We start from the raw sequence: 46,779 nt of genomic DNA on the forward strand, positions 1-46,779 counted from the left end.
CGCCGGGCACCTTCATGTTGACGTCGCACGTCGGCGCCGACGTGAGCCGGTGGCGAGCCGGTGGTGTGTCGGTGGCGGGCCGATGAGCGGTTTTTCATTGAACAGTTGAACTGTGGTGCCCCCGAGGGGATGGAAACCCCGTCAAGTTGGGTAAAAACGCTGTGAGCGCCCCTTACTTCGTGATTCGCTCGCTGTTGAGATTTTCCAGCCCCCGGACCTTGGGCCTCGAACCTCGGACCTTCGCGCGGAGCCGAGCAGACGATCTCCAACTGCCGTCAATCCTCAGCTCTCAGCCCCCAGTTCACCGTTTCCCGTTCTCAATTCCCAGCTCACAGAGTTCAGTTCATTCCGTTCATCCTCCGGGACGCCACCCGGTCCACTTGCCAAGCGTGTTTGCGGAGCCGACCCATGCTCAGAACCCTCAATACCGCCTACACCGACACCCGTGCCGCCGATCTGGCCTGGGCGTTGGGGCGCGAGCCGCTGCCCGCCCTCGCCGTCCTCGATCTCGAACTCACCGGCGCCAAGGTCCAGATGAGGCTTCTCGGCGCCTCCCACCAGGTGCTTCTCGAAGAGGAGCAGGGCAGTTGCTCCGAGACGGTGGCCTGCATCCCCGGCAGCAGTACGCCGTTGCCGCTCGGGGTCGCCGAGCGCGTGGGGGACTGGGAGTACGAATTCGCCGCACGCGTCGAGACGTTGTCGCAGGGCTCGTTCGCGGGGCGCGCGCAGGAACTGCTCGCGCTGGTCGCCGACCATCCGAACGGGCTCGCGGGCACGTTCCCGGGTGAACCGCACGCGTTCACGGCGATGCTCGTGCAGCGGCACGAGGGGCAGGTGGCCTGGCGGACCTGGCACGCGTATCCACAGGAGGGGGCGCTCGTGGTGACCCGGACGAGAGTCGGGGTGCGGGTGCCGGCCGCGCTGTAGCGGGGCCGGGCCGGGCCGGTGTCGGGGCCGGGGCAGTGTCGGGGGCTCGGCGCGGCGTGAGAACGTCAACGGAACGGGTGCGAACGCCGGTTACCACTCTTGTGGGTGACAAGCCGCACGGAAGTCGTGACGTAGCGTTACTGGAATGATCGACCAGTCTGTGGTCGCGCCGCCGGACAGCGCGGCGCGACTGCCCGTCCGACCGAGCGCGGGTCGCTTCCTGATTCTCGCCGTGGTCTTCGTCTGCGCCGCGTGCGGACTTGTGTACGAGCTGGAGCTGGTCGCCCTCGCGTCGTATCTGATCGGCGACTCCGTCACGCAGGCGTCGGTGGTCCTGTCCCTGATGGTCTTCGCGATGGGCCTCGGCTCGCTGCTCGCGAAGCGGCTGCGCTGCCGGGCGGCCGTCGGATTCGGTCTGGTGGAGGCGGCGCTCGCGCTGCTCGGGGGCTGCTCGGCGCTGGTGCTGTACGCGACATTCGCCTGGATGGGCGAGTCGCGGTACGCGCTGATCGGCTTCTCGCTCTCCATCGGGATCCTCATCGGCGCCGAGATCCCGCTGCTGATGACGCTCATCCAGCGCGTGTCGCGACAGGACGCGGGCGGGACCGTCGCCGATCTCTTCGCCGCGGACTATGTCGGCGCGCTGGTCGGCGGGCTCGCCTTCCCGTTCCTGCTGCTGCCGTGGTTCGGGCAGCTGACGGGCGCGCTGCTGACCGGCGCGGTCAATGTGGTGGCGGGCGGCGCGCTCGTGCTCTGGGTCTTCGGACGCGACCTGACGGGCCGTGAGCGAGGGCTGCTGCTGCTGGTGAACGTGCTGGTGCTGGCGGTGCTGGGCACCGCCGCCGTCATGGTGGACGACTTCGAGCGGGCCGCGAGGCGCGCGGTGTACGGGGACGGGGTGCGGGTCGCCGTCCAGACCGACGTCCAGGAAGTCGTCCTCACGGGCGGGCGTGAGGGGCCGCTGGACCTGTATCTGGACGGGCGGCTGCGGGTCAGCGAGCGCGACGAGTTCCGGTATCACGAGGCACTGGTGCATCCCGCGATGAGCGGCCGGCACGCGCGCGTGCTGATCCTGGGCGGCGGCGACGGGCTCGCGGCCCGCGAGGTCCTGCGCTATCCGGACGTCCGTTCGGTCACGCTCGTGGAGATGGACCCCGGCGTCGCGCGCCTGGCCCGCACGGATCCGGCGCTGGCGGGGCTGAACGGGCATGTGTACGACGACCCGCGATTCCGGGTGGAGTACGCGGACGCGTTCGCGTGGCTGCGGGGGGCGTCCGGGGCGGTGGCGTACGACGTGGTCATCTCGGACCTGCCGAATCCCGGGATCACCCCGAGCACCAAGCTCTACTCGGAGGAGTTCTACGGGCTCGCCTCACGCGTGCTCGCCAAGGGCGGACGGCTGGCGGTGCACGCGGGTCCGCCGGCGGCCCGGCCGCGTACGTACTGGACGGTGGACGCGACGCTGCGGGCGGCCGGCTTCGGCACGAGTCCGTACAGCGCCACGGGGCGGGTGGCCGGGTTCGCGGCCGGGCCGGACCGGGCGCACGACGGGAAGACGGCCGCGGAGGGGGACTGGGGGTTCGTCCTGGCCGCCGTCGGCCGGGCGCCGGGGGTGGCGCTCTCCCCGGACGCGCCCCCGCTGCGCTCGCTGGCGGCGCCGGTGCTCGAAGCGGGCGTCCTCGGGGCGGAGCGCACCCGGTTGCGCGATCTGCCGCCGTCGACGCTGGTGCATCCGCGGTACGCGGGCTGATGGGCGGTGACGGGCAGTGATGGTCCGGGTTGTGCGCGGAGAGGCGCCTGATGCGGCGGGGCTGAGTAGGCTCGGATCCCATGGAGCATGAGGCGTTCATTCCGGTTCCGGCTGAGACCCTCCGCGAGGCGCTGCGGGACCACGCCCGCGTCGCGCGCTGCGTCCCCGGACTCCAACAGGACGCGGACGCGTCGGCGGGCCCGCTCTCGGGCCGTCTGAAGGCCCGGGTGGGCGGCCACACGATCACGTACCGCGGCGCGCTGACGCTCACGGAGCGTGCGGGCGCCTTCACGGCGAAGGGCGAGGGCGCGGAGGTACGCGGTACGGGCTCCGCCAAGGTCTCCGTCCGCATCAGGCTGACGGAGACGGCCGGCGGTACGACGGTCGCCTTCACGGCCACGTGGACACCGGTGTCGGACGGCCGGCTGTCGGACATCGCGGCGTCGACGTCGGAGGCCACGGCCCGAAGACTGCTGGACCGCTTCGTCGCGGCGCTGGCGAAGCCGGGTACCGCCGCCCCTGACGGTGCGGAGGGGACGGCGGAGAGCCCCGCGGGCGGGCAGGCCCGGACCGTACCGGCCTCGGACGGAACGCCCGCCGTCGAGCCGCGTGTCGAGCCCCGAGTCGAGCCGCCTGTCGAGCCCCGTGGCGGCGAGCGGGCTCCGGGCGACGGGCCGGACTCCGGCACGGACGCGCCCGCCGCCCCCGGCCCGGACGACCTCGACCCGGACGATCCCGAACTGACCGAGCCGGGTGGCTTCGACGCGCTCGACGCGTCCGCCGAGTTCGGGGTCACCTCCTCCGGGGAGGGGGACTTCCTCGTACCGCTCGATCCGCCCGCCGAGGCCGCGCATGCCCGGCGGACCATGATCGGGCGCAGCGCCGAGGAGGTCGATCACGCGCCGCCCCGTGGGCGTTACGCGCCCGAGCAGGCGCCCGACGCCGGGGGCGCCGGGGCCGCGTTGCGGTGGGTGGCGCCCGCCGCCGCGCTCGCCATCGCGGGGGCCGTCGTCGTCGGGCGCGCGCTGCGGCGCAGGCGTTGAGCCGTGCGCCGGGCCCCGCCGGTTAGGGTCATGGCGTGAGTACGGACACGGACCAGAAGCGCGAGATCCGACTGGCGGCCGGCGACGCCGAGTTGACCATCCATCCGGCGAACGGCTGCCGCGTCGCGAGTCTGCGCGTCGGCGGTACCGAACTGCTGCGGCAGGGCGACCGCTACGGCTGCTTCCCGATGGTGCCTTGGTGCGGGCGGACCGAGGAGGGGCGGTTCCGCAACGGCGGCGTCACCCATCAACTGCCCCTCAACTCCCCGCCGCACGCCATCCACGGCACCGGCCGCGACACCTCCTGGCGCACCGCCCGCAAGGGCGAGAGCGAGGCGGCGTTCACATACGAGCTGGCCGACCCCTGGCCGTACACCGGCCGGGTCACACAGCTTTTCGAGCTGACCGACGACTCGCTGACGCTCACGCTGGGCGTCGAGACGTACGACGACTCCTTCCCCGCCCAGGCGGGCTGGCACCCGTGGTTCCTGCGCCACCTCGACGGCGCCACCGCCGATGAGGACGCCGTACGCCTCGACTTCGCCGCCGCGGCCGCGTGGCAGGAGGAGCGCGGTGCGGACCATCTGCCGACCGGGCGCCGTATCGACCCCCGGCCCGGCCCGTGGGACGACTGCTTCGGGATGCCCGACGGCGTCGAGGCGACGCTGACGTGGCCGGGGCGGCTCGAACTCAAGGTGACCAGCGCCGCCGAGTGGGCGGTCGTCTACGACGAGCAGGCCGAGGCGGTCTGTGTGGAACCGCAGACCGGCCCGCCGAACGGGCTCAACACGGCACCGCGGCTGGTCACCCCCATCGACCCCCTGGAGATCCGGGCGACCTGGAGCTGGCGCCGGCTCTGAGGAGGCTCACCAGCGGGCGCCCGGACCCCGGGCCGTAAGCTCTGGGCCATGACTGACGTACGCGCCGATCTGCTCCGGCAGATCAAGGACAAGGCCGTCGTGCACGGCAAAGTGACCCTCTCGTCCGGCATCGAGGCCGACTGGTACATCGATCTGCGCCGCATCACGCTGGACGGACAGGCCGCACCGCTGGTCGGGCAGGTCATGCTCGACACCGCCACGACCGCCGGTCTCGACTACGACTGCGTGGGTGGCCTGACCCTCGGCGCGGACCCCGTCGCGACGTCGATGCTGCACGCGTCCGCCGCGCGCGGTACGAGCCTGGACGCGTTCGTCGTACGCAAGCAGGGCAAGGCCCACGGCATGCAGCGGCGCATCGAGGGCACGGACGTGAAGGGCCGCCGCTGTCTGGTCGTGGAGGACGTGTCGACGACCGGCGGGTCCCCGCTGACCGCCGTCGAGGCGGTGCGTGAGGCCGGTGGCGAGGTCGTCGCCGTCGCCGTCATCGTCGACCGCGGCGCCGCCCGTGCCGTCGAGGCCGCGGGGGTCCGGTACGTCAGCGCGTACACCCTGCCGGACCTCGGCCTGGTCTGAGCCCGGGAGCCTCACCGTACGGAAAAGGATCTGGAAGGATGAGGGCGACAATGACGTCGCCCCCAGGTCAGGGACAGAGCACCTCACACCCGCACATACAAGGAGCGGCCCGATGCCCATCGCAACCCCCGAGGTCTACGCCGAGATGCTCGACCGGGCGAAGGCAGGCAAGTTCGCCTACCCGGCCATCAACGTGACCTCGTCCCAGACTCTGCACGCCGCGCTGCGCGGCTTCGCGGAGGCCGAGAGCGACGGCATCATCCAGATGTCCACCGGTGGTGCGGAGTTCCTCGGCGGCCAGTACAACAAGGACATGGTGACGGGCGCGGTCGCGCTCGCGGAGTTCGCGCACATCGTGGCCGCGAAGTACGACATCACGGTCGCGCTGCACACCGACCACTGCCCCAAGGACAAGCTGGACACCTACGTGCGTCCGCTCCTCGACGTCTCCGCGGAGCGCGTCAAGGCCGGCCGGAACCCGCTGTTCCAGTCGCACATGTGGGACGGCTCCGCCGAGACCCTCGCCGACAACCTCGCCATCGGCGAGGAGCTGCTCGCGAAGGCCGCCGCCGCGAAGATCATCCTTGAGGTGGAGATCACCCCGACCGGCGGTGAGGAGGACGGAGTCACGCACGAGATCAACGACTCCCTCTACACCACCGTCGACGACGCGCTGCGCACCGCCGAGGCGCTGGGCCTGGGCGACAAGGGCCGTTACCTGCTGGCCGCGTCCTTCGGCAACGTGCACGGCGTCTACAAGCCGGGCAACGTCGTGCTCCGTCCCGAGCTGCTGAAGGACCTTCAGGAGGGCGTCGCGGGCAAGTACGGCAAGCCCGCCGGCAGCCAGCCCTTCGACTTCGTCTTCCACGGCGGCTCCGGCTCCTCCGCCGAGGAGATCGCGACGGCGCTGGAGAACGGCGTCGTGAAGATGAACCTCGACACCGACACCCAGTACGCCTTCACGCGGCCGGTCGCCGACCACGTGCTGCGCAACTACGACGGTGTGCTGAAGGTCGACGGCGAGGTCGGCTCCAAGAAGACCTACGACCCGCGCACCTGGGGCAAGCTGGCCGAGGCGGGCATGGCGAAGCGCGTGACCGAGGCGTGCGGGGCGCTGCGTTCCACGGGCACCAAGCTCAAGTAGCCGCCAAGCCCAAGCAGCCACCAGGCCCAAGCGGGCGACTGCCGTACACAGTGGGCCCGGTACCTCCTGAGGTGCCGGGTCCGTGTGCTGTTCCGAGCCGAGGAGGATCACCCACCGTGGGCTACGACTTCGACACCCCCGTCGACCGCCGCGGCACCTGGAGCGTCCAGTGGGACGGCGTCGCCGACCGCTTCGGCGTCGACGGGCTGCTCCCCTTCACCATCTCCGACATGGACTTCGCCTGTGCGCCCGAGGTGCTCGCCGCCCTTCAGGCGCGCCTGGCGCACGGCGTCCTCGGCTACACGGACTGGCGGCACGAGGACTTCCTGTCGGCGCTGCGGCACTGGTTCACCACGCGCTACGACACCGAGCTGGACACCGACCGCGTCGTGTACGCGCCGTCCGTGCTCAGCCAGGTGTCGCAGCTCCTGCGGATGTGGTCCGCCCCCGGCGACGGCGTGGTCGTCCACACCCCCACGTACGACGGTTTCCGCAAGGCGGTCACCGGGCTCGGCCGCGAGCTGCGCGGGGTGCCCGTGGGTGACACGGCGGCGCTGGAGCGGGAGCTGGCGCGCGGCGACAGCAAGGTGCTGATCCTGTGCTCGCCGCACAACCCGACGGGCCGGGTGTGGACGGAGAGCGAGCTGGCGGCGTTCGCCGGGCTCGCGGCGGCGTACGGCGTGGCGGTGATCAGCGACGAGATCCACGCCGACTTCGTGCACCCCGAATTCGTCGCGGCGGGTGGCCGCCATCTGCCGTGGACCCGGTTCGGCACCGGCCGGTGGGCCATCGTCACCTCGGCGTCGAAATCCTTCAACTTCCCGGCGCTCAGCGGCTCGTACGGCATCATCGGCGACCCGGACGACCACGCGGAGTTCATGCGCCGGATGCTGACGGCCGAGGGTCTCGCCTCCCCGGCCGTTCTCGCGCTGACGGCCCACATCACCGCGTACCGCGAGGGCGCGCCCTGGCTGGACGCGCTCAACGCGTACGTCGTGGCCAACCTCCGCACGCTCGCCGCCCGCCTCGACGCGGCCTTCCCCCAACTCGGCTGGCGCCCGCCGGAGGCCGGCTATCTGGCCTGGATAGACCTGCGGGCGCTGGGCGTGGACGACGCCGCGCTCCAGCGCGAGCTGATCGAGCGCGAGAAGGTGGCGATCATGCCGGGTACGACGTACGGCTGCGAGGGTTTCGTACGGCTCAACGTGGGCTGCCCGCGCGCCAAGGCGGAACAGGGCACGGACGCGCTGATCCGCGCGCTGGGCAGGCTCGTCGGGTAGCTCCGGCGCTTCCCGCCCGGCTCCCGTGCCCGCCACATAGCTCCTGTGCTCGCCACGTGGCGTCTCGGCGGGGATGATCCCCCTATGGACATCAGGCTGGGCACGGCCTCCGGCCGGTGGATCGTGTTGACGACAGTGCTCGGTTCCAGCATGGCGCTGCTCGACTCGACCGTCGTCAATGTCGCACTGCCGCACATCGGTGACGATCTCCACGCGAGCCTCGCCGACCTTCAGTGGACGCTCAACGCGTACATGCTCACGCTCGCCGGGCTGATCCTGCTCGGCGGGTCGCTCGGGGACCGGTACGGGCGGCGGCGGATCTTCGTGGTGGGCACCGTGTGGTTCGCCCTCGGGTCGCTGCTGTGCGGTGTCGCGCCCACCGCCGAGGTGCTGATCCTGGCGCGGGCGCTCCAGGGGGTGGGCGGGGCGCTGCTGGTGCCCGGGTCGCTGGCGCTGATCCAGGCCAGTTTCCATCCGGACGACCGGGCGCGGGCCGTGGGGCTGTGGTCGGGGTTCGGGGGTGTCGGGGCGGCCGTCGGGCCGTTCCTGGGCGGGTTCCTGGTGGACGGGCCCGGCTGGCGGTGGGTCTTCCTGCTGAACGTGCCGCTGGCCGCGATCTGTGTGCCGGTGGCGCTGCGCCACGTACCGGAGTCGCGGGATCCGGCGGCGCACGGCCGGTTCGACGTGCTCGGCGCGGTGCTGGGCGCCGTCGCGCTGGGCCTGGTGACGTACGCGCTGATCGCGAAGGTGTGGTGGGCCGGGGCCGCGGGGGTGCTGGTGGGTGCCTGGTTCGTACTGCTGGAACGGCGCCGGCCCGATCCGATGCTGCCGCCGTCGATCTTCTCCTCGCGGCTGTTCACGTCCGTCAATCTGGTGACGCTGTGTGTGTACGCGGCGTTCGGCGGGTTCTTCTTCCTGGCCGCGTTGCAGCTTCAGGTGGTCGCGGGTTACTCGGCGCTCGGCGCCGGGACGGCGCTGCTGCCCACGACCGCGCTGATGCTGCTGTTCTCCGCGAAGTCGGGTGAGCTGGGCGCGAGGATCGGGCCGCGTATCCCGCTCACGGTGGGGCCGCTTCTGTGCGCCTGCGGGCTGCTGCTGATGCTGCGGGTGGGCGGCGGCGCCGACGCCTCGTACGTACGGGACGTACTGCCCGCGCTGGTGGTGATGGGGCTCGGCATGGTGACGCTGGTCGCGCCGCTGACCGCGACGGTCCTGGCGTCCGTCGACAACTCGCGCGCGGGTCTGGCCAGCGGCATCAACAACGCGGCGGCGCGTGCCGCGGGTCTGCTCGCGGTGGCCGCGCTGCCGCTGCTGGCGGGGATGGGGCCGGAGGTGTACCGCTCGGCGACGCAGTTCGACGCGGCGTTCCACCGGGCCATGCCCCTGTGCGCGGGGGTGCTGGTGCTCGGCTCGCTGATCGCCTTCGTGGCGGTGCGTACACCGCAGGCGGCCCCCGGCGGGAAGGCCGAGGCCGCGCCCAGCCTGCCCCAGTGCAAGGTGAACTGCGGGCTCTCGTCGCCACCGCTGGAGCCGTCGACGGTGCGCAGGGGGCTGGGGGAAGGGGCGGGAGGGGGCGCGTCCACGGCGGACGCGTGAGGCGCGGCGGTACGGGGCGGGGGGCCCCGATCGCGGGTGGCGGACCCACGCCACGGACCACCCGATCGCGGGTGGCGGACCCACGCCACGGACCACCCGATCGCGGGTGGCGGACCCGCACCACGGACCACCCGATCGCGGGTGGCGGACCCGTACCACCCACCACCGCCACGGAATCCGGCGCGACCTGGGACACTCGGAACCATGGCCATCCATAAAGATCTTCTCGGGGGACCGCCCCCCACGCACCTGCCCGACGACCCCGAACCGCGCGAGCTCCTCGCGAACGGGACGGCGCCCGCCGATGTCGCGGCGAAGTATCCGACCTCGTCGCTCGCGTGGGCCCAGCTCGCCGACGACGCGTTCGAGAACGGCCGGGTGGTCGAGTCGTACGCGTACGCCCGTACCGGCTACCACCGCGGCCTCGACTCCCTGCGCCGCAGCGGCTGGAAGGGGCACGGCCCGGTGCCGTGGGAGCACGAGCCGAACCGCGGCTTCCTGCGCGCCCTGCACGCTCTCGCCCGCGCCGCGCAGGTGATCGGCGAAGAGGACGAGTACGAGCGCTGCTCCACCTTCCTGCGGGACTCCTCGGCGGCGGCGGCCGACACCCTCGGCTGAGGCCGCGGGCCGGTCCGTCGCCGGCCCCGCACCGCTTCGTCGCAGGTCCGTGGCCGTCCGAAAGGCTACGGACCTGCGGTGAGCGGTCGATACGATCGCACACGCCATCGAATCCGGTACGAGGCCCCGGCACCCTCTCCCCGTTGACTCCGGTCGAAGCAGGGGAGAAGTCCGTCTTGGGCAAGCGTGTCGTAGCCCGTCGCCGTCCGTTCGCCCGCCCCGCGCTCCTCGGTGTGTGTCTGATCGCCGTCTTCGTCGGTGGCGGCGCGGCCCTCGCGGCCCGGTCGGGGAGCGGGTCCGCGGCCGACGCCGAGGCCGGTGAGACCCGCGAGGCCCCGGCTCCCACGACCGGGGCGGCCGAGCCGCCCGCTCCGTCGCTCAGCCCCGGCAACAGCCCCGGCAACAATCCCGGCCCTCGTGATTCCGCCGGGTCCACGCGCCGTATCCCCGTCCCCGCCGACGGCCCCGGCACCTTCACGACCGCCCGCTCCACCGGTTCGCCGGTCGGCTCCGGCGACACCGTGCGCCGCTACAAGGTCCAGGTCGAGAAGGGCATCGAGCTCTCCGAGCGGCAGGCCGCCGTCGAGATCGAGACAATCCTGGCGCACCCCCAGGGGTGGACCACCGACGGCCGCAACTCCTTCCAGCTCGTCGGCTCGGGACACTCCGACTTCGACGTCAAGATAGCGACGCCGGGCACGGTGGACCGGATCTGCGGCGCCGCCGGCCTGCTCACGCGCGGCGAGGTGAACTGCACCGTCGGCCGCACCGTCGTGGTCAATCTCAAGCGGTGGGTGCTGGGGTCCGAGCAGTTCGACGGCCCGGTCACCGAGTACCGCGCGCTGATCATCAATCACGAGGTCGGCCACCGTATCGGCCGGGGTCATGTCACCTGCGGCGGTGACGGCGAGCCCGCCCCGGCGATGATGCAGCAGATCAAGGGCCTGCACGGCTGCCGTGCGAATGCATGGCCATACTCTTCGAGCGGGACGTACATCACAGGTCCGGCGGTGCCGTGAAGTCGGGATTATGATGCGAACAGGGGACCGGAGCTCCGATGCCGATTCGAAGGGGCGGACCGCTACCCGGTAGCAATATCGAGGAGACAGAGATGTCGCAGCACCCCGATGCCTCCGGAGCCGGTTCGGAAGCCCCGAATCTCGACTTCGCGGGTACGACCCCGTACGAGGACTACGTCCAGGCGGACGTCCTCACCCATCTCCAGCACCCGATGTCCGACGACCCGGGCGAGATGGTCTTCCTGGTGACCACCCAGGTGATGGAGCTGTGGTTCACCGTCATCGTCCACGAGTGGGAGACCGCGTCGCGCGCGCTGCGCGAGGACCGGGTGCCGGTCGCGGTCGACGCGCTGAAGCGCTCGGTGCGCGAGTTCGAGGCGCTGAACGCGTCGTGGACGCCGCTGGGCCAGCTGACCCCCGCGCAGTTCAACTCGTACCGCAGCGCGCTCGGTGACGGCTCCGGCTTCCAGTCGGCGATGTACCGGCGGCTGGAGTTCCTGCTCGGCGACAAGTCGGCGTCCATGCTCGTACCGCACCGGGGCGCGCCGCGTGTGTACGCGGAGCTGGAGAAGGCGCTCCAGGAGCCGAGCCTGTACGACGAGGTGCTGGGCCTGCTGTCGCGGCGCGGGCTGCCGATACCGGCGTCGGCGCTGAACCGGGACTTCACGCAGAAGTACGAGCCGTCGACGGTGATCGAGGAGGTCTGGGCCGGGATCTACGCGGAGCCCGACCAGAACGGTGAACTCATCAGGCTGGGCGAGGCGTTGACGGACGTCGCCGAGCTGGTGTGGCGCTGGCGCAACGACCATCTCGTGGCGACGCGGCGCGCGATGGGCTCCAAGACCGGGACGGGCGGCTCCGCCGGTGTCGCGTGGCTGGAGAAGCGGGCCCAGAAGAACGTGTTCCCGGAGCTGTGGACGGCGCGCAGCCATGTCTGAGGTGCCGGTGGCTTCAGAGGCCCTGTTGAAACGCGCCGCCGAGCTCGACGCCGCAGACGAACTGGCCGCGCGCCGCGAGCTGTTCGCGCTCGACGAGGACTCCGTCTACCTGGACGGCAACTCGCTCGGCGCGCTGCCCCGCCATGTGCCCGAGCGGATCCAGGACGTCATCACCCGGCAGTGGGGCGAGCTGCGCATCCGCTCCTGGACCGAGGGCGGCTGGTGGACCGCGCCGGAGCGGATCGGCGACCGGATCGCGCCGCTGGTCGGCGCGGCACCCGGCCGGATCGTGGTCGGTGACTCCACAAGTGTCAATGTCTTCAAGGCGGTTGTGGCCGCCGCGCGTATCGCCGGGGACGGCCGGGACGAGATCCTGGTCGACGCGGCGACGTTCCCGACCGACGGGTACATCGCGGAGTCGGCCGCGCGGATGACCGGCAAGCGCCTGGTGCCGGTGACCGTGGACGAGTTGCCGGGCGCGCTCGGGCCGCGTACGGCCGCCGCGCTCGTCAACCACGTCGACTTCCGTACGGGCAGGCTCCACGACCTGCCCGGCATCACGGCGGCCCTGCACGACGCGGGCGCGCTGGCGATCTGGGACGTCTGCCACAGCGCGGGCGCGCTGCCGGTCGGGCTGGACGAGCACGGGGTCGACCTGGCGGTCGGCTGCACATACAAGTACCTGAACGGCGGGCCGGGTTCACCGGCCTTCCTGTACGTCTCCGAGCGGCACCTGGCGGCCTTCGACTCACCGCTGCCGGGCTGGACCTCGCACGTCGATCCGTTCGGGATGACGCCCGGCTACTCGGCGGCGGACGGCGCGACGCGCGGCCGGGTCGGCACGCCCGACATCCTCTCCATGCTGGCGCTGGAAGCGGCGCTCGACGTGTGGGACGGCGTTTCGCCGGACGTGCTGCGGGCCAAGAGCCTGGCGCTCACGGACTTCTTCCTGCGGTGCGTGGACGCGTACGCCCCGGCGGGGCGGGTCACCTCGCTGACGCCGGTGGCGCACGTGGAGCGCGGCAGCCAGGTGGCGCTGCGGTGCGCGCAGGCGCCGGCGGTGATGGCGGAGCTGATCGCGCGCGGTGTCGTCGGCGACCTGCGACGACCGGACGTGCTGCGGTTCGGCTTCACGCCGCTGTACGTGGGCTTCCGCGACGCGGAGCGGGCGGCGCGGGTGCTGGGTGAGGTCCTGGGGGACATCCGTGGCTGAGCCGAGGTAGGTGTGGCGACAGCGGCGGGGCCGGGGGCGATTCCCCGGCCCCGCCGCTGTGCCGCTCCCGGCCGGGAACCCCGGCCGGCGAACCTCACCCACCGCCTGGGGATACCCCCACCCCGCAGATGGGTGCCTCCGTCATGGGATCGGGGCGCCCGTTCCAACAGGCTGATGGCCATGAGTACTTACGCCAGAACCGCACGCCGTCCGCGGCTGCCCGTGGTCACCGCGCTCGTCACCGCCGCCGTCTGCGCCGTGTCCCTCGGGGTGTCCGCCGCGCCCGCGCCCGCGCACGGGACCGACGGGGGCGACCGGGCCTCCGCGGGGGAGGCGCTGTCGCAGAGGCAGTTGCAGCGTGAGGTGAACCGCACGCTGAAGAAGGCCGGGTACATCGGCATCTCCGTACAGGTGCGTGACGGACAGCGCCGTACGCACGCCGTCGCCGGGGAGGCCCAACTGGGCACCGGGCGGCCGGTGTCGCACGAGGCCGGCTTCCGCGCGGCCAGCGTCACCAAGACGTTCGTGTCGACGGTCGTCCTCCAACTCGTCGCCGAGGGGCGGCTGTCGCTGGACGACACCGTGGAGAAGTGGCTGCCCGGCGTCGTGGCGGGCAACGGCAACGACGGCAGCCGCATCACGCTGCGCCATCTCCTCCAGCACACCAGCGGCGTCTACAACTACGACTTCACCGAGGACACCGGCGACACGGCGGCCGACTTCGAGCGGACCAGGTTCGACCACCACGACCCCGAGGAGGCCGTGGCCAGGGCGATGGAGCACCGGCCGGACTTCGAGCCCGCCGACCCGAACGACCCGGAGCCGAAGTGGAGTTACTCCAACACCGGCTATCTGCTCGCCGGGATGGTCATCGAGAAGGCCACGGGCAAGTCGTGGGACACGGAGGTCCGCGACCGGATCGTCCGCCCGCTGGGGCTGACACAGACGTACGCCCCCGGTGACGACCCGCGCCTCAAGGGGCCGTACACGCACACGTATCAGCAGCTTCCCGGATCCACCGGCATGACGGACACCAGCATTCGTAACGTGTCGTGGGCGTCGGCCGCGGGGCAACTGATCACCGGCGAACGCGACTTGGACCGTTTCCTGACGGCCCTTCAGCGCGGCAGACTGCTGCCGCCGGCCGAGATGGCGGAGCTGCGCGACACCGTGCCCGCCGGTGAGGACTTCCAGGTGGTCTTCCCCGGGCTGCACTACGGGCTCGGGGTGATGCGGCAGCCACTGAGCTGCGGCGGATTCCGCTGGGGACACGGCGGTGACCTGGAAGGGCAGACCATCAGGACGGCGGTGAGTGAGGACGGGCAGCGGTCGGTCGTCGTCAACGCGAGCGGCAAGATGTCGGACGACGAGTGGCTGCTGGACGCGGAGAAGGCCGTCCAGGCACTGCTCGACCGGGCGATCTGCGGCGGGGACCGGTGACGCGGCGACGGTCCGTGGTGGCCGCGCCGGGCGGGGTCGCGGTGGCGCACGCGGTGGGTGTGACCGGCGACGCGTGGGCGTCGGGGTAGGCCGCGCCGTCCCCGTTGCGGCGGGACACCGACGCCGACACCGACGCCGACGCCGACGCCGACGCCGTGCACCGCGCCGGGGCGATCGGCGTCGCGGCTGTGCGGCACGCCCCGTCGGGCGTGACCGTCGCGTACGGCGGCAGTGTCCGACCCGCGTACGGGAGCGGCGGTACGGCTGACGCCAAGTACCGTGCGGGCAGCGCGATCAAGACGCCCGTGTCGATCGTCGTCCTCCAGCGTCGTCCTCCAACTCGTGGGCGAGGGAAGGCGGCGAAGGCCCTGATCACGGGGGCGCCGACGCGTGCGGACCGAGTGCGGCGGTGGCGGGGCCGTCGGCGGTGGGGCCGGGCCGTAAACCTGTGGCGTGGATGCTGGTAGCGTCCCCGCTGATCAGGTCAATTCTGGTCTCTCATCGAAAGGTTGGAGCAGCGTGTCGGATTCCGCCGCCCATGATTCCGCTGCCGACTCCACCGACGTCGCCGCTGTCGCCCGCGACCTCGCCGAGTCCGAGGCGCTGTTCTCGCGCCCGAGGGTGGAGCCGGACGTCACCGCGGCGTACGGGGAGCACCCTGATCAGGTGGTCGACTTCTACGCGCCGCGCGGCGGGCGCGAGGGTGTGCCGCTGGTGGTCGTGCTGCACGGCGGGGCGTGGCGGGCGCCTTACGACCGGGGGCATCTGACACCGTTCGCCGGCTTCCTGGCGCGGCGCGGGTTCGCCGTCGCCAACGTGGAGTACCGGCGGGGGAGCGACGGATCCGGTGGCGGGGCCGCGGACGGATCCGGGGACGGGCCCGTCGCCGGGCGGTGGCCCGAGACCTTCGACGACATCGCCGCCGTGCTGGACGCGCTGCCCGCGCTCGTCGCCGACGCCCTCCCCCAGGCGGATCCGCGCCGGATCGTGGTCACCGGGCACTCCGCCGGTGGCCATCTCGCGCTCTGGGCCGCGGCGCGGCATGTGCTGCCCGAGGGGTCGCCGTGGCGGCTGGACGCGCCCCCGCGGCTGCGCGGTGTCGTCGCCATCGCGCCCATCGCGGACTTCACGACCGCTGTCGAGCTGGGTGTGTGCGGCGGAGCCGTCGTACAACTCCTCGGTGGGGAAGGTGAGTTGAAGGCGCGCAAGGACAGCGCGGACCCGTCGGCGCTGCTGCCCACCGGGATCGCCACCGCCGTCGTGCAGGGCCGGGACGACATCGTCGTGCCGCAGGCCGTCGCCGAGGCGTACGTCGACGCCGCGGCCAGGGCCGGGGAGATGGTCGGCATCACACTCCTGGAGGGCGTCGGGCACTACGCGCCCGTCGACCCCGGCGCGGACGCCTGCGCGGTGGTGGCCGAGGAACTGGCGCAGCTCGCGTACTGAGGGGGACTTGCGGGCTGGCGAGCTTGGGGACTTGCGGGCTTGCGGACAGAAGCTGACCGCAAGCCCTCCTACCTTCGGCACATGACCAAGAACGCGAACGTCAACCTCGTGACCGGCGCCACCGGCACCGTGGGCCGCCGGATAGTCCTCGAACTGCTCGCCCGCGGCCACTCCGTACGCGCCCTGACCCGCGACCCCGCCAAGGCCGACTTCCCCGACGGCGTCGAGGTGGTACGCGGCGACCTCGCCGACCCGGCGTCGCTCGTCCCGGCCCTGGAAGGCGTCACCGGGCTGCATCTGATCACCTTCGACGGCGGGGGTTTCGCGGCGCTGGAGACCGGGCCCGAGATCGTCGAGCTGGCGGCCCGGGCCGGTGTGCGCCGGATCACCGTGCTCAACGGCGGCGGCGACACCCCGCTCCAGGAGGCGGTCAAGGCGGGCGGCATCGCGTGGACCGTGATCATGCCCGTCGAATTCATGGCCAACGCGCTGGCGTGGGCGGAGGGCATCCGCGCCGAGGACACCGTGCGTGAGCCGTTCGTCGGCCGGCTGAGCGCCATGGTCCACGAGGGCGACATCGGTGCCGTGGCCGCCGTCGCGCTCAGCGAGGACGGGCACGGCGGCAAGTCGTACCTGATCACCGGACCCGAGGCGCTGACGATCCAGGACAAGGCGGACGCGCTGGCCGGTGCCCGCGGCCGGCGGATCCAGGTGGTGGAGCTGACCGAGGCGCAGGCACTGGAGCAGTGGCGGGCGGCCGGGCAGAGCGAGGAAGTGATCGGCTTTCTGCTGGAGATGTACGGGAACACGCCGCCCGAGGGCCGGACGCCGATCGGGACGGTGGAGGAGGTCACGGGGCGTCCCGCGCGTACGTTCGCGCAGTGGGCGGCCGAGCACGCGGACGTGTTCCTGCGCACCGCGTAGGTGCTCGCCGGAGGCTCGCGCCGGGGGCGCCCGGACGGCCGCGTGTAGCTCTCGCGGGTGCCCTCGTAGTCCTCTGGAGGGACGGGAAAGGATCCCTATCACTGGTGACGACCGGTGCCCGTCCCTCCCCTTACCTTTGAAAACGTGACCAACACCCAGACGAAGACGACGAAGGCGACGAAGACCGCGACCGGGAAACCCCGGAGCCCCGAGTTCCGCCTGGCCGAGGGCATGCTCAAGGGCCTGCGCCAGGACCTCTTCCACGACGCCTTCGCCTACCGGCCGCTGCCGCGCATGGCGACGGACGGCCCGATCACCCGCCGGCTGCCGGGCTCGATACGTCAGTACGCGGGATGGTTCCCGCACTTCGCGATCGCCTCCTGCGCGCTGTTCGCGCTGGTCGTCGGGATCGGCAACGGGACGGGTATCGACCTGCTCACGGTGGCGCCGGTCCTGCTGGTCCTCGTCAGGCCCGTCGCCGCCTGGTGGCTGGCCCTCGCGGTCACCGCGGTCACCGGCGCGCCCGGTTCCTGGTACTCCGACTGGCCATGGACGCCCTCCTCCTTCGCGTCGTATCTGGCCGTGATGACGATCGTCGCGATACGGACGAATCCGCGCACCGCGGGCTGGATGTGGGTGATAACGCTGGTGTATTCGCTGTTCGTCGGGACGATCTTCGGCGGCAGCCCCGGGTACGGCTCGACCAGCGCGCCCATGCTCTTCGTCTCGGCGCTCACCCTGCTGACGGTCTCCGCGGTACACATCCGCCGTGACGCGAACAAGGAGGTGGCGGTGCAGCTCAGCGTCAACGCGGTCGAGCGCGGCCGGCGCACGCTCCTCGAGGAGCGCACCACCATCGCCCGTGAGCTGCACGACGTCGTCGCGCACCACATGTCGGTCGTCGCGATCCAGGCGGAGGCCGCGCCCTACCGCGTGGAGAATCCGCCGCCCGAGCTGGTGAAGGCTTTCGCCACCATCCGGGAGAACGCCGTCTCGGCGCTGACCGAGCTGCGCCGCGTCCTCGGCGTCGTACGGGCCGAGGACTACGACGCCCCCGACGCCCCGCAGCCGACCCTCGCCGAGCTCGAAGGGCTGCTCTCCAATGTCCGTGAGGCGGGCCTGACCGTGGACAAGGCGGTCACCGGGGCGGTCCGGGGACTGCCGCAGGGCGTCGAGCTGTCGGCGTACCGGATCATCCAGGAAGCCCTCAGCAACGCCCTGCGGCACGCGCCGGGGGCGACGGCGACGGTCGAGGTCTCGTACGTGCTCGGCGGGCTCGGCCTGCGGATCGTCAATACGCCGCCGCAGGGGCTGGTGAAGCCTTCACCGGGTGCCGGGCACGGCATAACGGGGATGCGGGAGCGGGTGTCCATGCTGAACGGGGAGATGACGGCGAGGCTGCTGCCGGACGGTGGCTACGAGGTGGCCGCGTACATACCGGTCGCCGCCCAGGACGAGGACGAGCGCCAGGACGCGGCCCCGGCGGCCGACGGGGGTCGGTCATGACGATTCGCGTACTGATCGTCGACGACCAGGTGATGGTCCGCGAGGGTTTCTCGGTGCTGCTCAACGCGATGCCGGACATCGAGGTCGTGGGCGAGGCGGTGAACGGCCGCGAGGCCGTCACCCAGGTCGCGGCCCTCGCCCCCGACGTGGTCCTGATGGACATCCGGATGCCGGAGCTGAACGGCATCGAGGCGACGCGCGAGATCGTGGCGGCGGACGCGAACGCGAAGGTCCTCGTCCTGACCACGTTCGACCTGGACGAGTACGTGTACCAGGCGCTGCGGGCGGGAGCCTCCGGCTTCCTGCTCAAGGACGCGTCGGCGCGCCAACTGGCCGACGGTGTCCGGGTGGTGGCATCCGGCGAGGCGCTGCTCGCCCCCACGGTGACGCGCCGGCTGATCACGGAGTTCTCCAAGCTGGCGGAGTCCCCGCGCGCGCCCGCGCTGGCCCAGATGGGAGAGCTGACGGAACGCGAGACCGAGGTCCTGGTCCTGATCGCGCAGGGACTGTCCAACGCGGAGATCGCCAACCATCTCGTCGTCGCCGAGTCCACGATCAAGACGCATGTGAGCCGCATCCTGGTGAAGCTGGGGCTGCGTGACCGCACACAGGCGGCGGTGTTCGCGTACGAGGCGAGGCTGGTAACTCCGGGGTGATCACTCGTTCGCGTGATCGGATCAGGAGAGTGGAACGTTCGGTGCTCTGGTTCGTCACACTGGTCTGTGCCTGACAGGAGGTGCACCATGACTGCCATGGCAGAGCGCACATCGCAGCAGATGACGGTGGACGAATTCGAAAGGATCGCTGAATTCGCCGCCGCCGAGTCCGATGCCGTCAGGTTCGAGTTCATCGGCGGACGGATCGGGGACAAGGGCATGCCGGATGGGGACCACAGCGAGATTCTGCGGTGGCTTCAGCAGCGCTGCATGCAGGTACGGGCCGATCTGTGGCTCTACGGCAGCGATCAGGGGCTCCAGGTGGAGGAGTACCGAAAGGGCCGTGCCCGGCCGGACGGGTCAATGGCACCGACTGGTTACTTCGCGGGTCAGGGCGAATGGGCTGATCCCGCCGGGGTGCTGATGACGGTGGAAATCACGTCCTTCGACTCGGATACGGACCGTCGGGACCGTCGGGAGAAGCCTCGTGCTTACGCCGGTGTGGGTATCCCGCTGTTCCTGCTGATCGATCGCGACGCCTGTGTGATCACCGTGAACAGCGCGCCCGACCCGGAGGGCGGAGGTTACCGGGACACGCACTCGGTGAAGTTCGGCGAAAAGCTCTACCTTCCTGATCCCGTCGGCATCGAACTCGACACCGAGATCCTCAAGGACTACGTCAGGTAGCCAAGTCCGTCGGGCTGTGCCCTGTGAGCCGCGGGCGCGGCTCAGTAGCGTGCAGGCATGGCAGCCTCCTTCGATTCCTTCCGCGGCCCGGCCGCTCCCGCCGCGGCCTTCGACCCGTGGTCGGTCGACTTCGTCGCCGATCCGTATCCCGCCTACGCGGAGCTGCGTGACCGTGGCCGGCTGCACTACTTCGAGCCGTCGCGCCAGTGGCTGGTCCCGCACCACGCCGATGTGTCCGCCCTGCTGCGGGACCGGCGGCTGGGGCGGACGTATCTGCACCGCTTCACGCACGAGGAGTTCGGCCGTACGCCGCCACCCGAGGCGCACGAGCCGTTCCACCTCCTCAACGGCAACGGGCTGCTCGACCTGGAGGCGCCGGACCACACCAGGATCCGGCGTCTGATCTCGAAGGCGTTCACGCCGCGCACCGTCGAGGTGCTGGCCCCGACCGTGCGGCGGCTCGCCGCCGAGCTGGTGGGCGGGCTGTGCGCGGCGGGCGGCGGTGATCTGCTCGCCGAGGTCGCGGAGCCGCTGCCGGTCGCCGTCATCGCCGAGATGCTGGGAGTCCCGGCGGCGGACCGGGCGCTCCTGCGGCCCTGGTCGGCCGACATGTGCGCGATGTACGAGCTGAACCCGACGGAGGACGCGGCGCGGCGGGCGGTCCGGTCGTCGCTCGAATTCACCGACTACCTGCGGGAGTTGATCGCCGCCCGGCGGGCCGCCCCCGGCGGCGACCTGCTCTCGGCGCTGATCGCGGCACAGGACGCGGGGGACCGGCTGAGCGAGCAGGAGATGATCTCCACCTGCGCGCTCCTGCTCAACGCGGGGCACGAGGCGACGGTCAACACCACCATCAACGGCTGGTGGACGCTGTTCCGGCACCCCGGGCAGCTGGCGGCGCTGCGCTCCGGCGAGGCGTCGTTGTCCACAGCTGTGGAGGAACTGCTGCGGTACGACACACCGCTCCAGATGTTCGAGCGATGGGTGCTCGACGACATCGAGATCGACGGCACGGTCGTGCCACGCGGAGCCGAACTCGCGCTTCTCTTCGGCTCCGCCAACCGCGACCCGTCCCGCTTCGACCGCCCGGACACCGTCGATCTGACCCGCGCCGACAATCCGCATGTGACGTTCGGCGCGGGTATCCACTACTGCCTGGGCGCGGCGCTGGGGCGGCTCGAACTGGGCGCGTCGTTCGGTGAGTTGCTGCGCCGGGCGCCGACACTGCGGCTCGTCGCCGAGCCGCAGTGGAAGCCGGGGTATGTGATCCGGGGGGTGAAGGAGCTGCTGGTGGAGATGTGACCAGGAGCGCTGCCGGGCGTTACTTCGTCTCCAGGTCCCGTCGGCGGAAGCCCGCGAGTCCCAGCCAGATCAGTCCGGTGGCCACGGCGGTGAGGGCGAGCAGAGGGGTCCAGCTCATGTCGGCGGCCGGGAGCTTCGGTACGTGCCCGAAGGGCGACAGGTTGTTCATCCAGTCGGGGAACTGAAGGATCGACCCGAGATACCCGACCAGGAACGCGTACACGGGCACGATCCAGGCCGCCGCTCCGGCGCGCGGGTACCAGCCGAAGAGCGCGACGGCCACGCCGACCGTCACCCACAGCGCCGGCGCGTACGCCAGGGCGGCGCCGACCAGTTGGAGGACGAGGCCGCCGTCCCCGACCGAGGCCGCGCCCGCGATCCCGAAGCCAAGACCGGCGACGAGCAGCAGCCCCGTACCGCCGACGAGTGCGACGGCCACATGGCTGCCCACCCAGCGGCCCCGGGAGAGCCCGGTGGCCAGCAGCGGTTCGGCGCGGCCCGCGCTCTCCTCGGCGCGCGGCCGGAGCGCTGCCATCACCACGTACACGGCGGCGACCACGGCGATCACGATCATCACCATCGACGCGAACGACTCGGCGACGGACGAGCCGCCGATCTTCGCCAGCGCCTCCTGGACCTGCTCGATGTCCTTCATCATGTCGGCGGCGTCGCCGAGGATGGAGCCGTACATCACGCCCATCAGGAACAGCCCCGCGCCGAACCCCAGCAGCGTCGCCCGGTGCAGTCGCAGCGCGAAGCCGAAGGGCCGGGTGAGCGCGCCTGAGGCCGTACGCCGGCCGAGCCGGGCGGAGCGCAGGCCCGCACCGACGTCGCGCCGGGTGCTCAGCGCGAAGCCGGTGGCGGCGGTCAGCGCGGCGAGCGCCAGACAGAGCAGCAGCGGCCACCAGCGGTTGTCGACGAAGACGTACGTGCGCTGGGCCCAGCCGATCGGTGACAGCCAGGACAGCGCGTCGTTGCCCACGTCGCCGGAGGCCCGCAGCGCATAGGCGACGCCGATCACGGCGAGCGCCATGCCGGAGGCGCCGCGCGTGTGGGCGGTGATCTGCACGGTGACGGCGGCGACGCCCGCGAAGACGAGGCCGACGGCGGCGTGCGCGAGCCCGTACAGCAGTGCCTCGCCCGTGCCGATCCCGTCGACGCCCGTCGAGAGGAGGCCCAGCGTCAGCAGGGCGGCGAGCGCGAGGTTGGCGAGGGTGGCGACGGCCAGCGCGGACGCGAGCTGCGCGTGGTGGCCGACGACGGTGGAACGCACCAGTTCGGCGCGGCCGGTCTCCTCCTCGTCGCGGGTGTGCCTGGTGATGATCAGGACGCTCATGAGGCCGACGAGGACGGCCATGAAGCCGAGGAGTTGGTGGCCCATCATCGAGCCGATGGTGTAGTCGTCGAGGTAGTGGCGCGGGCCGGTCATGGCGAGCGCGGCGGGGCTGTCCATGGAGCCGACGGCCGTGGCGCGTTCCCCGGCGGTGGCGTACAGGGTCTTGAACTCGCCCGCCGTGGAGAGCGTGCCGAGGGTGAGGGCGATCACCCAGACGGGGATACGGACGCGGTCCCGGCGCAGGCCGAAGCGGATCAGGGTCCCGGTCCCGGCGAGGGCGCCGGAGCCGATCCGGTCGGGCGCGGACGTGCGGCCGGCGGCGGGCGCCGTGACGGTGGTCATCGGGCAGCCCCGCTGACGTGGCCACCGGCGTGCCCGCTGGCGTGCCCGCTGGCGTGCTCGCTGGCGTGCCCATTGGCGGCCAGCTCGTCGCCGTAGTGGCGCAGCATCAGCTCTTCGAGCGTCGGCGGGTGGCTGATCAGGCTGCGGATGCCGAATTCGCCGAGCCTGCGGATCGCGGCGTCCAGGTGCGCGCCGTCGACGGCGAAGTGCACCCGGCGGTCGGTCACTCGCACCCCGTGGACACCGGCCATGGTGTCGAGTCCGGTGGCCGCGCGCTCGGTCTCGGCCTCGACGGTCGTACGGGTGAGGTGCCGCATCTCGCCGAGCGTGCCGGACTGCACGTTCCGCCCCTGCCGGATGATGCTCACGCGGTCACAGAGCTTCTCGACCTGGGCCAGGATGTGGCTGGAGAGCAGCACGGTCGTGCCGGCGGCCTTCGCCTGGAGGATGACGTCCTGGAAGACGACCTCCATGAGCGGGTCGAGACCGGCCGTGGGCTCGTCCAGGAGCAGCAGTTCGGCGTCGGACGCGAGCGCGGCGACGATGGCGACCTTCTGCCGGTTGCCCTTGGAGTAGGCGCGGCCCTTCTTGGTCGGGTCCAGGTCGAACCGTTCGATCAGCTCGTCCCTGCGCCGCCGGTCCAGCCCGCCGCGCAGCTTGGAGAGCAGGTCGATGGCCTCCCCGCCGGTGAGGTTGGGCCACAGCTCGACGTCGCCGGGTACGTAGGCGAGCCGCCGGTGCAGGGCGACGGCGTCCTGCCACGGGTCCTTGCCGAGCAGTTGGGTGGCGCCGGAGTCGGCGCGCAGGAGCCCGAGCAGGACACGGATGGTGGTGGACTTGCCGGCGCCGTTGGGGCCGAGGAAGCCGTGGACCTCACCGGAGTCGACGGTGAGGTCGAGGCCGTCCAGTGCGTGCGTCCGGCCGAACGACTTGTGTAGTCCGGCGACGGTGATTGCCTTCGTCATGTTTCTGAACGTACGCTTCTTTCAGAAACTTGTGAAGTTAAGGAAGCGTATAAATGGGCTCGATAGACTCGCGCCAGGCGTTGATGGCACCGAAGACGCCACGAGTACAGAGACGACGCCATGAGCACAGTGACAGTGACAGTGACAGGGACTGAGGTCAGCGCATGAGTGAGCGGCGGCGTGAAGACGGCCGTGACGGCAGCCGTGACGGTAGCGCCCGCGACCGCGACAACGACCGCGACAACGCCCGCGACAACGCCCGCGACAACGCCCGCGACAACGACGACGAGGCGGCAGCCGCCGTCTCACAGTTCGTCGAACGCTTCGCGGCCCAGCTCGTCGAGGCCGGCATGACGCGCATGCCGGCCCGGGTCTTCGCCGCGTTGCTCTCCTCCGAGCAGGGCGTCATGAGCTCCGCCGAACTGGGCGAGCAGTTGAAGGTCAGCCCGGCGGCGGTCTCCGGCGCGATCCGCTATCTCGCCCAGGTGAACATGGTCATCCGCGAACGCGAGCCGGGCTCGCGGCGCGAGCGCTACCGCGTGCAGGGCAACCAGTGGTACGAGACGCTGACCAACCGCGACTCCATGCTGCGCCGCTGGCAGGCCACCTTGCGCGAGGGGGTCGACCACTTCGGTCCCGATACGCCGCAGGGGCGCCGGATCAGCGAGACGATGGAGTTCTTCCAGTTCCTGGAGGAGGAGCTGGGGTCGCTCATGGAGCGCTGGACGAAGCACAAGGCGGAGCAGCTCGGCGGATAGGCGGCCGACGCGCCGCCGACGGGATGTCATGTCGGCGCGCTTCCGGCGCTTCCGGCGCGCTTTTGGCGCGCCGGGCCACGCGATGGGGAGTCGCCCCACCCGTCAGATGTCCGCCGGCAAGGTCAGCCCCCACGCCCCCGCCCGCAGCGTCCAGGTCCGCGTCCGTACCGGGCCCGTCACCGCCGCGTCCGCCCGGTAGCGGAAGTCCGCGCCCGAGACCGTCACCGACAGCGCGCTCGCGGTGATCGGCTCGGCCGAGGCGCGCGTACGGATCACGACCTCCGCCCGGCCGCCGCGCGAGCGCACCGTCACGGTCTCGACCGGCTCGTCCAGGTCGCTCAGCACGACGCCGTCCGCCTCCACCCGCAGCCGGTGCGTGTGGACGGCGAGCAACTGCGGCACGGGTTTGACCAGCGTCCGGACCAGGGACCGGCAGGTGTCCCAGACGGACGAGCCGCCCGGTCCGCCCGCGCGCCCCGCACGCTCGTCCGCCGCCGGCAGCGCCGGGATCCGCAGATCGCCCAGCACCACCCCGTCGCTGTCGTCGACGAGCAGATCCAGCCGCCGTACGACCCCGTCGAGCACCGCCCGCGCCGCCGCGACGGCGCCGGTGGGCACCCCGAGAGAGCGCGCCAGCTCGACCGACACCCCGACCGGCACCAGCGACAGCGCGCCCGCGGACAGTTCGCGCTCCCGGTGCAGCAGGGCCACCGTCCGCAGCAGGGCACGGTCGTCGCCGATCACCACCGGCCGCCGCGTGCCTCTGCGGGCCAGCGCCCGCGCGAACTCGGCGGGGCCGTCGGGCAGGCAGATTTTCGCGGTCGCGCCCGCGCTCAGCACATCTTTCGCGATGCGCACTGATTCGCCGTCGGTCCGGCGGGCGACCGGGTCGATGACCACCAGAAGCTGCTGCGCACCGTTCTCGGCGGGCTCTGGAGCCGACACCTCGGTCCTTCCTCGGGTAGCATCTTTGTGCAAGAGCCCCTTGCGCTATTGCGCCAGGGGCTTGGTCTATTCCGGGGCAACCGGTTCGACGGCTCAGGCTTCGTCGTACTGCGTCGTACTGCTTCGTGCGAGCCATCGCACGAGTGCGTCCTACGTATGTACGTCCCCTGGCCTTGGACATGCCCCGCCCGGAAGGGGTGTACGCCTGTGCCCGCACTTGTGCTGCTCGGTGCTCAGTGGGGTGACGAAGGCAAGGGAAAGGCCACCGACCTGCTCGGTGGATCCGTGGACTATGTGGTGCGTTACCAGGGTGGCAACAACGCCGGCCACACGGTCGTCGTCGGCGACCAGAAATACGCGCTGCATCTTCTCCCTTCCGGAATCCTCTCGCCTGAATGCACACCGGTGATCGGCAACGGCGTTGTCATCGACCCGGCCGTCCTGCTCTCCGAGCTGAGTGGGCTCAACGACCGTGGCGTCGACACGTCGAAGCTTCTGATCAGCGGAAACGCGCACCTGATCACTTCGTACCACACCACGATGGACAAGGTGACGGAACGGTTCCTCGGCTCCCGGAAGATCGGCACGACGGGCCGTGGCATCGGCCCGACATACGCCGACAAGATCAACCGGGTCGGTATCCGCGTCCAGGACCTCTACGACGAGTCGATCCTGACCCAGAAGGTCGACGCGGCGCTGGACTTCAAGAACCAGATCCTCGCCAAGCTCTACAACCGGCGCGCCATAGAGGCCGGGAAGATCGTGGAGGAGCTGCTGGTCTACGCGGACAAGCTGCGTCCGTACGTCAGCGACACGACGCTCCTCCTCAACGACGCGATCGACGCCGGAAAGGTCGTCCTCTTCGAGGGCGGCCAGGGCACGCTCCTGGACGTCGACCACGGCACGTATCCCTTCGTGACCTCGTCCAACCCGACGGCGGGCGGCGCCTGTACGGGCTCCGGCGTCGGCCCGACGAAGATCAGCCGGGTCATCGGCATCCTGAAGGCGTACACGACACGCGTCGGCGCGGGCCCGTTCCCGACGGAGCTGCTGGACGCGGACGGCGAGGCGCTGCGCCGCATCGGCGGCGAACGGGGCGTCACGACGGGCCGCGACCGCCGCTGCGGCTGGTTCGACGCGGTGATCTCCCGCTACGCGACCCGGGTCAACGGCCTCACGGACTTCTTCCTCACCAAGCTGGACGTGCTCACGGGCTGGGAGCGGATCCCGGTGTGTGTGGCGTACGAGATCGACGGCAAGCGCGTCGAGGAACTCCCGTACAGCCAGAGCGACTTCCACCACGCGACGCCCATCTACGAGTACCTGCCGGGCTGGACGGAAGACATCAGCAAGGCGAAGACCTTCGACGACCTCCCGAAGAACGCGCGGGACTACGTGAAGGCGCTGGAGGAGATGTCGGGCGCCCCGATCTCCGCGATCGGCGTGGGCCCGGGCCGCACGGAGACGATCCAGATCAACTCGTTCCTTTAGCCCTCCGGTTCGACCACGGCTCCGCCCCGGTGGGAAGTACGGCCACCGGGGCGGAGCCGTATCCGGGGGCGAATGCCTCATGAAATGCACCTGGCATGGAAGCCGTTCCCGCCGTATGCGCCGGGCCGCTGGTCTGTCTGCTGGGCGTGGTCGTGATCGACGCGCGTGTGCTTCGGCGGGGCGAACACCGTGCCAGGTGTGCTGCTCGCCCCTGGACGTGCCGACGTCCGCCGTTTCCGCCTCGGCACCGCGCTGGGCGCGGCCGATTCGACGTTATCTGGCCGTGGGGAGAACCATGAGCGCGTACCACCACATCTTCATTCAGCCCGGCCACCCGGTGGACAAGGTGGTGGACGACCTCTCCGCCGCGTGTGGTGCGCGGCTCGTTCCTCGGCCCGGGCCCATTGAGTGAAGGCGTTGGGCGTCGTGGCGACGTTCCTGTTCCTCGGCTCCTGTTCCGCGGTTACTCCTCCGCGCAGATCTTCAGCCCCTCCGGCGTCCCGCACGGCAGATGCCCGTGCGTCCGGATGACGTCCTGTCCGCTGCCCCTGATCAGGTAGTTCAGGAAGCTGGACACGAGGGAGCTGGCGGGCGGGCGGCCGTATGTGTACGCGTACTCGATCTCCCGGTACGGGTAGCCGCTCTCCGCGATGTCCTCGATCGACGGCGCCCGGCCGTCCAGCTCCAGCCGGTGCAGGCCCTTCGTGGGGGCGGCGGAGCGCAGTTCGCTGTAGCCGAGGGCGCCGGGCAGTTCCGCGACGGTGTTCAGGACCTGCTCGGTGCTTTCGAACTCGCAGCGGAAGACGCGGGCCTTCGTGTCGTCCTTCCGCCGGCAGTCGGTGGACGAGGCGCCGGGCTCGAAGCCCTGGAGGACGCGGCGCTGGAAGGTGCCGCGGGTACCGGAGCCGGCGTTGCGGCTGACGAGACGGATGTCGAGGTCCGGGCCGCCGACCTCCTCCCAGTTGGTGATGGAGCCGCGGTAGATCTCGCGTACGTCGGAGGTGGCCAGCCCCTCCAGATCCACGCCGTCGTTGACGACCAGGGCGAACGTGGACACCGCGACCCGGTTCTCCCGCAGCTGCGCGTACCCCGTCGACTTCGGGCCGTCGGAGAGCGCGACGATCGCCGGTGAGCCCTTCTTCTGCCGCGCCCCGGCCTCGGCCAGCTGGCGGATCCCGGCCGCGCTGCCGTTGAGGTCCACGGTGATCTCCGAGCCGGGGCAGTCGTCCTCGTACTTCTTCTCCAGCTCCTCGGCCACCGGCCTGAAGGCGGTCGACCCGATGACGGTCAGCCCGCCCGTCGCGCAGCCGATGGGGGGCCGGGTGTCGTCCCGCAGGATGATGATCGAGGCGAGCGTGACCACGCAGACCGTCAGCAGAACGGTGATGAGCCGGGTCGAGCGGCTGAACACGGGCGGCGCGTCGTCGGGGGCGATGGCGCGGTTGACGACCACCTCGCCCTCGGAGATCCCGCCGCTGACGGTGACCGCTTCGCCGACCTCGCCGCCCGTCAGCAGGACCAGCAGCTTGAAGTGCTGCCCCTTGTTGAGCGGGACCTTCGGGACGGTGAGCATGCTGGCCGAGCTGCGCAAACCCCTCGTGTGGGTGAAGTGGGACATCAGATGGCGGGCGGCGGACGGAAGCGTGACGGCGACACCCTTGATCGTCCGGCCGGTGAAGGTGACGGTCAGACCGTGGATGTCGGGTGACGTGTAGTCGTCCACCGAGATGGTCTGCGAGCCGTCGTTCTCCAGGCGCAGCAGTACGAGCGTGGCGTCCGCCATGTCCGGGTCGTCGTCGAACAGCCCGAGGCGTACGTTCGTGTGGCCGGAGCGGACGTCGCTGCCGATGGCCGTGTCCATCTGCACGCGGTAGCCGATCCGTTTGCGGCGCGGCACCCTGCGCTCGTACCAGAGCACCCCGACCGAGGTCAGCAGGCCCAGCAGCGTCGAGAAGACCGCGAATATGTTTTCTCCGTCGAACCACTCCACGATCTGTCGCCCCCCGGCACTCTCCGACCTCGTGAGGTGACGGTAGGTGGGTGCGGGGCGAACAGCAGTACGGGGGCGTATTTCGATGACGGATGTTCACGAGCCGTTCCCCGGAGGGCACTTGGTGTTCAGGGGGAGGGGTGACGCAGTTCGGCCGCCTCCTGCCACGTGTCGGTGGGCCCCGGGCCGCCCTCCGGTCGGAAGGCTTCGGGGATGATCCACGCCGTACTGCACGCACTGTCGATCGCCGGTTCCATGACCTGGGAGATCACCTGGGCCCTGATCCTGGGCTTCGCCCTGTCCGCCGTCGTCCAGGCGGTCGTCCGCAAGTCCACGGTCGTCGCCCTGCTGGGCGACGACCGCCCCCGCACGCTGGCCGTCGCCGCCGGGCTCGGCGCGGCCTCCTCCTCGTGCTCCTACGCCGCCGTCGCCCTCGCCCGCTCCCTCTTCCTCAAGGGCGCGAACTTCACCGCCGCGATGGCCTTCGAGATCGCCTCCACCAACCTCGTCGTCGAACTCGGCGTGATCCTCGCGCTGTTGATGGGATGGCAGTTCACCGTGGCGGAGTTCGTCGGGGGCCCCGTCATGATCGTCGTCCTGGCCGTACTGTTCCGGCTGTTCCTGCGCGACGGACTCCTGCGCCGGGCCCGGGCGCAGGCCGGGCGCGGGCTGGCGGGCTCGATGGAGGGGCACGCCGCGATGGACATGTCCGTCAGGAGCGAGGGGTCCTTCGCCCGACGGCTGTTCTCCCGCGAGGGGTTCACCGCCACCTCCCACGTGTTCGTCATGGAGTGGGCGGCGATCCTGCGCGACCTGGTGATCGGCCTGCTCATCGCCGGCGCCATCGCGGCCTGGGTGCCGGACTCCTTCTGGCGCGCGTTCTTCTTCGACGGCCACCCGCTGGCGTCCAAACTGTGGGGCCCGCTCATCGGCCCGCTGGTCGCCATCGCGTCGTTCGTCTGCTCGATCGGCAACGTGCCCCTCGCGGTCGTGCTCTGGAAGGGCGGCATCAGCTTCGGCGGCGTGGTCGCGTTCATCTTCGCGGACCTGCTGATCCTGCCGATCCTCAACATCTACCGGAAGTACTACGGGGCGCGGACGGCGCTCTTTCTCCTGGGGACCTTCTACGTCGCGGCGGTCGTCGCCGGTTACGTCGTGGAGTTCACCTTCGGCGGGCTGGGTCTGGTCCCGGACCAGGCCGACGCGAGGATCCCCATGGAAGGGATCACCTGGAACTACACGACCTTTCTGAACATCGCCTTCCTGGTCCTGGCGGCCGTGCTCGTGGTCCGGTTCCTCCGGACGGGCGGCATGGGGATGCTCCGCGTGATGGGCGGGGAGGTCCACTCGGACGGGTGAACTCCGGAAAGGGTGTGACGGGCTGTCACCGGCCGGGTGAAAGTGGACATTTGCGGGAACGCCGCAGGTCGGCCCTGGCCCGGTTTCCGGGCTCCGGGTGTCCCAACTCCGGGTCCGGATCCCGGTCTTGGCATTTGCCTTCGTCACGGTGTGTGGCGTTACAGTCACGGAGTCGATGCCGCGCCTGGCATCAGGCACGAGAATGCCCCCGCGGTGCAGCAACACCCGGGGGCTCGACACCAGGAAACCAACCTCCCGATGCGCATTTACCGTACAACGCCCACGCGTTCCTTCTCCACCTTCACCAACGCGCTGCTGCGCGATCGCGGCATCTCGTGGTGTGCGCTGGGCGTACTGCTGTACCTACTGAGTCTGCCCAACGGGGCCCGCGCGTCGATCCGGTCGCTCGCCGAGCAACGCAAGGAAGGCCGCGCGCGAATCGCCGACGCGCTGACTGACCTGGAGCGTTCCGGCTATCTGCGCCGCGTGCTGGTGAAGAACCCGGAGAGCGGCGAACTCTCCACGGTGTACGAGGTGTTCGACTGCCCGTACGCGGATCGGGTGACAGCCGATTCGGCGGAGAACGGCCGGAACCTGGCCTCCGGTGACCGGGCCGCTGGTGATGCGGGCTCGCTCCCTACGGGAGTAAAGACGGGGGAACAAAAACCTCCCTCCCCGGAGCGGGAGCGGAAGCCGGAGCGGAAGCCGGAGCGGGAGCCGGAGCGGAAGCGCCGGTTGCTGCCCAAGCTGACCGTCCCCGAACAGCTGCGCTCCGCGACCGAGTTGCTGCTCTCGCTCGGTGGCCGCGATCCCCGGCTCACGCTGGGCACCGCCGAGGCCGTACGGCTGGCGCCGGACTTGTACGCGGACATGCCACTCGTCCGCACGATCCGGCTGCCTGAGCGGCGGTAGGCGGGAACGGAGGGTGCGGGGCCGGGCGTGCTCGGCCCCGCACCCTCGGTGGGTGTCCTGTCGGCGCCCGGGACGGGCGTTCAGTGGCCGATCAGTCTGTCCAGCGCGAGCGTGCCCGCCCCGGAGGCGGTCAGGGCCGCGAGCAGGGCGGCGGGGGTGTCGTGGGTGCTGAAGTAGGTGAGGGTGCCGACGATCGTGCCGATGAACGCCGCCGTCACGAAGACGAGCGCGGCGTGTGCGCTCAGCAGTGGACGGCCGGGCTCGGGGCCGGGGTTCGGGTCGGCGGCGGTCATGCCGCCTCCTTCCTGCGGCCCGTGCGCACCGTGTACGCGTAGCGGGGCATCCCGAGCAGAGTGGAGACGACCCAGCGTCGGCGGGCGCGACGGTCCGGGAGGTCTGTCAGGTACGCGCGTTGCTCCTCCAGCCAGTCGGACTGGGCGGCGCCGGGGAGGAGTCGGGCTACCAATCGGAGCGTCCGGCCACCCGTACGGATCTGCGGCGGCTGCTTCCGGATCTGGCGCGCGAGGAATTTCTCCCGTCGGCTCGGCCGCCGCAAGGAGTTCTCGATCAGTTCCTGATCGCGCCGGGAGATGACGGCACTCAGGGTCTTCCTGACCGGCTTCATCCGGTCCCTCCTGCCAGTCCGGCGCGGCCGGGCGCGTGCCCGGCCGCACCGGCCGCCGTCGCGGTCGCCGTCGCTTGGGCGAGGGCGTGTGGCGCGAGCTCGGCCCCCTTCGAGGAGATCTTGTAGAAGCGGCGCCTGGGGCGTCCCTCCGCTTCCGCCGACTCGTCCTGCTCCCAGTAGCGCTCCACCCATCCCGCCTGGCGCAGCCGCTCCAGGATCGGGAAGAGCGTCCCGTTGGGCAGGTCGGAGAGCCGGGAGAGTTCCAGGCCGTACAGCCCCTCGGCGAGTACCACCGACCGACGGGCGCCGTCGGCGCCTTGGCCGAGGAGGGCGCGCAGCACCGTCCTGGCGTGGGGTGTCATCCGCACTTCTGACATGGCGTCAATCTACCTAGGTAGACGCACCCCGTCTACCTAGGTAGAGCAAGTAGGTCTGCGCACCGTTTCGCGATCTTCGCAGGAGTAACACATAGGGTCCGCACCGCCTCCCGGAGAGGCCGTTAGGTTGTTGCGCGCTCGATCCTGAGTGCGAAACCAGACCGGTCGTCGGCTTCCAGACGGCACAGTCAGCAAAGAAAGATCGCGGATGGACTACTGCTCGACGTGCCGCCGGACCCTCAACGGGGTCTTCGTGTGCCCCGGTTGTGGTGCTTACGCCCCCGACATCGCACCCGCCGGCTCGCACCTCCACCACACTCCGTCGACGGTCGCGGTGATGTCCGAGATATCCCACACGCGGGAGTTCGACGCGTTCCCGGGCTTCCCTGACCTCGACCCCGACCCCGACGTGCCGATCGGTCCCTCCACCCCCTCGGCGACCGGTCGCGCCGCCCGTCGGCGGCGGCTGGCGGACTGGAAGAAGCAGCGGCGCCGGGCCGTGGTCGCGTCGACCGTCGCGCTCGTCGGCGGCGGCCTGACGCTGGCCTTCATGCCGTCGTCCCGGCCCTCCGCGAGCCAGGCCCAGGCGTCCTCGACGCCGGACCCGGTCACGGCTCCGTCCACATCGTCGGCGGGCTCCGTCGACACCGGTTCGGAGACCGAACTGCCCCGTACCCGCGCCCCGCAGCTCTCCGAGAGCGGTACCGGCCCGTCCAAGGCCGACCACTCTCCGGGCAGCGCGACCGCGATCACCCCGGTGGACGCCCCGGCCAAGCAGAAGACGCCGCCGCCGCCGGCCACGCCGGACGACGTCCCCCCCACGGCGGAGACCCAGCCGCAGGCGCCGACGGCCCCCGCGGTCCCCGACACGCCTCCGGCCGCCGAGGACCCGACCCCCCAACCGAACAAGCCCACCGCGCCCGCGCCCGCGCCTCCGCCCCCGAGTGCCGAGCCGCCGGAGGAGTCGGATCCCGGCCTCTGCGTGCTCGTCCTCTGCCTCGACCTCGACGGCAACTGATGCAACGGGCCTGACCGTTCAGCGACACCGCCACGATCTCTTCGGGCTCAGGGTCGGTCGTGACTTTGGTTCATGATCGTCTACCCGACAACGCGAATATTGGCGTTGTCGCGTGGACTGCACAGTCGTGACGTCCTAGCGTCCTCATGGCAGCAGGGACGAGCCCTGCCGGAAGGGGTGGACCATGGCACGCGAGGAACTGATCCGCTTGACCGGTGAGGGGAACGGCGAATGCAGCCAGAACGACTGTCCCAACCTGTACCGGACCGCCAGCGGCTCCATCGTCGTCCAGGGTGACGTATCCAACGCCTTCGAGCCCCCTCAGGGCGAGGCACTGGTGGAGATTCCCGAGCACGTTCTGAGGGAGGCTTTCCGTGCTCTTGGATGGTGACGCGTGGCAGACGAAGTTCCGTGACTTCCGGTCGGAAGCGTGGCGACTTGAGACGCTGCCTGCCTACAACGTCCCGCAGGAAAAAGAAGAGATCCGAGCCTTTTTGTCGGGGGAACGAATCGACCCCCACACGCACTCGAACGACTACACCGAGGATCTGAAACGAGTCCGCCGAGAGGGCAGGACCAAGGGGCGCGTGCACATTGTGACCCGCCCACTCTCGGACTACATTCGGTACGAGTTCATGTACTACCGCTCCCACGCGTGGGCCGGTGAAGACATCCGAATCATGGACGTCACCGATCGCGACAATCCGCTGGCCGGAGTCCAAGACTTCTGGATGTTCGACAAGGCGGAAGTCGTGCTGATGCACTACGAGCCGGACGGAACACAGATCAGCCGCGAGGTGTACGAGGGAGATGTGAGCCCGTACATCGAATACCAGCGCGTCGCCCTGGCCGAGTCGGTGCCCTTCGAGGAGTACGTGAAGGGCCTTGACGGCTGAACCAGAAGAGCTGGCCCGGTCGAAGACTGATCTGGCCGAGACACTGCGGACGCTGCGCAAGCGAGCCGGGCGTACACAAGTCTGGCTCGCTCGGCGCGTCAGCATGTCCCAGACCAAGATCAGCAACATCGAGGGCGGAAAGATCACGCCGAGCCTTGTCGATGTCGAGTTGATTCTGAGAGCGCTGGAAGCATCCCCCGCTCTCGCGGCCCGAGTGGCTGTCCTCGCCCGAACGGCAAACACGGAATGGCAAGACGTGTGGTCGCAGCGTCGCACAGGGCTGGAGAAGAAGCAGAACGAACTGGCCGGGTTCGAACGATCGTCCACGGAGTTCCGTTACTTTCTGCTCTCCATGGTGACGGGGCTCCTGGCCACACCCGCGTATGTCAGGGCGAGCCTGGCCGGTATCCCTGGCGACCACAGCAAGGCCATCGCGAGAAAGCTGGAGCGCCAGGCGGTCCTGCACGATACGGCGAAGCGCTTCACCTTCATTCTTACCGAGCAGGCAGTCCGGTGGCCGTACCTTCAGGGTTCAGCGATGGCCATGCAGATCGACCACTTGGTGTCGGTAAGCCGCCAGCCGAATGTCCGCCTCGGAGTGATCCCGCTCGGCGGCCGTATGCCCGTTGCGCCTCTCAACACGTTCACGGTCTATGACGCGCGAATATCGACGGTGGAGACCTCTACCGGGGCGATGGTGTTCCGCGACCATCGCGACGTCTCCGCCTACCTCAACGAGTTCGCCGTGTACGAGGGGTACGCCTCGTTCGGGGAAGAGGCAAGAGAGCTGCTGTCCTTCTGGGGCAGCCAATACCGTTCATGATCTTCTACCCGACAACGCGGATAATGCTGGAGCGCTCGACCTGATAGGCCGAAGCTTTCTCCATGCCGACCGATCGGATTGACGGAAGCGGTCGGCGGTCCAGGCACTCCCATGGCTCCGCCCCGTGGCGGGCGGGGGACGGCCGTGTCTACGGCCGTTGGACGATCAGGAAGGCGTACCGATGCAGAACGGAACCAACCTGTACACGCTCAACATCGAGGACGCGGTGTTCGCGAAAGCTTGTGGAGGCAACACGCATCCGGATGGCGAGTCCTGCGCGACGTTGGCCAAGATCGGCCCGAACGCCTGGGCCATGGGCGACAGCAAGCAGCCCGGCGCGGAGCCGCTGAGGTTCACCACCGCCGAACTGGAGGCAGCCGGTATCGATCCGGCTCGCTTCGGCCTGTCTGCCTGACGGCGATTCCCGCTGCCCTCCGGCCCCGGCTCGAACCCACCTGAGTCAGGGGCCGGTTGGGCAGCTCCCCATTCTTTTCTGCTGCCCGGAACGGGACGACAGTTGCACCACCATGGGTATCTGTGGACCGGCTGCAAGCGACGGTTCGACGATGAGGCGCTGAGGCGTCCTCCACACGCCGACCCGCCCCAGGCCGACGGCAAGCCGGAACTGATCCAGCGGCACAGGGAAGTGTCGGCGGAGTTCCCCATCGTGGACCTGCCGCCCTTGGAAACGGCGTACTGGTTGATCAAACCGCGCGAGTTGGTACGTGGCACCTGGGAGGAGCCGCAGGAAGCGGCGGCCTGGCTCGGGGAACGGCTTGCCGTCTACGCGCCCCGGTTCGCCTCGGAGGCCGACCGTGACGGGGCGTTCCTGACAGTACTGGCCAACTCCGCAGCCGAACGACTGCGTTGGGGAGGGGACTTGTCCCTTGGCTTCTACCTGGAGCGGCCCGCGTTCCTTTCTCTGGCCCTGGTGTGCTGCCCGAATCGAGTGCTGCCTGAGCCGGCATGCCCGCTGCGGTAACGACGAGTTACGGAAGGGAGCCACCGGTTGGGGTCAAGGGCCGTCGGGTTACGGGTCTGTCCCAGCGGGTGGTGGGGGCGGGAAGTGGTCTCTTGGGGCGTCCGTGGCGTGGTCCGGATGCGGGGCGGCGCGCAGGCCCTCGGGGGTGTGGGCGAGGTGGTGTGAGGGCGGGTGGTGGGGCGTGTTGTGCCTGGTTGGGCGTGTAACAGGGGTGTATTAGCAGCGGGTTGGGCGGAACGCTCGGCCGGGTCGGGCCGCTCTTGGTGATCAGAAATGCTCGCTGGTACTCACTGTTGAGGAAGAAACGATGCGCGTTCGCAAGCTCACCTTCGCCGCCCTGGCCATCGCCACCGCCCTCTCGCTCACGGCCTGTAACGACGAAGACCTCACGGGACAGGCCGACCCGTCGTCCACGTCCACCGGGTCTTCCGCGCCCGACGGCGCGGGCTCGGGCAGCTCGGACGAGGAGAGCGGGAAGGGCACGGTCGCCGGGACCGGCTCCAACGAGAACGGCGAGACCGGCAAGTGCCGTACCGACGAACTCGACATCACCGCGTCGGACGCCACCGTCGGAGGCGACACCGAGGGCACTGTGGCGGTGGAGTTCAAGAACGGCGCCGGCCGGGACTGCGCGCTGTCGGCGTACGCGGGCGTCGACCTGGGGACCGACTCAGGAATGATCTCCGCCGAGCGCACCGGAGAGCAGAAGGACACGACCATCCTCAAGGACGGCGAGTCGATCTTCTTCGGCATCAACTACCCGATGAACGACTCGGGCGGCTCCGGCGTCCGCGTCACGTCGCTCGTGGTGACCCCGCCGGACGAGACGAAGTCCGTCTCGATCGAGTGGCCGGGCGAAGCCACGCTGCCCGTCACGGAAGGCGGCGGCTCCTCGGTGAAGGTCGGCCCGATGGGCAGCGCCGGTCAGGGCGAGGGCTGACCCGAACGAACAGCCGCGGCACCCGTTCCTGCCCGATCGCGCACGGCTGCGCGACGGGCAGGGGGTCGCGGACTATTCGGCCCAGGTGAGGAACGTCTTCCAGGCTGTCGGGGCCACCGCGAAGGTCGGGCCTTCGGTGACCTTCGAGTCGCGGACATGGACGGCGTGGGGGCAGGTGGCCACCTCGACGCAGTTGCCGCCGCTGTCGCTGCTGTAGCTCGACTTCTGCCAGTCGAAGGCGATCTCGACGCAGTTACCGCCGCCGCTATCGCTGTAGCTGGACTTGAACCACCGCAGGGTGTCGGTCATTCCTGTTCTCCTGCCAACCGCTCGATGAGGCCCAGCGACTCGCGAGGGCCCAGGGCCTGTGATCGGATCTTCGCATAGCGCTGGGCGCGTGTGCTCACTCCCGCAGGATCGGATACCAGCACGCTCTCACCCTGCACTTCCAGAAACAGCAGATGGTCGTGGTCCGGAGTCTCGACCAGGTTCATATCGCCCCGATCACCTGCGTGTTCGCCGCTGAGTCCGCAGTCCAGCGGCAGCACCTGAAGCGTCACGTTACGGCGCCTCCCGCACTCCGCCAAGTGCGAAAGTTGGTCACGCATGACCTCCCTGCTCCCGATCGTCCGGCGCAGCACCGACTCCTCCAGGATCACCTCGATCAGCGCCGTCGGCTCCCGTTCGAACAGCGCCCTTCGCGCGATCCGCACCTCGACCAGCTCCTCCACCCGCTCGTCGGACAGCGGCGGATAGCCCCCGCCGATCAGCGCCCGCGCGTACGCCTCCGTCTGGAACAGGCCGTGAACCACCAGCGTCGCGTACAGGCACAGGCCCACCGCTCGTTGCTCCAGCAGCACGTAGTTCTTGAACTGTGCGGGGTACTTGTCCAGGCGTACGTACTCCCGCGCCTGCTCGAAGATGCCCAACTCGTCGCCGAGCGCCCCTCCCAGTGCCACCAGCATCTGGTCGCTGGCCGGTTGTGCGCAGGTCTCCATCGCGCTGATCGCCGCCGCCGAGAAGCCCGTCTCGACGCCGACCTGTTCCTGTGTCATCCCTTTTCGCAGTCGCATCATGCGGGCGATGTCCGCCACCAACCGCGTTGCCGGGCCCGCCGATTCCTTGTTCTCCGCTCGCGCCATTGCGATCACCGTTTCGACTCGACCGGACTCAACCGGTCACAACTGGTCTGGACCGAAAACGACCTCACGTAACGGGAGTTCGTGCAGGTCAACCGGTGTCCGACGGCTCCCGTCAGGCCATGGAAAACGGTAGCGGTGACTACGCAGAATGTCTGCGTGACTACACAGAATGAGCGTCTATGCGTCGACTGGGTACCCGAGACCGGATTTCAACTCCGGAAAGCCGGGGTGCGATTCGACGCCGTGCGCGTCGACGGGGCCGAGGGGCGGCGGCTCGCCGACATGATGGACTCGATCACGGCGGGCGATCCCGGGCCGATCGCCACCGAGTCGAACGGGTGCCGGGCGGTGTACTTCTACCTTCCGCCCGGGAGTACCGCGAACCGCGTCTGGGCGCCGGGCGTGACGCGGTTCAACTCCGTGAGCGGCACGGTGAGTTACGTACCGGTGCCGGCGCTCGGCGGCGAGACGTGGCCGTTGTTCTGGTACTGCCCGCCCTCGCACTCCGAGCGCTTCGTCCATCCGGCGATCCTGCGCAACGCCGCTGCCGCTCTGTTCGGTCACCCGATGTCGTTCCGGGAGGAACCGGGTCAGTTCACGTAGCGGCTGACGGTCTCCGGGTGGATGACGATACGGACCAGGTCTCCCGCCCGCATCGCGGCGAGTTCGGCGGCGCGGGCCGGGTCGGCGAGGTCCCAGTAGCGGGCGGCCAGGCGGGCGCAGAGGTCGTCCGCTCCGTCGGGTTCCACCGTGGTGGGGCCGGCGATCGAGAGCCAGCGTTCGCGTTCGCCCACGGGGGCCGCGACGACGAGCGAGGCACGGGGGTCGCGGCCCAGGCGCCGTACTTTCAGTGTGTCCGGGCCCGTGAACAGCTGGATCGTGCCCTCGGCGGTGGCCTCGAACCACACCGGGCGGGGCTGTGGCGGGAGTGGGCCCCCGGCCACGGACAGGAAGCCGTACAGGGGGCGTCGGAGGAATTCGAGGTCGTCGGTGGTCAGTGGACCGGCTTCGGTGCTCATCGTCCCCAGGCTCCCGCCGCGGCGGCCCGTACGGCGTACTCCTCGAAGGTGCGCGGCGCGCGTCCCAGCAGCGTGGCGAGGTCGTCCGTCGTCGCGGCGAGCAGGCCGCGTTCCATCAGTACGAACATCTCGGCGACGTGGTGGGCGTCGTCCTGGCTCAGGCCCTCCTCGACCAGTGTCGCGGCGTACTCGGCGGTGGAGATCTGCCGGTAGGTGAGGGGTCGTCCGGACGCCCGGGAGATCAACTCGACCGCCTCGCCGAAGGTGAGCCCGCGCGGACCGGTCAACTCGTAGATCCGCCCCGCGTGTTCGGCCTGGGTCAGTACGGCGGTCGCGGCGTCGGCGACGTCGTCCACGTCGATGAACGGCTCGGGAACCGTGTCGGCCGGGAGTGCCAACTCCCCGGCGAGCAGGGGGGCGTGGAAGACGTCCTCGTCGAAGTTCTGGTCGAAGTTCGACGCCCTCAGGACGGTCCACTCCAGCGCCGAGCCGCGTACCGCGTCCTCGGCCGACCTCATGTCCAGCCCGAACGTGGAGTCGCCCCAGGTGTCGGCGCCGCGTCCGGAGAGCAGGACCAGCCGCCGTACTCCGGCGGCCTCGGCCCGCGCCACGAACTCGTGCACCGGGCCCGGCACGGTCGGGGGCACCACGTAAGCGGCTGCGACACCCCGCAGGGCCGCGTCCCAGCCGTCGGGGTCGGACCAGTCGAAGCGGGTCGGGCTCGAACGGGAGGCCGTACGCACCGGTGTGCCGTGCAGTCGCAGCCGGGCGGCGACGCGTCGGCCGGTCTTGCCGGTGGCGCCGAGGACAAGAGTGGTTTCGTTGGTCATGACTCCGATTGAACACGGGCAGCTCGGACGATCCCATAGGTGAGAAGCCGGATCGCCTGTGTATTCGTCTTACCGAGTCGGCTAACCTCGGTGAGATGGATGTGTTCAGTGACCTGATTCGCGGGGTGCGGGCCAACGGCTCGTTGTTCGGCAGCTCGACCCTGTCCCCGCCGTGGGCACTGCACTTCGTGGACGGCGCGCCGCTGACCCTGTGCACCGTCCTCGACGGGGCGGGCTGGATCGTGCCGGAGTACGGTCCGCCCGAGCGGCTTCGCGACCGCGAGACGATCGTCGTGCGCGGACCCGGCACGTTCACCTTCGTCGACGAACTCGACACCCGGGCCGAGCCGATCGCGTGCGGCGAGGACTGCGCGACGCCGGAGGAGGGCGGGACGCGGCACCGGCTCGGCTGGCACGACTCCGGCGTCCCCGATGACCCCGGCGACCCCGGCGACCCCGGCGGATGTGGTGGCGGCGGTGGTGGTGCGACGACCCTGATCGTCGGCGCCTATCCGGTACGCGGTGAGATCAGCCGCCGACTGCTGGACGCGCTGCCCGTCGTACTGCGCGCGGCCACCGGCGGTACGGGTGACGCCGTGCTGGACCACCTCGCCGCCGAGGTCGCTGTCGATACGCCGGGTCAACAGGTCGTACTCGACCGGCTGTTGGACTGGATGCTGGTCTGCACGCTGCGCGAGTGGTTCGACCGGCCGGGCGGTGAGCGCCCGGCCTGGTGGGCCGCGCAGCGGGACCCGGTGGTCGGCGACGCGCTGCGCCTGCTGCACGCCGAGCCGGCCGCGCCGTGGACGGTCGCCGCGCTGGCCGAGCGCACCGGGGTGTCGCGCTCGACGCTGGCCAAGCGGTTCGCCGACCTGGTCGGTGAGCCACCGCTGACCTACCTCACCCGCTGGCGCATGACGCTCGCGGCGGACCTGCTGGTCGAGCAGCAGGGCGCGACCGTCGCGGATGTCGCCCGCACCGTTGGGTACTCCGACCCGTTCGGTTTCAGCGCGGCGTTCAAACGGGTCCGAGGCGCCAACCCGAGCGACTTCCGGCGCGGCGGCGCCCCCGTCAGGGCGACAACCGGCTGACCCCGCACCCCGCACCTCGCACCCCGAACGGCGCACGGCCTCCGGGCCCGGCGATGTGCCGGGCCCGGAGGCCGGTGGTCCTCTTGCGGGACCGTGGAGAACCCAGCGAACCCAGCGAACCCGACGGGGCTCGGTGGATCAGTAGGCGTAGCTCGTGTTGCCGCCGAGCGAGGCCGCTACGTGCTGGACCGCCGGGTTGGTGTTGAACGTGTGGACCGACTCCACGCTCGACGTGGTGCTGCTGTTGCCGAGCTGGCCCTCGGTGTTGTGGCCCCAGGCGAAGATGTCCTCGCCGAAGACCGCGATGCCGTGCTGGGCGCCGGCCGCGACCTGCTGGGCGCCGTCCAGGCGGGGGATGTCGATCGGAGCCGTACGGTTGGTGAACGCCTTGGTGCCCTTGTTGGCCGGGTCGGCCTCCAGGAGCTGGTTGTTCTGGTTGTTGCCCCAGCCCCAGACCCGGCCGTCGGTGGTCGTGGCGTAGTTGTGGTTGGCGCCCGCCTCGATGTCGCTGACGTCTTCGAGCCAGTCGACGTCGACCGGCGTGACGCTGTTCCTCGTGGAGGAGTCGCCGAGCTGGCCGGAGGAGTTGTGGCCCCAGGACTTGACGGTCTTGTCGGCGGTCAGCGCCAGGGCGTGGTGGCAGCCGGCGTCGATCTCCTTGACGTTCGCCAGGCCCTCGACCTGACGGGGTACGGAGCTGGTGGCGCGGGTGCCGCTGGCGAGCTGGCCGTAGACGCCGCGGCCCCAGGCGTACACCTTGCCGGTCTCCGTCAGCGCGAGGCTGAAGTCGCAGCCGGCCGAGACCTGCTTGACCTTGGGCAGGCCGCGGATCGCGTTCGGGACGGCGCGGGTGTCGCCCGTGCGGTTGTTGCCGAGCTGACCGTAGTTGTTGTCACCCCACGAGAAGACCTGGCCGTTGCCGTCCAGCGCGAGCGCGTGCTCGCCGCCGGCGGCGATGTCCTTGATGCCCGTCAGGCGCGCCACGGCGGTGGGGACGCTGCGGTTGGTGCGGCCACCGTTGCCGAGCTGCCCCGAGACGTTGTGGCCCCACGCCTTCACGGTCTCGTTGGTGAGGGCGAGCGCGAAGGAGTCGGCCGAGGAGGTGCCGCCCGCGGAGATCCGGTCGACGCTGCCCCGGGAGAGGGAGGAGACGGACACCGGGGCGGAGCTGTCCTTGGCGGCGCCGTTTCCGAGCTGGCCGGTGCTGCCCGCGCCCCAGCTGAGAACCGACGGGTTGTCCTGCGCGGGCGCGGCGGAGACCGAGGCCAGCGGGGTGAGTGCGAGACCGGCGGTGAGGGCGGCGGTCAGGAGTGCGCGACTACGGCGCATGGGGGAGTGTCCTCTCGTGATGGTGCGGGCCCGTCCTCGCGGGACCGCACCTGATCATCGATTCACTCGTTGGCCACCTTCAGAGGCGCGACGGCCGCACACCCGGATGGTCCCCACCAGCGACCCGAACGGCGTGCAGACGGGGCGGCCGGGTGCGCTGTCGTTGCGCCTTACGGGGTGTTCCGCGCGTTCCTCTTCGCGTTCCTCGGCGCGTCGGGAGCGGCGGCGGTCGAAACGGGGGCGTTCGAAGCGGCCCCGTGCTGAGGGGCGGCGTGCTGGGCGGCGCCGTGCTGAGGGGCTGTCCAGCTGTCGAGGAGCCGTAGCGCCTCCGCCGTCGGCGAGCCGGGCTCGACGTTGTAGACGCACAGGGTCTGGTCCGCGTCGCCGGGCGGGGCTCACCCGGTGGCGTTCACCGGGTGGCGTTCAGGCAGGTCGGTGTGAGTGCCAGGGCCGCGAAGCGTTCGCCCATACGTCGGTGGGTGGGGGCGTCCGGGTGGAGTTCGTCCGGGAGCGGGAGTTCGGCGTAGTCCGCCTCTCCGTACAGCTCCCGGCCGTCCAGGTAGTGCAGATTCGGGTCCTCCGCCGCCCGCTGCTTCACGATCCGGGCCAGCTCGTCCCGGATGACGTTCAGCGTCAGCTTTCCGCTCGCGCGCTCCGCCGGGTCGCCCGCCGCCAGGAACCGCAGCCGCCCCTCGCTGATGCCGGAGAAGTCCGGGGCGCTGGGGCCGGGGGTGTCCTCGTGGATGCGGCAGTAGGCCGGCGAGACGACCAGCAGCGGTGCCGTGGGGTGGCCCTCGCGGATGGTGTCGAGGAAGCCGTGGACAGCCGGGGTGAAGGCGCGCAGGCGCATCAGGTCGGTGTTGACCAGGTTGATGCCGATCTTGACGCTGATCAGGTCGGCCGGGGTGTCCCGCATCGTGCGGGCGGTGAACGGGTCGAGCAGGGCGCTGCCGCCGAAGCCCAGGTTGATCAGCTCCACGCCGCCCAGGGAGGCGGCGAACGCGGGCCAGGTCGTGGTGGGGCTCGCGGCGTCGGAGCCGTGGCTGATCGAGCTGCCGTGGTGGAGCCACACCGCCCGGCCCCGGTCCGCCACGGGCTCGACGGGTGCGTCGGTGCGCAGCGCGACGAGTTCGGTGGTCTCGTTGTGCGGCAGCCAGATCTCGACGTCCTTCTCGCCGTCGGGCAGCTCGCCGAAGCGCAGGGTGCCGGGCGGGCCGGGCCGCTGCTCGGCGGTCCCCGCCGTCATGTCGATGGTCAGGGTGTTGCCGCCCGGCACGGTGCCCTGGGCGGTCAGCCTGCCGTCGACGAGCAGGTCGTACACGCCGTCGGGGCGGGGCGGGGCGCCGACGTACTCCCGCTTGGTGGGCAGCGTGTCCAACTCGACGGTGGTCGCCCGGGTGCGGAACACGAGCCGTACGGCGGCGGGCTGGGCCTCCGCCATGGCGAGCTGCGGGTCCGTGTTCTGGGCGCGGGCCCAGGCGGGCAGCCGGTGCGGGAGCACGCCCTGCGCGGTGTGCTCCAGTTCGAGGGCGCCGCGCAGGAGGTCGATGCTGATGGGCGTGGCGGTCAAGGGGTGTTGGGTGCTCATGGTGTCTGCCTACTGGTGCGTCGTCGATGGCCGTCAGGGGGTGAGGCGGGTGCGCAGCAGCGCGTCGAGGTGGTCCACGATCCACACCCAGGTCTCTTCCGAGCCGGGTGCGCTGTGGCTGAAGCCGCCCGCCGCCTCCAGGCTGATGTAGCCGTGGAAGACGCTGCCCAGGAGCCGTACGGCGTGTGTCTCCTCCGGCTCCGTCAGGTCGTAACCGCGCAGGATCGCCCGCGTCATCCGCGCGTGCCGGGGGCCGGCGCTCGCCGCGGCCGTCTCCGGGTCGAGCGTCAGCCGGGCCGCGGTGTAGCGGCCGGGGTGCTCGCGGGCGTAGTCGCGGTAGACGTTCGCGAAGGCGGCGAGGGCGTCCTTGCCCGCGCGTCCGGCGAGCGCCGTGGCGACCCGGTCGGCCATCTCCTCCAGCGCGAGCAGCGCGATCCTGGTCTTGAGGTCCTGGGAGCTCTTGACGTGCGAGTACAGACTCGCGACCTTGACGTCGAACTGCCTGGCGAGCGCCGAGACGGTCACCTGCTCGAAGCCGACCTCGTCGGCCAGTTCGGCTCCCGCCCGGACGAGGCGGTCGGTGGTCAGTCCTGCGCGGGGTGACATGGGGCTCCGGGTCTCCTTCTGCCGCGGTGGTGACGGCTGCGTACCTAAATTGATTATGCACATACCTAATACTTATAGGCAAGTGTGTGATCGATTCAGGCGTCAGCCCCGCGCCGGGCCCCGGACAGCCGTCGTCCGTCCGTCGTCCGTCAGTCGTCGGTCGTCCGTCGGTCAGCCGTCCGTCTGCTTCAGGTAGATGACCTTGTACTCCTTGCCGTCGATCCGCGTCGTCCCCGTCCTGGTCTGCTCGAACGTGCCGCCGCGCGGGATCAGCACCTCCGACTCGCGCCCGCGGTAGCGGGACAGCGGGTCGATGTTCCGGCCGTGGTTCGTCTCGATCTCGACCAGTACGTTCTCGCCCGGTGTGCTGCCGCCGTTCGCCGCGACGACGCCCCGGTTGGCGCGGTCCCGGTCGGTGGACGTGCTCAGGTACTCGGGCAGGCCGACCTGGTCGCCCCGCGCGAACCTCTCGATCGTGTCGGCCGGCATGAACGTGCCCCGGTAGACGGTCGCCCGGACCGGCGGCAGGTGGCGCAGCGCCATGTCCATGCGCTCGATGCGGTCGTTGATCTGGTCGCGGCGGTTGCCGGGGATCGGGCGTCCGCGCAGGTAGTTGTTCATGTCCAGGGCCCACGGGCCGGTGTAGTCGGCGACGGCGAGCGCGTCCGCGGCCGTCAGGTCCTCGGTGAGCGGGTTACGGCCCGCGGCCTCGGCGACCTCCGCGGCCCAGCCCTGGCGTACGGGACCCATTCCCGGCCGGTAGCGCGGGATGTCGTCCAGCGCGTGCATCGGGTCGGCCGGGGTGTCGGCCTCGTCCTCCTCGATGGGCTCGGCGGGCTCCGTGGGCGGCGGGCTGGTCGCCTGGGCCGCCGCCACACTGGTCCACAGCAGGGTGGAGGACGCGAAGCCGGACTCGAAGGGGGACGCGGTGGGCGACGGGGGCGGCGGTGGTTCGCTGTTGCTGGAGAAGGCGTGCCAGAGGAGGATGCCCGCCGCGATGACGGCCAGCGGGATCAGCACCTCGGGGGCGAGGGCGGCGATGAACGGGGCCGTCACCAGGCCACGCTTGGCGATCGGTTTGCCGTCCGGGCCGATCTCGACGGCGTTCACCATCTCGTTCAGCAGATCGGTGTTGTGCAGCCAGTCGTCCGGGAAGACGTAGTTTTCGCCGAGATCGGCGGCCTCCTCCGCGAGCTTCGCGGCCTTCTCGAACATCTCCGCTTCCGACTCGCCGCCGTGGAACTGGAGCGGGTTGGTGTGGCACTGGTTGGCCACGACGACGGACCCTCGCTTGCAGAGGACCTTGGGCTTGCTGGGCGGATGCCTCCTGAGGTCCATCAGGATGTCGCGCGGTCCGGGGCGGATCGGGTTCAGGTTGCTGTCGAGCTGGCCGCCCCTGACAATCCGCTTGTTCTTGAGGTCGGGCCCCGACCCGTCGCCGCCCACGACCGCCTTCTGGCTGAGATTCAGGTCCGGGGGGCCGTCGTCGCCCCCGCCGCCGCCCTCGTCGCTCCCGCCGCCCTCGCACACACCGATGGCGCCCGCCGTGACGCAGCCGACCGCGCGCACGAGGCCGTCGCCGACGGTCGCCCCGTTGCCGGTCGACAGCACGACCGCACCGATGACCAGGCCCACGAAGGCGGTGACGCCCACGTACTCGGCGGTCGACTGGCCGTTCTGGCGGCTGGGTGCCGGGGCTTGGGCCTGCCCCCGTGCGAGCACGCGACGAATCCTCATGCTCCGCACGCTATGAGGAACCGGTGCCTCCGGCCGAGGGTGCACGGGCCCAAGCGCGGGCCCAACCTGGTTCTGTCCGCCGGGCCCTGGGCCCGGCGCGACGCTCAGCCGCCCTTGGTGTACGTCACCGACTCGCCGTCCGCCGTCGTCGTACGGCGCAGGCGGCCGTCCGGGAGGATCGTCAGCTCCGTCGCCGCGCCCGGCGTGCAGGAGGACATCGGGCGGCCCGTCGTGACCGTGGACGGGCCGATCCTCAGCGGGCCGGAGCCCGGCTCTCCGTCGAGCGCCGCCTCGAAGACGCACTCGTACGTCCCGCCCGTGTCGGTCGGGCCCTTCGCGGTCAGTACGAGGACGGTGTCGCCCACCTTGCCCTGCCGGACGGCGAGTTCGCGTGTGCTGACCCCCGCGGCACCCTCGATGGTGCCGGACCAGGCGCCCAGGTACTTCTTCGGTACGTCGCCCGCCCCGGCGTCCCCGGTCGCCGACGGGGAGGGTGACTCCGTGGCCGACGGCGCGTCCTCGGACGGGGTGTTGTCGTCGGCCGACTTGTCGGACGAGCTGTCCGCCCGGTTGTTCGACGCGTCGTTCTTCTCGCTGCCGCTGTCCATGAACGCGTACACCGAACCGCCCGCGCCCAGCGCGACGACCAGCGCGACGGCGATCAGCGCGACCGTGCCGCGTGTGCTGCGGCGTGGCGGCTCGGGCTGCGGGACGGGGGCCGGGGTGTACGGGCTG

47 protein-coding genes and 1 pseudogene are annotated in these 46,779 nt (G+C 70.7%); 32 read left to right on the top strand and 16 right to left on the bottom strand.

Annotated features, from left to right (window positions below):
- Window positions 1-408: 408 nt before the first annotated feature.
- From P3L51_RS12860 to P3L51_RS12950, 19 genes are all read left to right on the top strand, one after another.
- Complete coding sequence (locus P3L51_RS12860; RefSeq protein ID WP_354605293.1) at window positions 409-927, top strand: DUF2617 family protein; 519 nt, start codon at window positions 409-411, stop codon at window positions 925-927.
- 145 nt (window positions 928-1,072) lie between these two features.
- Window positions 1,073-2,677, top strand: a complete 1,605-nt coding sequence (locus P3L51_RS12865) for a polyamine aminopropyltransferase (RefSeq protein WP_354605294.1) — start codon at window positions 1,073-1,075, stop codon at window positions 2,675-2,677.
- Between the two features lie 80 nt (window positions 2,678-2,757).
- The gene (locus P3L51_RS12870; RefSeq protein ID WP_354605295.1) at window positions 2,758-3,720 is read left to right on the top strand and encodes an SRPBCC family protein; all 963 of its coding nucleotides are present in this window, start codon (window positions 2,758-2,760) and stop codon (window positions 3,718-3,720) included.
- 35 nt (window positions 3,721-3,755) lie between these two features.
- Window positions 3,756-4,580 (top strand): aldose epimerase family protein, encoded by an 825-nt coding sequence (locus tag P3L51_RS12875; protein ID WP_354605296.1) that lies wholly within the window; start codon window positions 3,756-3,758, stop codon window positions 4,578-4,580.
- Between the two features lie 48 nt (window positions 4,581-4,628).
- The gene (pyrE, locus tag P3L51_RS12880; protein ID WP_354605297.1) at window positions 4,629-5,174 is read left to right on the top strand and encodes an orotate phosphoribosyltransferase; all 546 of its coding nucleotides are present in this window, start codon (window positions 4,629-4,631) and stop codon (window positions 5,172-5,174) included.
- A gap of 112 nt (window positions 5,175-5,286) precedes the next feature.
- Window positions 5,287-6,318 carry a class II fructose-bisphosphate aldolase gene (gene fbaA, locus P3L51_RS12885; protein ID WP_354605298.1) on the top strand — a complete coding sequence of 344 codons (1,032 nt, stop codon included), beginning with the start codon at window positions 5,287-5,289 and terminating at the stop codon, window positions 6,316-6,318.
- A gap of 116 nt (window positions 6,319-6,434) precedes the next feature.
- The gene (locus P3L51_RS12890) at window positions 6,435-7,598 is read left to right on the top strand and encodes a MalY/PatB family protein (protein ID WP_354605299.1); all 1,164 of its coding nucleotides are present in this window, start codon (window positions 6,435-6,437) and stop codon (window positions 7,596-7,598) included.
- Between the two features lie 84 nt (window positions 7,599-7,682).
- Window positions 7,683-9,194: an MFS transporter gene (locus P3L51_RS12895; RefSeq protein WP_354605300.1), complete on the top strand. Its 1,512-nt coding sequence runs from the start codon at window positions 7,683-7,685 to the stop codon at window positions 9,192-9,194.
- 204 nt (window positions 9,195-9,398) lie between these two features.
- The gene (locus tag P3L51_RS12900) at window positions 9,399-9,812 is read left to right on the top strand and encodes a DUF3151 domain-containing protein (RefSeq protein ID WP_354605301.1); all 414 of its coding nucleotides are present in this window, start codon (window positions 9,399-9,401) and stop codon (window positions 9,810-9,812) included.
- Between the two features lie 176 nt (window positions 9,813-9,988).
- Window positions 9,989-10,831, top strand: a complete 843-nt coding sequence (locus tag P3L51_RS12905; RefSeq protein ID WP_354605302.1) for a DUF3152 domain-containing protein — start codon at window positions 9,989-9,991, stop codon at window positions 10,829-10,831.
- Between the two features lie 92 nt (window positions 10,832-10,923).
- A complete protein-coding gene (locus P3L51_RS12910) occupies window positions 10,924-11,769 on the top strand; it encodes a tryptophan 2,3-dioxygenase family protein (protein WP_354605303.1) in 846 nt (281 codons plus the stop codon).
- Window positions 11,762-12,982 (top strand): kynureninase, encoded by a 1,221-nt coding sequence (gene kynU / locus P3L51_RS12915; protein WP_354605304.1) that lies wholly within the window; start codon window positions 11,762-11,764, stop codon window positions 12,980-12,982. The genes P3L51_RS12910 and kynU overlap by 8 nt, the downstream gene beginning before the upstream one ends.
- Window positions 12,983-13,162: 180 nt before the next feature.
- Entirely contained in the window at window positions 13,163-14,422 is a 1,260-nt protein-coding gene (locus P3L51_RS12920) for a serine hydrolase domain-containing protein (protein WP_354605305.1), read from the top strand.
- Window positions 14,423-14,941: 519 nt separating this feature from the next.
- Entirely contained in the window at window positions 14,942-15,868 is a 927-nt protein-coding gene (locus tag P3L51_RS12925) for an alpha/beta hydrolase (protein WP_354605306.1), read from the top strand.
- A gap of 81 nt (window positions 15,869-15,949) precedes the next feature.
- Complete coding sequence (locus P3L51_RS12930) at window positions 15,950-16,792, top strand: NAD(P)H-binding protein (protein ID WP_354605307.1); 843 nt, start codon at window positions 15,950-15,952, stop codon at window positions 16,790-16,792.
- Window positions 16,793-16,936: 144 nt separating this feature from the next.
- On the top strand, window positions 16,937-18,298 hold the full coding sequence (locus P3L51_RS12935) for a sensor histidine kinase (RefSeq protein WP_354605308.1): 1,362 nt from the start codon (window positions 16,937-16,939) through the stop codon (window positions 18,296-18,298).
- Window positions 18,295-18,954, top strand: a complete 660-nt coding sequence (locus P3L51_RS12940; RefSeq protein WP_354605309.1) for a response regulator — start codon at window positions 18,295-18,297, stop codon at window positions 18,952-18,954. The genes P3L51_RS12935 and P3L51_RS12940 overlap by 4 nt, the downstream gene beginning before the upstream one ends.
- An 87-nt stretch (window positions 18,955-19,041) precedes the next feature.
- On the top strand, window positions 19,042-19,641 hold the full coding sequence (locus P3L51_RS12945; protein ID WP_354605310.1) for a Uma2 family endonuclease: 600 nt from the start codon (window positions 19,042-19,044) through the stop codon (window positions 19,639-19,641).
- Window positions 19,642-19,698: 57 nt separating this feature from the next.
- A complete protein-coding gene (locus tag P3L51_RS12950; protein WP_354605311.1) occupies window positions 19,699-20,943 on the top strand; it encodes a cytochrome P450 in 1,245 nt (414 codons plus the stop codon).
- A 19-nt stretch (window positions 20,944-20,962) separates the two neighbouring features.
- On the opposite strand, the gene P3L51_RS12955 is transcribed toward P3L51_RS12950, so the two are convergent.
- Window positions 20,963-22,621, bottom strand: coding sequence for an ABC transporter permease (locus P3L51_RS12955; RefSeq protein ID WP_354605312.1), 1,659 nt, complete (start codon window positions 22,619-22,621; stop codon window positions 20,963-20,965).
- Window positions 22,618-23,586, bottom strand: a complete 969-nt coding sequence (locus P3L51_RS12960) for an ABC transporter ATP-binding protein (protein WP_354605313.1) — start codon at window positions 23,584-23,586, stop codon at window positions 22,618-22,620. Before P3L51_RS12960 ends, P3L51_RS12955 begins: the two co-directional genes overlap by 4 nt.
- 164 nt (window positions 23,587-23,750) lie before the next feature.
- Between P3L51_RS12960 and P3L51_RS12965 the strand changes: the two genes are divergently transcribed.
- Window positions 23,751-24,344 carry a GbsR/MarR family transcriptional regulator gene (locus P3L51_RS12965; protein WP_354605314.1) on the top strand — a complete coding sequence of 198 codons (594 nt, stop codon included), beginning with the start codon at window positions 23,751-23,753 and terminating at the stop codon, window positions 24,342-24,344.
- A gap of 102 nt (window positions 24,345-24,446) precedes the next feature.
- On the opposite strand, the gene P3L51_RS12970 is transcribed toward P3L51_RS12965, so the two are convergent.
- On the bottom strand, window positions 24,447-25,289 hold the full coding sequence (locus P3L51_RS12970; protein WP_354605315.1) for a diacylglycerol kinase family protein: 843 nt from the start codon (window positions 25,287-25,289) through the stop codon (window positions 24,447-24,449).
- 207 nt (window positions 25,290-25,496) lie between these two features.
- Between P3L51_RS12970 and P3L51_RS12975 the strand changes: the two genes are divergently transcribed.
- A complete protein-coding gene (locus P3L51_RS12975; protein ID WP_354605316.1) occupies window positions 25,497-26,780 on the top strand; it encodes an adenylosuccinate synthase in 1,284 nt (427 codons plus the stop codon).
- Between the two features lie 463 nt (window positions 26,781-27,243).
- On the opposite strand, the gene P3L51_RS12980 is transcribed toward P3L51_RS12975, so the two are convergent.
- Complete coding sequence (locus P3L51_RS12980) at window positions 27,244-28,770, bottom strand: substrate-binding domain-containing protein (protein ID WP_354605317.1); 1,527 nt, start codon at window positions 28,768-28,770, stop codon at window positions 27,244-27,246.
- 216 nt (window positions 28,771-28,986) lie between these two features.
- Between P3L51_RS12980 and P3L51_RS12985 the strand changes: the two genes are divergently transcribed.
- Both P3L51_RS12985 and P3L51_RS12990 read left to right on the top strand, forming a co-directional pair.
- Window positions 28,987-30,129: a permease gene (locus P3L51_RS12985; protein ID WP_354605337.1), complete on the top strand. Its 1,143-nt coding sequence runs from the start codon at window positions 28,987-28,989 to the stop codon at window positions 30,127-30,129.
- Between the two features lie 258 nt (window positions 30,130-30,387).
- On the top strand, window positions 30,388-31,041 hold the full coding sequence (locus tag P3L51_RS12990) for a hypothetical protein (protein ID WP_354605318.1): 654 nt from the start codon (window positions 30,388-30,390) through the stop codon (window positions 31,039-31,041).
- 80 nt (window positions 31,042-31,121) lie between these two features.
- On the opposite strand, the gene P3L51_RS12995 is transcribed toward P3L51_RS12990, so the two are convergent.
- Genes P3L51_RS12995 through P3L51_RS13005 form a run of 3 tightly spaced genes read right to left on the bottom strand, consistent with a single transcriptional unit; the run spans window position 31,122 to window position 32,043 of the window.
- On the bottom strand, window positions 31,122-31,334 hold the full coding sequence (locus P3L51_RS12995; RefSeq protein WP_354605319.1) for a hypothetical protein: 213 nt from the start codon (window positions 31,332-31,334) through the stop codon (window positions 31,122-31,124).
- Complete coding sequence (locus tag P3L51_RS13000; RefSeq protein WP_354605320.1) at window positions 31,331-31,666, bottom strand: hypothetical protein; 336 nt, start codon at window positions 31,664-31,666, stop codon at window positions 31,331-31,333. The genes P3L51_RS12995 and P3L51_RS13000 overlap by 4 nt, the downstream gene beginning before the upstream one ends.
- Window positions 31,663-32,043 carry a PadR family transcriptional regulator gene (locus P3L51_RS13005; protein WP_354605321.1) on the bottom strand — a complete coding sequence of 127 codons (381 nt, stop codon included), beginning with the start codon at window positions 32,041-32,043 and terminating at the stop codon, window positions 31,663-31,665. The genes P3L51_RS13000 and P3L51_RS13005 overlap by 4 nt, the downstream gene beginning before the upstream one ends.
- A gap of 208 nt (window positions 32,044-32,251) precedes the next feature.
- On the opposite strand from P3L51_RS13005, the gene P3L51_RS13010 reads away from it, so the two are divergent.
- From P3L51_RS13010 to P3L51_RS13040, 7 genes are all read left to right on the top strand, one after another.
- Window positions 32,252-33,061 carry an SCO2400 family protein gene (locus P3L51_RS13010; RefSeq protein WP_435594439.1) on the top strand — a complete coding sequence of 270 codons (810 nt, stop codon included), beginning with the start codon at window positions 32,252-32,254 and terminating at the stop codon, window positions 33,059-33,061.
- A gap of 184 nt (window positions 33,062-33,245) precedes the next feature.
- Window positions 33,246-33,452, top strand: a complete 207-nt coding sequence (locus tag P3L51_RS13015; RefSeq protein ID WP_354605323.1) for a hypothetical protein — start codon at window positions 33,246-33,248, stop codon at window positions 33,450-33,452.
- Window positions 33,436-33,957 (top strand): DUF6879 family protein, encoded by a 522-nt coding sequence (locus tag P3L51_RS13020; RefSeq protein ID WP_354605324.1) that lies wholly within the window; start codon window positions 33,436-33,438, stop codon window positions 33,955-33,957. Before P3L51_RS13015 ends, P3L51_RS13020 begins: the two co-directional genes overlap by 17 nt.
- Window positions 33,947-34,780: a helix-turn-helix domain-containing protein gene (locus tag P3L51_RS13025; RefSeq protein ID WP_354605325.1), complete on the top strand. Its 834-nt coding sequence runs from the start codon at window positions 33,947-33,949 to the stop codon at window positions 34,778-34,780. The genes P3L51_RS13020 and P3L51_RS13025 overlap by 11 nt, the downstream gene beginning before the upstream one ends.
- A gap of 181 nt (window positions 34,781-34,961) precedes the next feature.
- Window positions 34,962-35,195 carry a DUF397 domain-containing protein gene (locus P3L51_RS13030; protein WP_354605338.1) on the top strand — a complete coding sequence of 78 codons (234 nt, stop codon included), beginning with the start codon at window positions 34,962-34,964 and terminating at the stop codon, window positions 35,193-35,195.
- 102 nt (window positions 35,196-35,297) lie between these two features.
- The gene (locus tag P3L51_RS13035; protein WP_354605326.1) at window positions 35,298-35,762 is read left to right on the top strand and encodes a hypothetical protein; all 465 of its coding nucleotides are present in this window, start codon (window positions 35,298-35,300) and stop codon (window positions 35,760-35,762) included.
- 307 nt (window positions 35,763-36,069) lie between these two features.
- Window positions 36,070-36,702, top strand: coding sequence for a DUF4232 domain-containing protein (locus P3L51_RS13040; RefSeq protein ID WP_354605327.1), 633 nt, complete (start codon window positions 36,070-36,072; stop codon window positions 36,700-36,702).
- A 72-nt stretch (window positions 36,703-36,774) separates the two neighbouring features.
- On the opposite strand, the gene P3L51_RS13045 is transcribed toward P3L51_RS13040, so the two are convergent.
- Together P3L51_RS13045 and P3L51_RS13050 are read right to left on the bottom strand one after the other, a co-directional pair.
- Entirely contained in the window at window positions 36,775-37,011 is a 237-nt protein-coding gene (locus tag P3L51_RS13045) for a DUF397 domain-containing protein (protein WP_354605328.1), read from the bottom strand.
- Window positions 37,008-37,844 (bottom strand): helix-turn-helix domain-containing protein, encoded by an 837-nt coding sequence (locus tag P3L51_RS13050; protein ID WP_354605339.1) that lies wholly within the window; start codon window positions 37,842-37,844, stop codon window positions 37,008-37,010. Before P3L51_RS13050 ends, P3L51_RS13045 begins: the two co-directional genes overlap by 4 nt.
- A 156-nt stretch (window positions 37,845-38,000) precedes the next feature.
- On the opposite strand from P3L51_RS13050, the gene P3L51_RS13055 reads away from it, so the two are divergent.
- Window positions 38,001-38,447: a hypothetical protein gene (locus P3L51_RS13055; RefSeq protein ID WP_354605329.1), complete on the top strand. Its 447-nt coding sequence runs from the start codon at window positions 38,001-38,003 to the stop codon at window positions 38,445-38,447.
- Here P3L51_RS13055 and P3L51_RS13060 read toward each other — a convergent pair.
- On the bottom strand, window positions 38,435-38,863 hold the full coding sequence (locus P3L51_RS13060; protein ID WP_354605330.1) for a pyridoxamine 5'-phosphate oxidase family protein: 429 nt from the start codon (window positions 38,861-38,863) through the stop codon (window positions 38,435-38,437). The genes P3L51_RS13055 and P3L51_RS13060 overlap by 13 nt on opposite strands.
- Window positions 38,860-39,693 carry an NAD(P)H-binding protein gene (locus P3L51_RS13065; RefSeq protein ID WP_354605331.1) on the bottom strand — a complete coding sequence of 278 codons (834 nt, stop codon included), beginning with the start codon at window positions 39,691-39,693 and terminating at the stop codon, window positions 38,860-38,862. The genes P3L51_RS13060 and P3L51_RS13065 overlap by 4 nt, the downstream gene beginning before the upstream one ends.
- A 95-nt stretch (window positions 39,694-39,788) precedes the next feature.
- On the opposite strand from P3L51_RS13065, the gene P3L51_RS13070 reads away from it, so the two are divergent.
- Window positions 39,789-40,784: an AraC family transcriptional regulator gene (locus P3L51_RS13070; protein ID WP_354605332.1), complete on the top strand. Its 996-nt coding sequence runs from the start codon at window positions 39,789-39,791 to the stop codon at window positions 40,782-40,784.
- Between the two features lie 138 nt (window positions 40,785-40,922).
- Here P3L51_RS13070 and P3L51_RS13075 read toward each other — a convergent pair whose 3' ends face one another.
- The 5 genes and pseudogenes from P3L51_RS13075 to P3L51_RS13095 form a co-directional block, all read right to left on the bottom strand.
- Window positions 40,923-42,113, bottom strand: a complete 1,191-nt coding sequence (locus P3L51_RS13075; protein WP_354605333.1) for an RCC1 domain-containing protein — start codon at window positions 42,111-42,113, stop codon at window positions 40,923-40,925.
- A 409-nt stretch (window positions 42,114-42,522) separates the two neighbouring features.
- Window positions 42,523-43,701, bottom strand: a complete 1,179-nt coding sequence (locus P3L51_RS13080) for a GDSL-type esterase/lipase family protein (RefSeq protein ID WP_354605334.1) — start codon at window positions 43,699-43,701, stop codon at window positions 42,523-42,525.
- A 33-nt stretch (window positions 43,702-43,734) separates the two neighbouring features.
- A complete protein-coding gene (locus P3L51_RS13085) occupies window positions 43,735-44,307 on the bottom strand; it encodes a TetR/AcrR family transcriptional regulator (RefSeq protein ID WP_354605335.1) in 573 nt (190 codons plus the stop codon).
- Window positions 44,308-44,478: 171 nt separating this feature from the next.
- Window positions 44,479-46,044: an ADP-ribosyltransferase gene (locus P3L51_RS13090; protein ID WP_354605336.1), complete on the bottom strand. Its 1,566-nt coding sequence runs from the start codon at window positions 46,042-46,044 to the stop codon at window positions 44,479-44,481.
- 104 nt (window positions 46,045-46,148) lie between these two features.
- Window positions 46,149-46,779, bottom strand: a pseudogene (locus P3L51_RS13095) (serine/threonine-protein kinase); the annotation flags it as partial.

The organism is Streptomyces panacea, from assembly GCF_040560175.1.
Classification (GTDB): Bacteria; Actinomycetota; Actinomycetes; order Streptomycetales; family Streptomycetaceae; genus Streptomyces; species Streptomyces panacea.

Coding starts and splice junctions, on each gene's coding strand:
- P3L51_RS12860 (WP_354605293.1), top strand. CDS start 409: ATGCTCAGAACCCTCAATACCGCCTACACCGACACCCGTGCCGCCGAT.
- P3L51_RS12865 (WP_354605294.1), top strand. CDS start 1,073: ATGATCGACCAGTCTGTGGTCGCGCCGCCGGACAGCGCGGCGCGACTG.
- P3L51_RS12870 (WP_354605295.1), top strand. CDS start 2,758: ATGGAGCATGAGGCGTTCATTCCGGTTCCGGCTGAGACCCTCCGCGAG.
- pyrE (WP_354605297.1), top strand. CDS start 4,629: ATGACTGACGTACGCGCCGATCTGCTCCGGCAGATCAAGGACAAGGCC.
- fbaA (WP_354605298.1), top strand. CDS start 5,287: ATGCCCATCGCAACCCCCGAGGTCTACGCCGAGATGCTCGACCGGGCG.
- P3L51_RS12895 (WP_354605300.1), top strand. CDS start 7,683: ATGGACATCAGGCTGGGCACGGCCTCCGGCCGGTGGATCGTGTTGACG.
- P3L51_RS12900 (WP_354605301.1), top strand. CDS start 9,399: ATGGCCATCCATAAAGATCTTCTCGGGGGACCGCCCCCCACGCACCTG.
- P3L51_RS12910 (WP_354605303.1), top strand. CDS start 10,924: ATGTCGCAGCACCCCGATGCCTCCGGAGCCGGTTCGGAAGCCCCGAAT.
- kynU (WP_354605304.1), top strand. CDS start 11,762: ATGTCTGAGGTGCCGGTGGCTTCAGAGGCCCTGTTGAAACGCGCCGCC.
- P3L51_RS12920 (WP_354605305.1), top strand. CDS start 13,163: ATGAGTACTTACGCCAGAACCGCACGCCGTCCGCGGCTGCCCGTGGTC.
- P3L51_RS12930 (WP_354605307.1), top strand. CDS start 15,950: ATGACCAAGAACGCGAACGTCAACCTCGTGACCGGCGCCACCGGCACC.
- P3L51_RS12940 (WP_354605309.1), top strand. CDS start 18,295: ATGACGATTCGCGTACTGATCGTCGACGACCAGGTGATGGTCCGCGAG.
- P3L51_RS12945 (WP_354605310.1), top strand. CDS start 19,042: ATGACTGCCATGGCAGAGCGCACATCGCAGCAGATGACGGTGGACGAA.
- P3L51_RS12950 (WP_354605311.1), top strand. CDS start 19,699: ATGGCAGCCTCCTTCGATTCCTTCCGCGGCCCGGCCGCTCCCGCCGCG.
- P3L51_RS12955 (WP_354605312.1), bottom strand. CDS start 22,621: ATGACCACCGTCACGGCGCCCGCCGCCGGCCGCACGTCCGCGCCCGAC.
- P3L51_RS12960 (WP_354605313.1), bottom strand. CDS start 23,586: ATGACGAAGGCAATCACCGTCGCCGGACTACACAAGTCGTTCGGCCGG.
- P3L51_RS12965 (WP_354605314.1), top strand. CDS start 23,751: ATGAGTGAGCGGCGGCGTGAAGACGGCCGTGACGGCAGCCGTGACGGT.
- P3L51_RS12990 (WP_354605318.1), top strand. CDS start 30,388: ATGCGCATTTACCGTACAACGCCCACGCGTTCCTTCTCCACCTTCACC.
- P3L51_RS12995 (WP_354605319.1), bottom strand. CDS start 31,334: ATGACCGCCGCCGACCCGAACCCCGGCCCCGAGCCCGGCCGTCCACTG.
- P3L51_RS13000 (WP_354605320.1), bottom strand. CDS start 31,666: ATGAAGCCGGTCAGGAAGACCCTGAGTGCCGTCATCTCCCGGCGCGAT.
- P3L51_RS13005 (WP_354605321.1), bottom strand. CDS start 32,043: ATGTCAGAAGTGCGGATGACACCCCACGCCAGGACGGTGCTGCGCGCC.
- P3L51_RS13010 (WP_435594439.1), top strand. CDS start 32,252: ATGGACTACTGCTCGACGTGCCGCCGGACCCTCAACGGGGTCTTCGTG.
- P3L51_RS13015 (WP_354605323.1), top strand. CDS start 33,246: ATGGCACGCGAGGAACTGATCCGCTTGACCGGTGAGGGGAACGGCGAA.
- P3L51_RS13030 (WP_354605338.1), top strand. CDS start 34,962: ATGCAGAACGGAACCAACCTGTACACGCTCAACATCGAGGACGCGGTG.
- P3L51_RS13040 (WP_354605327.1), top strand. CDS start 36,070: ATGCGCGTTCGCAAGCTCACCTTCGCCGCCCTGGCCATCGCCACCGCC.
- P3L51_RS13045 (WP_354605328.1), bottom strand. CDS start 37,011: ATGACCGACACCCTGCGGTGGTTCAAGTCCAGCTACAGCGATAGCGGC.
- P3L51_RS13050 (WP_354605339.1), bottom strand. CDS start 37,844: ATGGCGCGAGCGGAGAACAAGGAATCGGCGGGCCCGGCAACGCGGTTG.
- P3L51_RS13060 (WP_354605330.1), bottom strand. CDS start 38,863: ATGAGCACCGAAGCCGGTCCACTGACCACCGACGACCTCGAATTCCTC.
- P3L51_RS13065 (WP_354605331.1), bottom strand. CDS start 39,693: ATGACCAACGAAACCACTCTTGTCCTCGGCGCCACCGGCAAGACCGGC.
- P3L51_RS13070 (WP_354605332.1), top strand. CDS start 39,789: ATGGATGTGTTCAGTGACCTGATTCGCGGGGTGCGGGCCAACGGCTCG.
- P3L51_RS13075 (WP_354605333.1), bottom strand. CDS start 42,113: ATGCGCCGTAGTCGCGCACTCCTGACCGCCGCCCTCACCGCCGGTCTC.
- P3L51_RS13080 (WP_354605334.1), bottom strand. CDS start 43,701: ATGAGCACCCAACACCCCTTGACCGCCACGCCCATCAGCATCGACCTC.
- P3L51_RS13085 (WP_354605335.1), bottom strand. CDS start 44,307: ATGTCACCCCGCGCAGGACTGACCACCGACCGCCTCGTCCGGGCGGGA.
- P3L51_RS13090 (WP_354605336.1), bottom strand. CDS start 46,044: ATGAGGATTCGTCGCGTGCTCGCACGGGGGCAGGCCCAAGCCCCGGCA.